This is a genomic window from Nonomuraea sp. NPDC050394 (assembly GCF_044459065.1).
In the GTDB taxonomy this organism is placed as follows: Bacteria; Actinomycetota; Actinomycetes; order Streptosporangiales; family Streptosporangiaceae; genus Nonomuraea.
Genome location: NZ_JBITIO010000002.1, coordinates 20,126 through 77,796 on the forward strand (window position 1 = coordinate 20,126; position 57,671 = coordinate 77,796).

The 57,671-nt window shown below is 71.2% G+C and carries 44 protein-coding genes (1 of these 44 cut by a window edge); 22 read left to right on the forward strand and 22 right to left on the reverse strand.

Going from position 1 to position 57,671, the window contains the following annotated elements:
• The 4 genes from ACIBKY_RS08360 to ACIBKY_RS08375 all read left to right on the forward strand — a co-directional run.
• On the forward strand, positions 1-355 hold a 355-nt coding region (locus ACIBKY_RS08360), incomplete at its 5' end, for a phosphopantetheine-binding protein (RefSeq protein WP_397095499.1).
• Complete coding sequence (locus tag ACIBKY_RS08365) at positions 352-6,705, forward strand: amino acid adenylation domain-containing protein (protein ID WP_397095500.1); 6,354 nt, start codon at positions 352-354, stop codon at positions 6,703-6,705. The genes ACIBKY_RS08360 and ACIBKY_RS08365, both read left to right, overlap by 4 nt.
• Complete coding sequence (locus ACIBKY_RS08370) at positions 6,702-10,568, forward strand: amino acid adenylation domain-containing protein (protein ID WP_397095502.1); 3,867 nt, start codon at positions 6,702-6,704, stop codon at positions 10,566-10,568. Before ACIBKY_RS08365 ends, ACIBKY_RS08370 begins: the two co-directional genes overlap by 4 nt.
• Positions 10,546-11,817, forward strand: a complete 1,272-nt coding sequence (locus ACIBKY_RS08375) for an MFS transporter (RefSeq protein ID WP_397095504.1) — start codon at positions 10,546-10,548, stop codon at positions 11,815-11,817. The genes ACIBKY_RS08370 and ACIBKY_RS08375 overlap by 23 nt, the downstream gene beginning before the upstream one ends.
• Positions 11,818-11,962: 145 nt before the next feature.
• On the opposite strand, the gene ACIBKY_RS08380 is transcribed toward ACIBKY_RS08375, so the two are convergent.
• The 3 genes from ACIBKY_RS08380 to ACIBKY_RS08390 all read right to left on the reverse strand — a co-directional run bounded on the left by ACIBKY_RS08380 (position 11,963) and on the right by ACIBKY_RS08390 (position 16,224).
• Positions 11,963-13,000: an LLM class flavin-dependent oxidoreductase gene (locus ACIBKY_RS08380; RefSeq protein ID WP_397095505.1), complete on the reverse strand. Its 1,038-nt coding sequence runs from the start codon at positions 12,998-13,000 to the stop codon at positions 11,963-11,965.
• A gap of 234 nt (positions 13,001-13,234) precedes the next feature.
• A complete protein-coding gene (locus ACIBKY_RS08385; RefSeq protein WP_397095507.1) occupies positions 13,235-14,620 on the reverse strand; it encodes a hypothetical protein in 1,386 nt (461 codons plus the stop codon).
• Positions 14,621-14,703: 83 nt separating this feature from the next.
• Complete coding sequence (locus ACIBKY_RS08390; protein ID WP_397095508.1) at positions 14,704-16,224, reverse strand: hypothetical protein; 1,521 nt, start codon at positions 16,222-16,224, stop codon at positions 14,704-14,706.
• A 121-nt stretch (positions 16,225-16,345) separates the two neighbouring features.
• Here ACIBKY_RS08390 and ACIBKY_RS08395 point away from each other — a divergent pair, with 121 nt between their 5' ends.
• Complete coding sequence (locus ACIBKY_RS08395) at positions 16,346-16,786, forward strand: hypothetical protein (protein WP_397095510.1); 441 nt, start codon at positions 16,346-16,348, stop codon at positions 16,784-16,786.
• A gap of 4 nt (positions 16,787-16,790) precedes the next feature.
• Here ACIBKY_RS08395 and ACIBKY_RS08400 read toward each other — a convergent pair whose 3' ends face one another.
• Complete coding sequence (locus ACIBKY_RS08400; protein ID WP_397095512.1) at positions 16,791-17,996, reverse strand: MFS transporter; 1,206 nt, start codon at positions 17,994-17,996, stop codon at positions 16,791-16,793.
• A 72-nt stretch (positions 17,997-18,068) separates the two neighbouring features.
• On the opposite strand from ACIBKY_RS08400, the gene ACIBKY_RS08405 reads away from it, so the two are divergent.
• Positions 18,069-18,911: a LysR family transcriptional regulator gene (locus ACIBKY_RS08405; RefSeq protein WP_397095514.1), complete on the forward strand. Its 843-nt coding sequence runs from the start codon at positions 18,069-18,071 to the stop codon at positions 18,909-18,911.
• On the opposite strand, the gene ACIBKY_RS08410 is transcribed toward ACIBKY_RS08405, so the two are convergent.
• Together ACIBKY_RS08410 and ACIBKY_RS08415 are read right to left on the reverse strand one after the other, a co-directional pair.
• A complete protein-coding gene (locus ACIBKY_RS08410) occupies positions 18,871-19,584 on the reverse strand; it encodes a 2-phosphosulfolactate phosphatase (protein ID WP_397095515.1) in 714 nt (237 codons plus the stop codon). The genes ACIBKY_RS08405 and ACIBKY_RS08410 overlap by 41 nt on opposite strands.
• A gap of 37 nt (positions 19,585-19,621) precedes the next feature.
• Positions 19,622-20,428, reverse strand: a complete 807-nt coding sequence (locus ACIBKY_RS08415) for a hypothetical protein (protein ID WP_397095516.1) — start codon at positions 20,426-20,428, stop codon at positions 19,622-19,624.
• 348 nt (positions 20,429-20,776) lie between these two features.
• On the opposite strand from ACIBKY_RS08415, the gene ACIBKY_RS08420 reads away from it, so the two are divergent.
• On the forward strand, positions 20,777-21,088 hold the full coding sequence (locus tag ACIBKY_RS08420) for a hypothetical protein (protein WP_397095518.1): 312 nt from the start codon (positions 20,777-20,779) through the stop codon (positions 21,086-21,088).
• Between the two features lie 60 nt (positions 21,089-21,148).
• Positions 21,149-22,654, forward strand: a complete 1,506-nt coding sequence (locus ACIBKY_RS08425) for a Gfo/Idh/MocA family protein (protein WP_397095520.1) — start codon at positions 21,149-21,151, stop codon at positions 22,652-22,654.
• Between the two features lie 127 nt (positions 22,655-22,781).
• On the opposite strand, the gene ACIBKY_RS08430 is transcribed toward ACIBKY_RS08425, so the two are convergent.
• Together ACIBKY_RS08430 and ACIBKY_RS08435 are read right to left on the reverse strand one after the other, a co-directional pair.
• Complete coding sequence (locus ACIBKY_RS08430) at positions 22,782-23,537, reverse strand: BTAD domain-containing putative transcriptional regulator (protein ID WP_397095522.1); 756 nt, start codon at positions 23,535-23,537, stop codon at positions 22,782-22,784.
• Between the two features lie 89 nt (positions 23,538-23,626).
• Positions 23,627-24,577 (reverse strand): LysR family transcriptional regulator, encoded by a 951-nt coding sequence (locus ACIBKY_RS08435; protein ID WP_397095524.1) that lies wholly within the window; start codon positions 24,575-24,577, stop codon positions 23,627-23,629.
• 113 nt (positions 24,578-24,690) lie between these two features.
• Between ACIBKY_RS08435 and ACIBKY_RS08440 the strand changes: the two genes are divergently transcribed.
• Positions 24,691-25,608 carry an NAD(P)H-binding protein gene (locus tag ACIBKY_RS08440; protein ID WP_397095526.1) on the forward strand — a complete coding sequence of 306 codons (918 nt, stop codon included), beginning with the start codon at positions 24,691-24,693 and terminating at the stop codon, positions 25,606-25,608.
• A gap of 61 nt (positions 25,609-25,669) precedes the next feature.
• Here ACIBKY_RS08440 and ACIBKY_RS08445 read toward each other — a convergent pair whose 3' ends face one another.
• From ACIBKY_RS08445 to ACIBKY_RS08460, 4 genes are all read right to left on the reverse strand, one after another.
• The gene (locus ACIBKY_RS08445) at positions 25,670-26,920 is read right to left on the reverse strand and encodes a serine hydrolase domain-containing protein (protein ID WP_397095528.1); all 1,251 of its coding nucleotides are present in this window, start codon (positions 26,918-26,920) and stop codon (positions 25,670-25,672) included.
• A 209-nt stretch (positions 26,921-27,129) separates the two neighbouring features.
• The gene (locus ACIBKY_RS08450) at positions 27,130-27,456 is read right to left on the reverse strand and encodes a DUF1048 domain-containing protein (protein WP_397095530.1); all 327 of its coding nucleotides are present in this window, start codon (positions 27,454-27,456) and stop codon (positions 27,130-27,132) included.
• Between the two features lies 1 nt (position 27,457).
• Entirely contained in the window at positions 27,458-27,814 is a 357-nt protein-coding gene (locus ACIBKY_RS08455; protein ID WP_397095531.1) for a DUF1048 domain-containing protein, read from the reverse strand.
• Positions 27,811-28,137, reverse strand: coding sequence for a PadR family transcriptional regulator (locus ACIBKY_RS08460; protein WP_397095533.1), 327 nt, complete (start codon positions 28,135-28,137; stop codon positions 27,811-27,813). Before ACIBKY_RS08460 ends, ACIBKY_RS08455 begins: the two co-directional genes overlap by 4 nt.
• Before the next feature lie 188 nt (positions 28,138-28,325).
• Here ACIBKY_RS08460 and ACIBKY_RS08465 point away from each other — a divergent pair, with 188 nt between their 5' ends.
• Positions 28,326-29,414, forward strand: a complete 1,089-nt coding sequence (locus tag ACIBKY_RS08465; protein WP_397095535.1) for an MBL fold metallo-hydrolase — start codon at positions 28,326-28,328, stop codon at positions 29,412-29,414.
• A gap of 255 nt (positions 29,415-29,669) precedes the next feature.
• Here ACIBKY_RS08465 and ACIBKY_RS08470 read toward each other — a convergent pair whose 3' ends face one another.
• The 6 genes from ACIBKY_RS08470 to ACIBKY_RS08495 all read right to left on the reverse strand — a co-directional run bounded on the left by ACIBKY_RS08470 (position 29,670) and on the right by ACIBKY_RS08495 (position 35,182).
• On the reverse strand, positions 29,670-29,957 hold the full coding sequence (locus ACIBKY_RS08470) for an ArsR family transcriptional regulator (RefSeq protein ID WP_397095536.1): 288 nt from the start codon (positions 29,955-29,957) through the stop codon (positions 29,670-29,672).
• A 213-nt stretch (positions 29,958-30,170) separates the two neighbouring features.
• Complete coding sequence (locus ACIBKY_RS08475) at positions 30,171-31,256, reverse strand: ABC transporter ATP-binding protein (RefSeq protein ID WP_397095537.1); 1,086 nt, start codon at positions 31,254-31,256, stop codon at positions 30,171-30,173.
• Entirely contained in the window at positions 31,232-32,311 is a 1,080-nt protein-coding gene (locus tag ACIBKY_RS08480) for an ABC transporter substrate-binding protein (protein ID WP_397095538.1), read from the reverse strand. The genes ACIBKY_RS08475 and ACIBKY_RS08480 overlap by 25 nt, the downstream gene beginning before the upstream one ends.
• Positions 32,308-33,120: an ABC transporter permease gene (locus ACIBKY_RS08485; RefSeq protein WP_397095540.1), complete on the reverse strand. Its 813-nt coding sequence runs from the start codon at positions 33,118-33,120 to the stop codon at positions 32,308-32,310. Before ACIBKY_RS08485 ends, ACIBKY_RS08480 begins: the two co-directional genes overlap by 4 nt.
• The gene (locus ACIBKY_RS08490; RefSeq protein ID WP_397095542.1) at positions 33,117-34,034 is read right to left on the reverse strand and encodes an ABC transporter permease; all 918 of its coding nucleotides are present in this window, start codon (positions 34,032-34,034) and stop codon (positions 33,117-33,119) included. The genes ACIBKY_RS08485 and ACIBKY_RS08490 overlap by 4 nt, the downstream gene beginning before the upstream one ends.
• A gap of 8 nt (positions 34,035-34,042) precedes the next feature.
• Positions 34,043-35,182, reverse strand: coding sequence for a M28 family metallopeptidase (locus tag ACIBKY_RS08495; protein WP_397095544.1), 1,140 nt, complete (start codon positions 35,180-35,182; stop codon positions 34,043-34,045).
• Positions 35,183-35,332: 150 nt separating this feature from the next.
• On the opposite strand from ACIBKY_RS08495, the gene ACIBKY_RS08500 reads away from it, so the two are divergent.
• The 4 genes from ACIBKY_RS08500 (at position 35,333) to ACIBKY_RS08515 (ending at position 39,687) form a co-directional block, all read left to right on the forward strand.
• On the forward strand, positions 35,333-35,962 hold the full coding sequence (locus ACIBKY_RS08500) for a helix-turn-helix domain-containing protein (protein WP_397095546.1): 630 nt from the start codon (positions 35,333-35,335) through the stop codon (positions 35,960-35,962).
• Positions 35,963-36,031: 69 nt separating this feature from the next.
• Complete coding sequence (locus ACIBKY_RS08505; RefSeq protein ID WP_397095548.1) at positions 36,032-36,619, forward strand: dihydrofolate reductase family protein; 588 nt, start codon at positions 36,032-36,034, stop codon at positions 36,617-36,619.
• Positions 36,620-36,629: 10 nt separating this feature from the next.
• Positions 36,630-37,736: a serine hydrolase domain-containing protein gene (locus ACIBKY_RS08510; RefSeq protein WP_397095550.1), complete on the forward strand. Its 1,107-nt coding sequence runs from the start codon at positions 36,630-36,632 to the stop codon at positions 37,734-37,736.
• A gap of 115 nt (positions 37,737-37,851) precedes the next feature.
• Positions 37,852-39,687 carry a M4 family metallopeptidase gene (locus tag ACIBKY_RS08515; protein WP_397095552.1) on the forward strand — a complete coding sequence of 612 codons (1,836 nt, stop codon included), beginning with the start codon at positions 37,852-37,854 and terminating at the stop codon, positions 39,685-39,687.
• Here the strand turns inward: ACIBKY_RS08515 and ACIBKY_RS08520 are convergent.
• Positions 39,677-40,615 (reverse strand): TetR/AcrR family transcriptional regulator C-terminal domain-containing protein, encoded by a 939-nt coding sequence (locus tag ACIBKY_RS08520; RefSeq protein WP_397095553.1) that lies wholly within the window; start codon positions 40,613-40,615, stop codon positions 39,677-39,679. The two genes, ACIBKY_RS08515 and ACIBKY_RS08520, sit on opposite strands and share 11 nt — an antisense overlap.
• A 156-nt stretch (positions 40,616-40,771) precedes the next feature.
• On the opposite strand from ACIBKY_RS08520, the gene ACIBKY_RS08525 reads away from it, so the two are divergent.
• From ACIBKY_RS08525 to ACIBKY_RS08550, 6 genes are all read left to right on the forward strand, one after another.
• On the forward strand, positions 40,772-42,118 hold the full coding sequence (locus tag ACIBKY_RS08525) for a carotenoid oxygenase family protein (protein WP_397095555.1): 1,347 nt from the start codon (positions 40,772-40,774) through the stop codon (positions 42,116-42,118).
• A 171-nt stretch (positions 42,119-42,289) separates the two neighbouring features.
• Positions 42,290-44,872 carry a rifamycin-inactivating phosphotransferase gene (gene rph / locus ACIBKY_RS08530; RefSeq protein WP_397095557.1) on the forward strand — a complete coding sequence of 861 codons (2,583 nt, stop codon included), beginning with the start codon at positions 42,290-42,292 and terminating at the stop codon, positions 44,870-44,872.
• A 757-nt stretch (positions 44,873-45,629) separates the two neighbouring features.
• Complete coding sequence (locus ACIBKY_RS08535) at positions 45,630-46,616, forward strand: ArsR/SmtB family transcription factor (RefSeq protein ID WP_397095559.1); 987 nt, start codon at positions 45,630-45,632, stop codon at positions 46,614-46,616.
• A gap of 27 nt (positions 46,617-46,643) precedes the next feature.
• On the forward strand, positions 46,644-46,985 hold the full coding sequence (locus ACIBKY_RS08540; protein WP_397095561.1) for a hypothetical protein: 342 nt from the start codon (positions 46,644-46,646) through the stop codon (positions 46,983-46,985).
• A 568-nt stretch (positions 46,986-47,553) separates the two neighbouring features.
• Positions 47,554-48,552 (forward strand): aldo/keto reductase, encoded by a 999-nt coding sequence (locus tag ACIBKY_RS08545; protein WP_397095563.1) that lies wholly within the window; start codon positions 47,554-47,556, stop codon positions 48,550-48,552.
• 492 nt (positions 48,553-49,044) lie between these two features.
• Positions 49,045-49,635 (forward strand): TetR family transcriptional regulator, encoded by a 591-nt coding sequence (locus ACIBKY_RS08550; RefSeq protein ID WP_397095564.1) that lies wholly within the window; start codon positions 49,045-49,047, stop codon positions 49,633-49,635.
• Between the two features lie 544 nt (positions 49,636-50,179).
• Here ACIBKY_RS08550 and ACIBKY_RS08555 read toward each other — a convergent pair.
• Genes ACIBKY_RS08555 through ACIBKY_RS08565 form a run of 3 tightly spaced genes read right to left on the reverse strand, consistent with a single transcriptional unit; the run spans position 50,180 to position 55,682 of the window.
• The gene (locus tag ACIBKY_RS08555) at positions 50,180-51,916 is read right to left on the reverse strand and encodes an ABC transporter family substrate-binding protein (protein WP_397095566.1); all 1,737 of its coding nucleotides are present in this window, start codon (positions 51,914-51,916) and stop codon (positions 50,180-50,182) included.
• Between the two features lie 29 nt (positions 51,917-51,945).
• Positions 51,946-54,078 (reverse strand): serine hydrolase, encoded by a 2,133-nt coding sequence (locus ACIBKY_RS08560; protein WP_397095568.1) that lies wholly within the window; start codon positions 54,076-54,078, stop codon positions 51,946-51,948.
• Positions 54,075-55,682, reverse strand: a complete 1,608-nt coding sequence (locus ACIBKY_RS08565; protein ID WP_397095569.1) for an amidohydrolase family protein — start codon at positions 55,680-55,682, stop codon at positions 54,075-54,077. Before ACIBKY_RS08565 ends, ACIBKY_RS08560 begins: the two co-directional genes overlap by 4 nt.
• Positions 55,683-55,833: 151 nt before the next feature.
• Here ACIBKY_RS08565 and ACIBKY_RS08570 point away from each other — a divergent pair, with 151 nt between their 5' ends.
• Both ACIBKY_RS08570 and ACIBKY_RS08575 read left to right on the forward strand, forming a co-directional pair.
• The gene (locus tag ACIBKY_RS08570; protein ID WP_397096862.1) at positions 55,834-56,814 is read left to right on the forward strand and encodes an ABC transporter permease; all 981 of its coding nucleotides are present in this window, start codon (positions 55,834-55,836) and stop codon (positions 56,812-56,814) included.
• Positions 56,807-57,671: the 5' portion of an ABC transporter permease gene (locus ACIBKY_RS08575; RefSeq protein WP_397095571.1), read on the forward strand. It continues 23 nt past the right edge of the window; the window shows 865 of its 888 coding nt (coding positions 1-865); the start codon lies at positions 56,807-56,809; its stop codon lies beyond the right edge, outside the window. Before ACIBKY_RS08570 ends, ACIBKY_RS08575 begins: the two co-directional genes overlap by 8 nt.

Here is a 57,671-nt window from a genome sequence, read left to right on the forward strand (position 1 = left end):
CGACCTCCCCGTCCTGCCCAGCGGCAAACTCAACCGCGCCGCCCTCCCCCCACCCCAGACCAGCACCACCACCACGTCCGTCCCGCCGCGCACCCCGATGGAGGAGGGCATCGCCAAGATCTGGGCCGAGCTGCTCGGCCGCGAGCGCGTCGGGATGACCGACGACTTCTTCGCCCTGGGCGGCCACTCGCTGCTGGTGGTCCGCCTCATCGGCCGGATCGACGAGGAGTTCGGCGTGGAGCTGCCGCTGCGGCGCTGCTTCGACGCCACGACCGTCGAGGAGCAGGCGCTCGCGGTGCTCGAAGAGGGACTCACAGATACCGACCTGCTGGAACTCCTGGAGGAGGAGCGGTGAGCGACGGGAACGGGGTACGCGCGCGGCTGGCCAGGCTCAGCCCGGAACAGCGCGCCGCGCTGGAGGCCCGCCTCGCCCGTACCCGGGCGGCGGGCAAGGGGACGTCGTCCATTCCGCCCCGGCCGGCCTCGGACGCCGGGACCCTGTCGCCGGCCCAGCGCCGCCTCTGGGTCGTCGACCAGCTCGACCCGGGCAACCCCGCCTACACCTTGTCGTGGGCGTACCGGATCGAGGGCGACCTGGACGCCGCCGCGCTGGCCAAGGCGTTCGACGCGCTCGTGGACCGGCACCCGATCCTCGGCCACGTGATCGAGACCCGCGACGGCGAGCCCCGCCAGGCCCCCGGCACCCTCCGCCCCGCCCTGAGCGTCGAGACGATGCCGGCCGAGGGGGCCGACGCCGTCGCGCGCGAGGAGGCCCGCTTCGCCTTCGACCTGAGCTCCGGGCCGCTGACCAGGGCCCGCCTGGTGCGCGTGGCGCCCGGGGAGCACCGCCTGTTCCTGACCCTGCACCACATCCTGGCCGACCGCTGGTCGGTGGAGATCCTGTTCGGTGACCTCTTCCGGCTCTACTCCGGAGAGCCGATGCCCGAGCGGCCGGTGGAGTACGCGGACTACGTGGCCTGGCAGCGGGACCGGCCGTCCGGGGAAGGCGACCTGGACTACTGGCGCAAGGCCCTCGACGACCTGCCCGACGTGCTCGACCTGCCGGCCGACCGGCCGCGCCCGCCCATGCAGTCGAACCGGGGCCGCCGCCTGGTGTTCGAGCTGGACGCCACCCTGGCCACCGGGTTGCGCGAGCTGGCGGCCGGGCAGCGTGCCACCCCGTTCATGGTCCTCGTCGCCGCGCTGCAGGCGCTGTTCGCCCGCTACACCGGACGGGCCGACATCCCGATCGGCACGCCGGTGTCGGCCCGGCCGCATCCCTCCCTGGACCAGACCGTCGGGCTGTTCCTGAACACGGTGGTGCTGCGCGGCGACCTGTCCGGCGACCCGGACTTCGCCGAGCTGGTGCGGCGGACCAAGGAGCGGACGCTGGCCGCGTTCGAGCATGCGGGCGTGCCGTTCGAGACGCTGGTGGAGGAGCTTTCCAGCGGCCGGGACCTGTCGCGCAACCCGTTCTTCCAGGTGATGCTCGCCTACCAGAACGTGCCGCAGGCGCCGCCCGGCGGTCCGCCGGGGCTGCGCCTGGAGCGCCTGGGCGTGCGCTCCGGCACCGCCATGTTCGATCTGGACTTCATCGTGGAGGAGCGCGCGGACGGGTCGCTGGTGTGCGTGCTCGACTACGCCACCGACCTGTTCGACGAGGACCGCGCGCGGCGCCTGACCTCGCATCTGCGCACGCTGCTGGGGGCGGCGGTCGCCGATCCCGGCCTGCGGCTGTCCGAGCTGCCGCTCATGGACGCGACCGAGCTCGGCAACACCCTGCGCGCCTGGAACGAGACCGCGCGGCCGTACCCGGAACGCGGCATCCACCACCTGGTCGCCGAGCAGGCCGCCCGCACCCCCGAGGCCACCGCGGTCGAGGGCCCGGACGGCACGTCGCTGACCTACGCGGAGCTGGAGTCACGCGCGGGCGACCTGGCCGCGGAACTGCGCGCGCTCGGCGTCGGCCGAGAGGACAGGGTCGCCATCTGCCTGCCCCGACATCCGGACGTGGTGGCGGCGCTGCTGGGTGTGCTCAAGTCCGGCGGCAGCTTCGTCCCCATGGACCCCGGCTACCCGCCCGCACGGCTGGGGCAGATCCTCGACGACTCCGGCGCCACCCTGACGGTCACCGTCACCTCGCTCCGGGAGAACCTGCCGCCGGGCGCACGCGTGCTCCTGCTCGACGAGGGCATCGGGAAGGCCGCCCCCGTGGCGGAGCCCGCGTTCCATCCGGACCAGTGCGCGTACCTGATCTACACCTCCGGCTCCACCGGCCGGCCCAAGGGCGTGGTGGTGCCGCACAGGGGCCTGGTCAGCCTGCTCTGCGACCTGCGCGAACGCCCCGGCCTGGCGCCCGGCGCGCGCTACCTGTTCCTGACGTCGGTGTCGTTCGACATCTCGATGGCCGAGATCTTCGGCCCGCTGGTCAGCGGCGGCACGGTCGTCGTCGGCTCGGTCACCGCCGTCGAAGACGTGCACGAACTCCTCCGGAGCGGCGACCTGCACACCGTCCAGGCCACTCCCTCCGTGCTGGAGGGGTTGCTGCCCGCGCTGGCCCACCGGGTCCCGCGGGTGGTCAGCTCGGGCGAGGCGCTTCCCGGCCCGCTCGCCGCCCGCCTGCTGACCGTCACCGACGAGCTGTGGGACCTGTACGGCCCGACCGAGACCACCGTGTGGTCCACCCGGCTCCACGTCACCGACGGCAGGGGCGGCTCGATCGGCCGCCCGGTCGCCAACACCACGACCTACGTGGTGGACGAGGACCTGCGCCCCGTGCCGGTGGGCGTGCCGGGCGAGCTGCTGCTGGGCGGAGCGGGAGTGACCCGCGGGTATCACGGCCTGGCGGCCCGGACCGCCGAACGCTTCGTGCCCGACCCTTTCGGCCCGCCCGGCGGCCGTCTCTACCGCACGGGCGACCTGGCCCGCTGGTGCGCAGACGGAACCCTCGAATGCCTCGGCCGCCTCGACGACCAGGTCAAAGTCCGCGGCGTCCGCATCGAACTCGACGAAGTCGCCGCCGTCCTCGGCGAACACCCCACCGTAGAACGAGCCGTCATCGCCGTCCGCGACGACGCCCCCGGCGGACGCGGCCTCGTCGCCTACACCACCGGCACCACCAACGAAACCGAACTCCGCACACACCTACGCGCCCACCTGCCCGACGCCATGATCCCCACCGCCTTCGTCACCATCACCGACCTCCCCGTCCTGCCCAGCGGCAAACTCAACCGCGCCGCCCTCCCCCCACCCCAGACCAGCACCACCACCACGTCCGTCCCGCCGCGCACCCCCGCGGAACACGTCCTGCACGCCCTCTGGAGCGAGCTGCTCGAACGCGACGACTTCGGCGTCGAGGACGACTTCTTCACCCTGGGCGGCCACTCCCTGCTGGCCATGCGCCTGGTGGTCAGGCTCAGGGAGGCCCACGGCGCCGACGTGACGCTGCGCCGCTGCTTCGCGACCCCGACCATCGCGGCCCTGGCCCCGCTCATCCCCGGCGACGGGGCCACCACCGAGGGCCTCCCCCTCGCCGGACAGGCCGTCACGCGGCCATCCCACGCGCAGGCCCGCCTCTGGTTCCTCGACCAGCTGGACCCCGGCAACCCCGCCTACAACGTCGCCTGGGCGGAGCGGCTGACCGGCCCGCTGGACGTGGCCGCGCTGAGCGCCGCCTTCGACGACCTGGTGGCCAGGCACGAGGCCCTGCGCCTGGTCATCGTGGCCGACGACGGCGAACCCGTCCTGCGCGAGGGCGCCCGCAGGCCGCGGCTCAGCGTGCGGGAGGGTCCTGACGTGGGGCTGGAGGAGGCGCGCCACCGCTTCGACCTGGCCGAAGGACCGCTGGCGCGGGCCGCCCTGGTACGGCGCGGCCCGGCCGAGCACGAGCTGTACCTCACCCTGCACCACGTCATCACCGACCGGTGGAGCCTGTCGATCCTGCTGCGCGACCTGATGGAGCTCTACCGGGCACGGGTCACCGGCGCCCCGGCCGAGCTGCCGGCGCTCAGGGCCGGCTACCGGGACTTCGCCGCCTGGCATCGGGAGCGGGTCTCCGGGCGGGCGGCCGGCCTGGCGTACTGGAAGGACGCGCTCGCCGGCCTGCCCGCCACCCTGGACCTGCCCGCCGACCGGCACCGTCAGGGGCCGGCGAGCATGGCCGGGCGGCGGCTGACGTTCCCGATCGACGCCGCGACGACGGCGGCGGTGCACGCGCTCGCGCTGGAACGGCAGGCGACGCCGTTCATGGTGCTGCTGGCCGCGCTGCAGGCGGTGCTGTCCCGCTACACCGGACGGGCCGACATCCCGGTCGGCACCCCGGTCTCCGGCCGCGCGCATCCGGACGTGGAGGAGATGGCCGGGCTGTTCCTGAACACGCTCGTGCTGCGCGGCGACCTGTCCGGCGACCCGAGCTTCACCGAGCTGCTCGCGCGCACCCGCGAACGTGTCCTGGACGGGCACGAGCACGCCGAGCTGCCGTTCGAGGTGCTGGTGCAGGAGCTGGCCCAGGACCGTGACCTGGCCCGCAACCCGCTCTTCCAGGTGATGCTCGCCTACCAGAACGTACCTCCCGCGCCGCCGGACGTGGCGGGGCTGGCCCTGCGCACCCTGAACATCGATCCCGGGGTGACGCAGGCGGACCTGCACCTGGTGATCGAGGAGGGTGGCGACCGGCTCACCGGGGTGCTGCACTACGCGACGGACCTGTTCGGGCACGACCGGATGGAGCGCTTCGCCGACCACTTCCGCGCGCTCCTGGCGGCCGCGGTGGCCGAGCCGGAACGGCCGGTCGCCGATCTGCCCCTGCTCACCCCGGCCGAGCTGGACACCATCCAGAGGGCCAACGACACCGGCGGGCCGGTCGCGGACGGCACGCTGCCGGAGCTGGTGGCCGCGCAGGCGGCCCGGACGCCGCACGCGCCCGCGCTGGGCTACGAGGCCGCGGACGGGACCCGTGCCTGGCTCACCTACGCCGAGTTCTCCGGCCGGGTGAACCGCCTGGCCAGGCGGCTGCGCGCCCTCGGGGCCGGGCCGGGCCAGGTCGTCGGGGTGTGCCTGGAGCGGGGGGCCGACCTGGTCGTCGCCGTGCACGCGGTGGTCGCCACCGGGGCGGCGTACCTGCCGCTGGAGCCCGACCACCCGGCCGAGCGGCTGGCGGGCATGATGGCCGACGCGGGCGCCCGGCTGGCCGTCTCCGTCGAGCACTTCACCGATCGCGTCGGCTCCGGCGTCGCGGCGGTGCTGCTCGACCGCGATGCCGAAGCCGTCGCCGCGCAGGACGGCGGGCCACTCGGGGTCCGGCCGCACCCGGACTCGCTCGCGTACGTGCTCTTCACCTCCGGCTCCACCGGCCGGCCCAAGGGTGTCGGGATCTCGCACCGGGCGATCGTGAACCGGCTGGACTGGATGCAGGACGCCTTCCGGCTGACCGGGGACGACCGGGTGCTGCACAAGACGCCCTTCTCGTTCGACGTGTCGGTGTGGGAGCTGTTCTGGCCGTTGCTGACCGGGGCAGGGCTGGTCGTCGCGCGGCCCGGCGGGCAGGCCGACCCCGCCCACCTGGCCGCTCTGATGGCGAGCGAGTCGGTCACGACCGTGCATTTCGTACCGTCGATGCTTGAATTCTTCCTGGCCGAGCCCGAGCTGGGGGCGCGGCTGGGCGCGCTGCATACCGTGGTGTGCTCGGGGGAGGCGCTCGGCGCCGGTCTGGCGACGCGCTTCGCCGCCGCGCTGCCCGCGGCGGGCCTGCACAACCTGTACGGGCCGACCGAGGCCGCGGTGGACGTGTCGTGGCACGTGTGCCGCGCGGGCGAGGGCACGATCCCGATCGGGCGGCCGGTGGCCAACACCCGGCTGGAGATCCTCGACGCCCGCATGAACCGCGTCCCGGTCGGCGTCCCGGGCGCGTTGTGGATCGGCGGCGTGCAACTCGCCCAGGGGTACGCGGCCCGCCCCGCGCTGACCGCCGAGCGCTTCGTCCCCGACCCGTACGGTCCCCCGGGCGGGCGCCTGTACGACACCGGTGACCTGGCCCGATGGCGTCCCGACGGCGAGATCGAGTACCTCGGCAGGTCCGACCACCAGGTCAAGATCCGCGGCATGCGGGTCGAACCGGGCGAGATCGAGGCGGCCCTGGTGGCCCTTCCCGGCGTGCGCGCCGCGGCCGTGCGCGCCATCGAGGACGGCGCCGGGCTGCGCCTGGCCGGATACGTGGTCCCCGCCGAGGAAGGTGCGACGGGCGGATGGGAGGGCATGCTGCGCGACACGCTGCCCGACCACATGATCCCCAGGACCTGGACCGTGCTCGGCGAGCTGCCGCTCAACCGCAGCGGCAAGCTCGACAGGAACGCCCTGCCCGGCCCCCGGGCCCCCGAGACCGCCGCGCACGCCGAGCCGGAGGGGGCGGCCGAGCTGGCCGTCGCCGCCGCCTGGCAGGGAGTGCTCGGGCTGGAGCGGGTCTCGGCCCACGACAACTTCTTCGCCGTCGGCGGCGACTCCATCCGCAGCCTCAAGGTGGTATCCCGCCTGCGCGAGGCCGGTTACGCGGTCCGGCTGGAGCAGCTCTTCCTCCACCAGACCGTCAGAGATCTTGCCGGACGGCTCCTGCCCGCACCGGCGGCCGGACCACCCGAGGCGCCCGAGACGCCGTTCGGCCTGCTCAATCCCGAGGACCTGGCACGACTGCTGGAAGGCGAGGCGCGATGACCGTGACGACGGGAGCCGCACGCGGCCTGGAGGACGCCTATCCTCTGGCCGCGCTGCAGGCGGGGATGCTCTACCACAGCGCGTACGAGCCGGATGCGGCCACCTACCACGACCTGACCACGATCACCTTGCGCGGCCGGTTCGACGCCGGGGCGTTCGAGGGGGCGCTGGCCGAGGTGACCGCCCGGCATCCCGTCCTGCGCACCTCGATCGACGTGAGCGGGTTCAGCGAGCCGTTGCAGCTCGTGCACCGTACGGCCACGCTGCCGCTGGAGGTGACGGACCTGTCGGGCGATCCGGCGGCCGCCGACCGGCTGGCAGCGTGGTCGGAGGCGGAGAAGCGGCGGCCGTTCGACTGGGCCTCGCCGCCGCTGGCCCGCGCGCACGTGCACGTGCTGCCCGGTGAACTGTTCGCGTTCAGCCTGAGCTTCCACCACGCCATCCTCGACGGGTGGAGCGTGGCGTCCCTGGTCACCGAGCTGCTCCAGCGCTACCACGGGCATCTGAGCGGTGAACGGCTGCCGCTCACCCCGCCCGCCGCGGCCTTCCGTGAGCTGGTGGCCGCCGAGCGCGCCGCGGTGGCCGCGCCCGGGACGCGCGACTTCTGGCACGCCCAGGTGGCCGGCGCTCCCGACACCCGGCTGCCCCGCCTGCCCGGCGAGCACGGCGAGCCCGGGGCGGAGGAGCTGCGGCTGCCGCTGGCGGCCGGGTTGCTGGAACGGCTCGGCGCGGCCGCCAGGGAGCTGGCGGTGCCGTTGCGCACCCTGCTTCTCGCCGCCCACCTGCGCGTGCTCGCCCTGCTCACCGGCGAGAACGAGGTGATGACCGGCCTGGTCACCCACAGCCGGCCGGAGAGCGAAGCCGGTGAGGAGGTCCTCGGCCTGTTCCTCAACACCGTGCCGCTGCGCCTGGACGTGAACGCCCCGACCTGGGCGGCGCTGGCGCGCGGGGTGTTCGACGCGGAGGTGGCGCTGCTGCCGCACCGGCGCTTTCCGCTGTTCGAGATCCAGCGGGCCGCGGGCCGTTCGCCGCTGCTGGACGTGCTGTTCGACTTCCGCGACTTCCACGTCTACCGCGAGCTGCCCGGGGTCGAGATCGTCGGCCAGGAGTTCTTCGAGCAGACCGACGTGCCGTTCGCCGCGGCGTTCAGCCGCTCGCGCGAGCACGGCGGGTTCGACCTGACCCTCACCTATGACCGGGCCCAGTTCGGTGCCGAGCAGATCGGGCGGATCGGTGAGTTCTACCTCATCGCGCTGGGCCAGGCCGCCGACCCCGCCGCCGACCCGCGGCCCACCGGCCCTTACCTCTCCCTCGACGCCGCCGCGATCGACGGGTGGAACGACACGGCGCGGCCGTACCCGGGCGGGGTGCTGCACGAGCTGATCGGGGAGCAGGCCGCGCGCACGCCCGGCGCGCCGGCCGTCTGCTACGACGGGGCATGGATCACCTACGGCGAGCTGGCCGGGCGGGCGGATGCCGTCACGGCCCGGCTGCTGGCCGCCGGTACGCGGCCGGGCGACGTCGTGGGGGTCTGTCTCGAACGCGGGCCCGACCTGCTGCCCGCGCTGCTCGGTGTGCTCGGCGCCGGGGCCGCCTATCTGCCGCTGGAGCCCGATCTGCCGCCGGAGCGGCTGGCGTACATGATCGAGGACGCGCGGGCGCGCACGGTGCTGACCGGTCCGGCGGGAACGCCTTCGCTGCCGGACGGCGTCGCCCTCCCGCTCGACGGTCCCGCCCCCGCCCTCGCCGCCGCGCCGCCGCGCGTGCATCCCGACGCGCTGGCGTACGTGATCTTCACCTCCGGCTCCACGGGCCGGCCCAAGGGGGTCGGCGTCTCCCACCGGGCGATCGTCAACCGGCTGCACTGGATGCAGGAGGCGTTCGGGCTGGGCGCCGACGAGCGGGTCCTGCACAAGACACCGCTGTCGTTCGACGTGTCGGTGTGGGAGCTGTTCTGGCCGCTCATGGTCGGCGCCGGGCTGGTGGTCGCCGAGCCGGGCGCCCACCGCGACAGCGCCCGCCTGGCCTCCTTCGACGTCACCACCATGCATTTCGTGCCGTCCATGCTGGAGTTGTTCCTCGACGAGCCCGCCCTGCCGGCGCTGCGCCGTCTCATCTGCTCCGGCGAGGCGCTCGGCGCCGAGCTGGCCGCCCGCTGCCACGAGCGCCTCCCCCAGACCGGGCTGCACAACCTGTACGGCCCCACCGAGGCGGCGGTCGACGTCACCTGGCATCCCTGCGAGCCGGGCGAAAGGCTGGTGCCCATCGGCCGGCCCGTCGCCAACACCCGCCTGGAGGTGCTCGGCGCCGACGGCCACCGGGTCCCCGTCGGCACGCCGGGAGAGCTCTGCCTGGGCGGCGTCCAGCTCGCCCGCGGCTACGTCAGCCGGCCGGAGCTCACCGCCGAACGGTTCGTCCCCGACCCCTACGGCCCGCCCGGCGCCCGCCTCTACCGCACCGGCGACGTCGCCCGCTGGCTGCCCACCGGCGAGGTCCAGTACCTCGGCAGGACCGACTTCCAGGTCAAGATCCGCGGCCAGCGGGTGGAGCTCGGCGAGATCGAGGCGCTGCTGACCGCCGATCCGGCGGTACGCGCCGCCGTCGTCGTGCTGCGCGGCGAACGGCTGGTCGGCTACGTCGTCCCCGAGGGCGGCGACCTGCCCGATCTCACCCCGGCCCTGCGCGAGAAGCTGCCCGAGCACATGGTCCCGGCCACCTGGGTACGCCTGGACGCGCTGCCCGTCACCGCCAACGGCAAGCTCGACCGTGCCGCCCTGCCGGAGCCCGGTGACGCCGGGCGGGCGCCGTACATGCCGCCGCGCGACCCGTTCGAGGCCAAGCTGGGCACGCTGTGGGAGGAGACGCTCGGCCTCGACGACGTCGGCGTGCACGACGACTTCTTCGCACTCGGCGGCCACTCGCTGCTGGCCCTGCGCCTGACCATGCGGCTGCGCAAGGAACTGGGCCGCGACGTGCCGCTGTCGACCGTGCTCACCGCGCCGACCGTCGCCCAGCTCGCCGTCGAGCTGCGCCGTCCCCAGGACAACGACGGCGCCCCGGAACGGATCGTGCCGCTGCGCGCCACCGGCGAACGCGACCCGATCTTCCTGTTCCACGCCCTGGGCGGCCAGGTCTTCCGCTACCTGCCGCTGACCCGCCATCTTGGCTCCGACCAGCCCGTCTACGCCATCCAGGCGGCCGGTCTCGCCCCCGGCGAGGAGCCGCACGCCACGCTGGCGGAGATGGTCGACGACTACACCGCCCACCTGCTCAAGCTGCGGCCGCATGGCCCGTACGTGCTGGGCGGGTACTGCATCGGCGGCAACATCGCCCTGGAGACCGCCCGCCGCCTGCGGGAGATGGGCGAGGAGGTGCCACTGCTCGTCCTGTTCTACTCCGACGCCGACGAGCCGGTGCTGCGCGCCTCCCTGGAGGACGACGCCGTGCTGCTCACCCACGCCCTCGCCGGCGGCAAGGTCCAGGTCGATCTCGACGACCTGCACCGGATGAGCCCGGACGAGCGGCTGCTGGCCGTGATCGACGCCGCCGCCCGCGCCGACACCCTGCAGCCCGACACCGCCGACCTGCGCCAGGCCCGCCGCTTCGTCGACGTCTTCCGCGCCAACGCGCACGCCGTCGGCCACTTCCGGCACGCCCCCTACGACGGGGACGTCCTGCTGTTCTCGCCCGCCGCCGAGGGCGTCCCGCCCGACGACATGGGATGGAGCGGCGTCGTCACCGGCCGCCTGCGCATCTCGCCCATCCACGGCGAACGTTTCACCGTCATGTACGAGCCCCGGGTCGCCCTCGCGGCCGCCGAATTGAGGAGCAGCATCGACCATGGCATCACCCCCCACGACTGAGCCGCCCACGACGCTGTGGAAGAACCGCGACTTCCTCAAGCTGTGGAGCGGCGAGAGCCTGTCCCTGGTCGGCTCCCAGGTGACCGTGCTCGCCATGCCGATCGTCGCGTACCTGTGGCTGCACGCCTCCGTCGCCGAGATGGGGGTGCTCGGCGCGCTGTCCAGGCTGCCCATGGTGCTGTTCTTCGTCGTGGGCGTCTGGGTGGACCGGATGCGGCGCCGCCCCGTGCTCATCTGGAGCGACGTCATCCGCGCGCTCATGCTCGCCACCGTGCCGGTGCTGTTCGTCATGGACATGCTGACGCTGTGGTGGCTGTACGTGGTCGTGCTCGTGATGGGCGTGTTCGGGGTGCTCTTCGAGATCGCCTACCGGTCGTACCTGCCGGTGCTGGTGGCTCCCGAGCACCTCGGTGACGGCAACAGCAAGCTGCAGCTCAGCGACTCCATCTCCAAGGCGGTCGGGCCCAGCCTGGCCGGGGTCCTCATCGCCATCCGCTCGGCGCCGCTGGTCATCCTGGTGGACGCGATCAGTTACGTCCTGTCGGCGCTCTGCCTGATCTCCATCCGCAAGCGCGAGGACCCGCCGCCGCCCGACGAGGGCGGCAGCATGATCGGCGCCATCCGCGCGGGTTTCGGCTGGGTGATGAGCCATCCGGTCGTCCGCCCGCTGGCCATCGCCAGCGCGGTCTACTCCTTCTTCGACATCGGCATCCTGCAGACCCTCTACATTCCGTACGTCATCGACGGCGCCGGGGTGCCCGCCGGATGGGTCGGGGGCGTGCTGGCCGTCGGCGGGGTCGGGGCGGTGGCCGGCGCGTGGCTGTCGGTGCGGCTCATGAAGGGGGCGGGGCCGGGGCCCACCATGTTCTGGTCCACGGTGATCGGCAACAGCGCGCTGATCCTGGTGCCGCTGGCCGGTGGGCCGGTGTGGCTGGCGATCGCGATGCTGGCGTTCTCGCAGTTGCTGGTCGGGTTGTGCACGCAGGTGTTCGTGGTCAACAACATCACCGTGCTGCAGTCGGCCACGCCCCGGGAGCTCATGGGGCGGGTCATCGCCACCATCTGGGCGATGGGGCTGGTGCCCGCGCCGCTGGGCGCGCTGGTGGCCGGGTTCCTCGGCCAGGCCGTGGGGATGCGGCCGGTGGTGCTGGTGGCGGCGGTCATCGGCGCGGTCGTGCCGATGATCGTGCTGGCGATGTCGCCGATCCCCCGGATGCGCGAACTCCCCCAGGCACCGGCCACGGCCTGACCCCGGTCCGGGCGCGAGCTCCGGGCGCGGGCTCCGTCGCGGGCCCGCGCCCGCCTGGTCACGAGCCGGCTCTGGTCAGGCGTTGGGTCTGGTCAGGCGTTGGGTCTGGTCACGCGTTGGAGTCTGGTCACGCGTCGGAGTCTGGTCACGCGTTGAGTTCGGCCAGCCAGCCGAGTTGCTCGGCGCGGTCGTCCACGGTGGGCGCGTTCAGGCCGACGATCACCCGGGTGGCGCCCGCCTTGCGGTAGGCGGCCAGCCGCTCGCGTACCCGATCGGGCGTACCGCACAAGGCCAGGGCGTCGACGAGATCGTCGGGAACCTCCTCCATCGCCTCGCCCAGGTCACCGTCGAAGTAGGCGTCCCGCACCCGTCCCGCCGCCGATCCGAACCCGAGGCGGTGGGCGAGCCGGTTGTAGAAGTTGACCCCCCGCGTGCCCATCCCGCCCAGGTACAGCGCCAGCATCGGCCGGATCAGGTCACGCGCGTAGTCGGCGTCGTCGTCCACCATGGCCATGACCATCGGGGAGACCTCCACCTCGGCCACGTCCCGTCCGGCGCGGGCCGCCCCGGACCGCAGGTGCGTCATCGTCTCGGCGAGGTGCTCGGGCGGGAAATGGATCGGTAACCATCCGTCGGCGATCTCCCCGGCCAGTTCCACCGCCTTGGGCCCCATGGCCGCCAGATGGATGGGCAACGGCTGCCGCGTGGGCGCGACGGTCATGCTCAGCGCCTTGCCCCGGCTGTCGGGCAGCGGCAGGACGATCTCCGGACCGGCGTGCTCGACCGGCCGTCCGTCCAGCGCCTTGCGCACCACGGCCACATAGTCGCGTAAGTGGGCCAGCGGCCGCGCGTACCTCTGCCCGTGCCACCCCTCGGCCACCTGCGGCCCCGACGCGCCGAGCCCGAGCAGGAACCGCCCGCCCGACACCCGGTCGACCGTGGTCGCCGTCATGGCCGCCGAGATCGCGGTACGCCCCGTCACCTGGATCACGCCCGTGCCCAGCCCGATCCGCTCGGTACCGGCCGCCAGCCAGGCCAGGGTGGTCGCCGGATCGACCCCATAGCCCTCCGACGCCCAGGCCGAGTCGTAGCCGAGCCGCTCCGCCTCACGCACCAGAGCCAACTGGGCATCATGACCGGCCGCCACGGGGCCGAGTGTGCCGATACTGAATCCGAGCCGCACTGCCCGCCTCCTCGTAGGCCGATCCCGGCATACTCTCCCGCAGAAGCCGCGCCGAAACCAGAGCCGGAGTTTCGCGCTGCGAGAAGGGCCCACCCGCCAATCACCGAGGGGCGGGTAGGCCCCTTCGACGCCCAGGGCCGTGCGGCCCGGGTCCCTAGCGCGCCCGCGGGATCGAGTGTTCCCGAGGCGTTCTGTCACCGTACGCTTACGCGAGCGGTGCGGACAGGCCCAGAGTCAGCACACGAGGTTGACGCACTTCAGTGACAGCACCTGCCGGTTGCTGCCGTAGGAGCCGGTGGTGTCACCGCGGTACTCGTTGACCAGCCACAGCTCGTTGCTCGCCGGCCAGAAGGACAGGTTCTGCGCGTTACCCGGCGCGGTGGTCAGATAGCTGGTGGTGATCCGCGATCGGTCTGCCGAGATGATCACCTGGTGCAGGCATGATTTGCGGTACTGCGTGCCGCCGGTGTTGACGATCGACTGGGACACCCCGTCCACGGTGACGTGGGGCATGTAGGAGACCGCGGGGTAGCCGTTCGGGCACAGGCCCTCCATGACGCCCACGTCGTTGTGGAACACCCCGCCCTGCATGTCCCACACCGGGCTGAACCAGGCCTCCCGGGGCCGGACCAGGCCGTCGGCGCCCTCCTCCAGCCGGGCGGTGACGAAGTCGAGCGGCCAGCGGACGACCCGTCCCGAGGCGGCCTGCACGTGCTCCACCGTGATCAGGCTGTCGGCGCCCGACCTGTCGAGGGAGACTCCGCTGAAGCAGGGCCGCGGCCCCGTGACGCCGGCGCAGCCGCCCGCGTCCCGGAACTGGTAGTAGCCGATCTGCGGCAGCGCGAAGCTCGACCACGCCGCGGAGCAGACCCCGCTCACGCAGCCGACGTTGCCGGACGAGGTGGAGTTCATCCGCCAGAACTGGGTGAGGTCGAAGACACGGATGACCCGCCCTGCCGGGTCGCCTCCGGCGAACAGGAACAGTTTGTTGCCGTACCACGTGAGGCCGTCGGCGTGGCTGTTGATCTCGCGGAACCCCTCGGCAGAGCCGTCGGGCTCGACGAGCAGGGCGTGGCGGTAGTTTTCCGCCGCCGCGCCGGAGAAGCCGGTGAAGGTCACCCGGGCCAGCTGGTTCGCCTGCCAGCGCGGGACCGCGTTCGCGGGGAAGGTCCCGTTGCGCCAGCTCACCGCGGTGATCTTCTTGCCGGGACAACCGGGGCAGGGCGGGTAGTTCACCGAGCCGTTCATGGCGTCGCCGCTGCCGGTCATGCCCTGGGGGTACCAGTGGGCGGTGGTGGTGTCGGTCGCGTCCCAGCAGTAGCCGGTGTAGGCGAGGTCCGGCCGCAGGTTGGTCCCGTTGTTCCAGGCCGCGCCGTGGCAGAGCGGCCTGGCCGTGTGGCCCCCGGGGGCCAGGAGGTCGTTGAGGGTCGCCTTGACCACGGGGAACCTGGCGGCGACGTCGTCACGGGCTCCGAGGGTGTCGTGGTGGCGCAGGGGGCTGATCTGGGCGAGTTCGGTGCCGGTGAGCGCCCGTCCGGTGGCGGCGGCCCGGGCGGGAGAGGGCAGGGTCAGTAAGCCGGCTAAGAGCATGACGAGGGTGACGGCCGAGGTGCGTCTCATGGTCGCGATCGTGCCCGCGGCCGTCCGGGCAGTCATCGCCCCGATTCCCGTATTTGGTCCGAAATCCCCCAGGTGCTCCCGGCCTACCAGACGATCGCGGAGAAGGGCTCCTCACCCTGCCAGACCCGCCGCCGAGGAAGCGCCGGATCGGCCGGCCCGGCCGGCGGGCTCGCGTGGAGGTCGACGCGGTACAACTCGCCAGGGTGCTCGGCGCACTCGCGCACCATGCCCTCCATGCCGTGCTCGTCCGCGTTCAGGACCGAGACCAGCAGGTGGCGGCCCGATGGATCCGTGGCGTAAGCCATGACGACCGCACAGCCGGGGCTGAAGGCCACCCCGGCCGGCCGCCGGTGTGGCGGATCCTTCACCGGGAGATCCACTACGGTGATCGTCTCGTCGTAGGAATCGCCGTCGCTCGTCCACATCGCCACGCGGCCGCCGGGCAGCGAGAGCGCGGAGCCGTCCGTCAGCGCCGCGAACGTGTGCAGCTTCCTGGCGGCCAGCAGGTCGTCGCCGGGGCGGCTGATGTCCAGCGCGACGATGTGGGATCGGCCACCGGCCGTGACCGCGCGGAAGGCGAGGGTGCCGGCGTCCCTCCAGTGCAGGGCCAGCCCGCCGTCACCGTAGGGACCGTGCTGAGGGGCTCGGGTCGACCATTCGCGCTTCTGGCCGATCAGGCCGACGACGGTCGAGGCGACCTCGGTGCTGTCTTCCGGGTCGGGCAGGACTCTGGAATAGGCGATCGTGCCCGTCCCAGAGACCGCCAGGTCCATGACCCAGCCCTCCAGGTCACCGCCCACCTGGTCGCCGACGGTCGCGCCGCCCTCACCGTCCATCCGGACGCGATGGAGGCGTGAGGTCCGCTCGCCGAAGGCGCCGTCGCCCTGCGTGGTGACCGCGGCCAGGTAGGCGCCCGGGGTCACGTCTCTGGCGACCGCGGTGAACCGGTAGAACGCCGGGTCGGGCGCCCGGACGCGGGTCGTGCCGCCGTCGTCGAGGTCCACGACCGTGAGGGTGGAGCCGGTGATCGCCAGGACGTGCCGGGGCGTCCCGTCGGAGGTACGGCTCGCCACCGGGCCGGCGGGCGGCTGCCGTACGAGGAAGACCGCGAAGGCGGCGATGGCCGTGACCGCGGCGGCCAGCGCGATCGGGCGCCACGGCAGGCGCGGCAGGTCAAGGGCGGCGCGCACCCCGAACAGGACCAGCAGGGCGGGCGCGAGCGTCCAGGCGATCTCCGCCCAGGGCGTCGCCTCGAAGGTGGCGGGGTCGATCGAGCAGGCGGTGCCCGCCGGCAGGGCGCTGATCGCGCGCGCGGCCTCCAGCAGGGTGTGGTTGAGGGCGATCAGGACGACGACCGTGGTGGTGGCGAAGCGCGGGAGGCCGGAACGCCGGACGCTGACCCAGCCGAGCAGCAGTGCCGTGGCGACGGCGGTGGCGTTCGCGGCGGAGAGAAGGTAGCCGGGCAGGACCATCTCCCACAGGGGCCTGGGCTCGGCGCCCGACCACGAGCAGAACACCGGCTGACCGTCATCGGCAGGCAGCCATTGCCTGACCAGGCTCGACGCGACCACCAGAAAGGCAACGAACCACCATAAGCGCGACACGGCGTGATCCTTTCGGCATCACCCGCTCGCGTCAACAAAACCAATCCCCATCCGATGGCATCCTGGACGACATGATCGTGTTCCCCCGCCCTGCCCACGACGGCTTCGCCACGGGCGCGTCGTGACCGCGGACCTGCGCGTCATCGAGTTCGCCGTCCGGTTGCGGGCCCATACGCAGGTTCACGAGATCGTGCCCGCGATCGACGGTCAAGCGCTGACCGATCTGATCGACCGGTTCGAGATCGACGCGGGGATACAACCGGCAGGAGGTGCCTACGGTGGCCTCATCCCCGCCTGCTACCGATACGGTCCGCTCGACGAGCACTTCCTCGGCAAGGAGAACCCGGGGCTGGGCCCCAACACGGCCGTCCTGGCCTGCGAATGCGGGGAGGTCGGCTGCTGGCCGCTCATGACCCGGATCACGCCGACCGGGAGCTTGGTGGTGTGGGATGGTTTCGCGCAACCGTATCGCCCGACCCGCGACTATGCGCCCTTCGGCCCCTTCCTCTTCGGCCGCGCGCAGTACGACGAGGCGCTCGCCGCCCTCGCCGCCACCATGTAGCCGCTCACCTTCCGGTTCGGCCGGTCTCCGGGACGCGTGTGGACGCCGCCGTGGCCGGTGACCGGCGGGAGAGCAGGTGTCCCGTCAGCGCGGCCAGCACGCCGGCCAGGCCCGCGGCCGCGAAGCCGCCCGCGGGCACCGACGCGTCGATCGCCATCCCCACGACCGGGGCGCCGAGCGCGAAGCCCGCGCTCGCGGCCGAGGCCTGCAGGCCGGTCGCCTCGCCCCGCACGCCGACCGGCGCCAGCCGGCTCACCGCGTCGGAGACCGTGGACAGGGTCGGCGCGGTGAGCAGCCCGGCACCGATCATGGCCACACACAACCACCGCCAATCGTGGGCGAGGCCGGCCGGAATCGTCACCAGCCCGAGCAGGCCGAGCAGCAGCCAGGTGGGCATCGGCCGCGGCAGCGCTCCGTACACGAGACCGCCCACCACGGACGTCACCCCGAACACGGCGACGACCACGGCCGCCCACGAGAGCTGACCGGTTTCTTCGAGTGTGGCGACGATGGCGAGGTCGACGCCGCTGAGCAGCATCGCGACGCCGAACCCCATCGTCAGGACGGCGGCCATCCGCGCTCCCAGCCACTCCCGGCGCCGGGGCCGTTCCGCCGCCTCGCCCTCCGCCTCGTCCGCGGCCCGCAGCGGCGGGTTGAGCAGGGCGATCCCCGCTCCTCCTGCGACGATCACGGCGCCCAGGCCCCAGGCCACCACGCCGGGGGACATGCTCGCCGCGAAGAGGATCACCACCGCCGGGCCCACCACGTACGACAACTCGCCCACCACCGACTCCAGCGCGAACGCCGCCTGCCGTTGCCCGGCCGTCGTCATCGCGGCGACCGCCTGCCGGGTGACGGCCTGGACCGGCACCATCAACAACCCGGCGGCGAAGGAGGCGGTCAGCAAGATCACATACGGCATAATCGGCACGGTCAGCCAGAAGACGATCTGCGGCACGATCGTGACCACCAGCACGGTACGCAGGCCCCGCCGGTCGATCATCCGGCCCAGCAGCGGCCCGCCCAGCGCGACACCGGCGGTGAGTGCCGCCACCACGCCTCCCGCCGCCGCGTAGCTCAGGTCGAGGGCGAGCACGACGTACATCGTCAGCGCCATCGCGTCGGCCGTGATCGCGGTACGAGCGAGCAGCGAGATGCCCAGCAGCGGCGCCATCCCCCGCACCGCGAGCACCTGGCGAAATCTCGTCATTGATCCGACGGTAGATCGTCCGCGAGGCTATAGGAAGTCGTTAATTCGTTGTGCCCGATATAATGAACGCTTATGGCACGCGATCTCGAGACCGCATTGCTGCGGACGTTCGTCACCGCCGTACGGGCGGGCAGCATCAGCCGCGCGGCGGCGGCGCTCGGCAACACCCAGCCCGCGCTCAGCCAGCAGTTGCGCAGGCTGGAGGGCGTCGTCGGCCGTCCGCTGCTGCACCGGGCGCCGTCCGGCGTATGGCCGACCCGGACCGGCGAGGAGCTCCTGCCCTACGCCGAGCGCATTCTCGCGCTGTCGGCACAGGCACTGGCCGAGACCGGACGGGCGCTCACCGGGCACTGCGGCGTGGGACTCCTCGAAGATCTCGCCGTCTCCCGCCTTCCGCAGGCGCTCGCCGACCTCGCGCGGCTGCATCCCGAGGCGACGCTGGAGGTGCTCATTCTCTCCGACGCGGCGATGCGGCAGGCCTACGACACCGACCGCGTCCAGCTCGTGCTCGACGAGGCGCCGGACCTTCCCTGGCCGCCGCGCTGGACGGTGCGCCTGCCGCTGGTCTGGGCGGTCGGGCACGGCGTCGCCGTCGACGCCGATCCGCTGCCGGTGGTGCTGTTCTCCAACACCTGCGCCTGGCGTACGGCGGTGCTGGAGGCGATGGAAGGCAGCGGGCGGCGCTGGCGGGTGGCGTTCGAGAGCAACAGCCTGGCCGGAGTTCTCGCCGCGCTGCGTGCCGGGCTCGGGGTCGCGGCACTCATGCCCGCCAACCTTGAGCCGGCCATGGCCTGCCATGACACGGCCGCGTTGCCCGCTCTGCCGGACGTCGAACTCGGCCTCGCCCGCCGCCCCGGCACCGAGGGCGACGCGCTCATCGACGCTGTGGAGACCGCTCTGCGGCGGATGATCTGAGCTCGGGTTCCGGCCGCAGGACCATGAGCGAATCTTCCAAGGTCGCCACCATGGCGAAGGGGAACCGGTCGAGTTCAAGACAGAGCGCGACGTCATCGGGGTGCGCTCCCTGCCGCACCCCCTGCGCCAGTTCGGCGGCGGCGCGCGAGCCGGCGGCGCGGCGGAGGTAGCCGGCGGCGTCCGCCCCGGCGTCGGTGACCCTCCGGGCGATGTACTGAGCACAGGCCAGATCTTCTTCGGCCTGCCCGTCTTCGCCGGTGACCACGAACGTGACGCCGTCGCCCTCGCGCGTGCGCAGGAGCCGGGCCGTCGCCTCCGCCACCACGAAACCGGCGCACAGCACCAGTGACGCCTCCTTGACCGCGAGCGCGCCGACCGTTCCCGCCGTGGTCTTCTGCACGACCGTCCGGCCGCCAAGGTCGGCGGAGCGCAGCAGGCCCGGCGAGTTGACGGCGTCGAACCCGGGCGCCGGCGGGCCGTCCTTGAGCGTCACCCAGTCCGGGTGGCGGGCCTTGAGCGCCAGGGCTTCGTCCAGAGACCCGGCAAGAACGATCTTTTCCGCCCCTTGGCCGAAGGCCCAGGCCGCCACGGTGAAAGCCCGCATGACGTCGACGACGACCGCCACGGACGGGGCTTCGACCAGATCAGGAATGCCGAGGAAACGCGCGTACATTCCGGTCATACTCGCACAAACCCCGACGTGGTGCGCTTCAGGAGCGCAGGGCGCCGATCTTCCTGAGCCACTGGTCGCAGTTGGCGCAGGCCGACCTGGGCTGCCAGCGTTGCGAGGTCACCTTGCCCTCCCAGTTGCCGCCGGGGTGCCACACCAGGGCGTTGAAGACCAGGGTGTTGCGCGGGATCTGGTTGAGCGCGGTGACCGGCGCGAGCTGCGCGTGCAGGTACTTCTTCAGCGCGTCCACCTCGGCGCACGACTCCTGCGGCCAGTCCATCGCCTGGTGGGTGCCCTCCAGAAGCCGGGCGATGAGCGGGTGGTCGGGGAAGCCGTGCTTGTCCTTGCCGCTGATGCCGGTGTAGAGCTGCGTGGCGTCGCCGACGACGGCCAGCCCGGCGATGACCCGGCCGTTCTGCTTGTCCAGCGACATCATCCCGGCGGCGTTCTGCCTGCTGAGCGCCAGCGCGCCGCCGCTGGCCCGGTTCTTGGCGTCGTTGATGGCGGCCGCGTTCATGGCCTGGGCCTGCCGGTCACTCTCGACCAGGTCCTTCGCCTGCTGGTCGGCGACGTAGTAGTCCCAGGCCCCGTAGTCGCTGTCGCTCGCGAGCCATTTCCCGAACTCGTCGACCGCGGTGGCCGGAGCGCCCTTGTTGGCGAGGAAACTCTCCATCGACCTGAGCTTCTTCTCCAGCGCCTCCATCGCGTCCTGGCTGAAGGTCGAGTGCGGCGTGTACGACACGGCCAGCGCCGACACCTGCGTGCGCCTGCGGTAGAACCAATCCTTGATCGACTGCGCCGAGGCGGTGGAGGCGGGGATGGGCGCGTAGAACTGATAGGGCTCCATGGCCGGGTCCTTCCTCGAAGGAGACGCCGCCTTCGGGACCGTTCCAAGGCGGCGGGTCAGCCCAACGTATGTCGCGGGCCGTCCGGGCAGAACCCCTTGCGCCTGTCCTGAAGCGGACGGCGGGCTACGGCCGCAGCGGTACCTTGACGGCGCGGCGCTCGTCCATGACCCGGTAGTACATCCGCGCGCCATCGTGGCATGAGCCATGACGCGCAGGGTTGACGTGCCACCAGAGGCACGTATCTTTCGCTTAGGAAAGTTTCCTAAGCATTCCCTCTGCCGCACGTACCCGGAGTCAGGCCTGCACCGGGCGTGCGGAAACAACCGTCACCCGTACTAGGAGAGGGTATGAGAAGAACCCTGCGCGCTTTGGCCGCGACCGCGCTCGCGGTGGGAGCCATCACCATCGCGTCGGGCGCGCTGAGCCCGGCGTCGGCCCAAGCCGGTGACTGTGAGTACGCCATCGGGCAGAACTCGTTCTCCGCCCGATGCGCGACGAGCGGTCCCGCCTACGAGTACCGCGCGTGGGTCCAGTGCGTCAACGGCCGCAGGGACGGCGGCTGGACGATGACCAACAGCGGCCAGTGGAGCATCGCCAGTTGCGGGCCCTGGTGGATCGACCGCCTGAGCTACGGCCTGGACGTGCGCCCGGTCCCCTGACGCCGACGAGGCGGTACCGCCCCGCCAGGCGGTACCGCCTTGCTCTCTGACACGGGACAGTTGACACTGCTCACTATCGGGGAAAAGTCGCTGTCCACCCTCCAGGGAGTGATCGCCGTGGCCCCGCCGCATCCCCACACCCCCTCTCGCCGCCGATTACTGAAGTCCGGCATCGTCCTGGGTGCCGCCACAGGCATCGGAGGCACCGCCACCACCACCGCCGCCGCCGACTCGACCGCCTGGGAACCCGCTCGCGACCCGCGCGAGAAGAGCATGGTCAACGTGCCGTTCGAGGGTTTCGAGAAGGTCCGGACCGGGCTCATCGGCCTCGGCAACCGGGGCGGCAGCCAGGATCTGCGGTTCGCCGCCGTCTCCACGGTCACCGCCGTGTGCGACATCCGGCCCGAACGGGTCACCCGCACCATCGCCCGCATCATGGAGCAGGGCTTCCAGGACGTCGCGCCGGTCGGATACTCGGCGGGTGAGGAGGACTTCCTCAAGCTCGTCCAGCGCGACGACATCGACCTGATCTACGTCGCCACCCCCTGGGAGTGGCACCACCGCCAGGCCAAGGCGGCCATGGAACACGGCAAGCACGTCGCCGTCGAGTTACCGATCTCCCCGCACCTGGACGAGATCTGGAACCTGGTCCGCACCTCGGAACGTACCCGCAAGCACTGCATGCTCCTGGAGAACGTCAACTACTTCCGGCCGGAACTGCAGATGTTCAACATGGTCCGGGCGGGGCTCTTCGGCGACCTGCAGCACGGTTCCGGTGGTTATGTCCACGATCTGCGCTGGCCGTACCTGTTCGGTGGCGCCTACCACCCCGAGCACTGGCGGCGGCGCTGGCAGACCCGGATGAACGCCCTGCACTACCCCATGCACGGCCTGGGGCCGGTGTCGGCGTCCATGGGCATCAATCGCGGCGACCGCTTCGACGAACTGGTGGCCGTGGCGTCTGTGCCGAAGGCGCTGGCCCTGTTCCGCGAGGAGGACTCCCGGGTGGGCCCGGACCACTCGTCGTGGCAGGACAGACCGTATATCTCGGGTGACCGGCACACCTGCTTCGTCACCACCACCGGCGGCCGGTTCATCCGGGTCGAGCATGACGTGAACTCCCCGCATCCGTACACCAGGGAGACCACCCTCACCGGGACCAGGGGGTCGATCGAGCTCGACAACGCCCGGGTCTACCTCGAGTCACTCGGCCACAACGACCACGCGTGGCGGACCGGCACCGCGTACACCGGCATCCTGAAGCAGCACGACCACTGGCTGTGGCCGTTGCTGGAACGGCTGGCCGGTCAGTACGGCGGGCACGGCGGCGGCGACTTCGTCTCCATCTTCCGCCTCATCCAGCTGATGCGGCTCGGCATGACCCCCGACATCGACGTCTACGACTCGGCGGCGTGGTGCTCGGTGATCCCGCTCAGCCACGAGTCGCTGAAGACCGAGCGGCTGAACGCGGTCAAGGTGCCCGACTTCACCCGCGGCCACTGGAAGGACGCGCGGCCCACCTTCGACCGCCCCCAGCCGGACGACCCTCAGCTCCAAGGCGGATAGGCGGCTCGGCAGCGTTGAGCGCACCGGTGAGACGTCTCGCCCGGCCGGGGCTGACGCGGCCCCATCCGGGCGGGAAGGTGGTGAGGACCCGACGGCCCACTCCCATCGGCCGCGGTGGTTGCGCGGGTTACCCGCGTGCGTCCAGTGCCGGGTCTCGCCTCAGCACCGCCTGGTGCAGGGTGCGCAGTGCCGTTCCCGGCTCGATGCCCAGTTCGTCGGCCATGACGCGGCGGATGTCCCGGTACACGTCGAGCGCCTCGGAGGGGCGCGACGCCCGGTACAGCGCCAGCATCAGCTGCGCCCGCGGTCGTTCCCGCAGGGGGTGCGCGGTGACGTGGCCGGCCAGCATCGGCATCAGCCCGTGGTGGTCGCCGACGGCCAGGCGCAGGTCGGCGTGGTCCTCCTGGGCGGCCAGGCGTTCCTCCTCCAGGCGGGCGGCCTCGGCACGGGCCCACGGGGCGCGGATGCCCGTCAGCGCCTCTCCCCGCCACAGGGTCAGAGCCCGGTGGAACAGGCTGTCGGCCGTCGTCAGGTCTCCCTGCGTCTTCGCGGTACGCGCCCGGCGCACCAGGAGCGAGAAGAGCAGGGCGTCCACATGCTCGCGGGGGACGTTGAGCTGGTATCCACCGGAAACGGTGGCGATGCCGGCGTGCGGCGAGATCAGGCCGCGCAGTTTCGACACCACGATCTGCAACTGCTTGGCCGCGGTCGTCGCGGTGCTCTCGCCCCAGACCTGGGCGAGCAGGTGATCGGCCGAAACCGGCTGCCCGGCACTCAGCGCCAGCCTGGTCAGCACCCCCACCCGTCGCGCGCCTGCCAGCGGGAGCCGCGTACCGCCCGCGCTGATCTCCCAAGGTCCCAGGACGTTGATCTGCATTCCCATCAGAGCGTGCTACCGCGACCTTTCCGTCCGCCTCTCAGTTGATTTCCACTGTATGGACGGGACGGGCCGGGCAATGTCCGGTAAACGCCCTACATCGGCCCCTCATGATCACCGGCGCGACGGAGTACGCGGCGCACGGCGCCACGCAGCCACTGGTGACCCCCGTCGGCGGTGTGGCGCGGGTGCCAGGCCATGCCCATCGTCAGCGGTGGCAGCGGCAGCGGGATTTCCAGCAGGCGCAGCCCCATCGCGTACGCGGCGTCGCTGAGCGGCGAGGGGGGTTGGCCCGGCAGCGCGGCCGGCACCAGGCAGACCATGTCGCCGGCCGCGGCCAATGCCATCGCCGCCAGATGTCCGGGCAGGACGGCGCTGACCCGCCGGGTGAGCCCCTCCTCGGCCAGGGCCGCGTCCAGCGGGCCGGTGAAGCGTCCTCTGCGGCTGACCGTCACGTGCTCGGCCCCGGCCAGCCTCGCGGGTGTCAGGGTTCCTTCGGTGAGCGGGTGCCCGGCTCTGACGCCGGCCGCCATCCGCAGCGTGACCAGCTCTTCGACCCTGGTTTCCGGGTCGACGTGGTCGATGGCCCCGATCTCCAGATCGATCCGGCCTTCGCGCAGGGCGGGGCCCGCCTCCCACTCCTCGGCCAGCACCCGCAGCGAGACGCCCGGCGCCCGGCGACGGGCCAGGTCGAGCAGCCCCGGCGCCAGCGCCGTGCCGACCAGGTCCGAGGCCTGGACGGTGAAGGCGCGCCGCAGTGCGGCGGGGTCGATCCCGCCGCTCGGGGTGAGCAACGCCTCCAGCCGGCGCACCACCGCGGCGGCCTCGTCCCTCAGGGCCTCGGCGCGGGGCGTTGGCACCATTTTCTGTCCCGCCCGCACCAGGAGCGGATCCTGGAGCACCCGGCGCAGCCGGGCCAGGGTACGGCTCATCGCCGCCGGTGAGGTGCGCAGCCTCGCGGCGGCACGTGTGACGCTCTGCTCGGTCAGCAAGGCGTCGAGGGCGACGGCGAGGTTGGCGTCAAGGTTCGGGTCTGGGCTGCTCACCGGCGTCATTCCATTTCGGGCAATGATTGGATGCTGAAGTTCCCATTGTGGCAATGCGTTGCGGGTCCTCACGATAGGGGCTGTATCGATCCGGCACTCACCGCGAGGTTTTCATGATCGTCATTACCGCTCCCACCGGGAACATCGGCCGGCGGCTGCTGTCGCTGCTGGTCGAGGCGGCGCCCGCGCACGGTGAGGAGGTGCGCGTCATCGTCCGCGATCCCGCCCGGCTCCCCGGGGCCGTACGCGAACGGGTCGAGGTGGTCACCGGCTCGCACGGCGACGCCGCGACCGTCGAGCGCGCCTTCACCGGGGCCGACGCCGTGTTCTGGCTGGTGCCGCCGGACGCCTCGCTCACACCGGACGAGGCGTACAGCGGCTTCACCCGCCCGGCCGCGCGGGCGTTCGCCGCCCACGACGTCGGCCACGTCGTCGGCGTCTCGGCGCTCGGCCGCGGCACCCCGGTGGCCGCCCGGGCCGGGCTGGTCACCGCCTCCCTGGCCATGGACGACCTGATCGCCGGCTCCGGCGTCGCCTACCGGGCCCTGGCCAACCCGTCGTTCTTCGAGAACCTGCTGGAGGAGGCCGATTCGATCCGCGAGGACGGCGTCTTCACCGACACCGTCGCCGCGGACCGTCCGGCCCCGATGGTGGCCGTCGCCGACATCGCCTCGGCGGCGGCCGGGCTCCTGCTGGATCGTTCCTGGAGCGGCGTCGGCAGTGTTCCGGTGCTCGGCCCGCAGGACCTGTCGCCGGACGACCTGGCCCGCATCATGACCGAGGTACTGGGCCGGCCTGTCCGCTACCGGCGCCGGCCGCTCGGCGAACTGCGGTCCACCATGCTCGGCCACGGCCTCAACGAGGCGTTCGTCGAGGGCATGGTCGACATGAAGCGTGCCAAGGACCAGGGTCTCGACTCGGGCGCCGGCCGCTCGCCGCAGGCGGGCCCGGCCACCGGATTCGCGCAGTGGTGCGCGCGGACCCTCAAGCCCGCCGTCCTCGCCACGCCGGAGGCGGCCGATGCCCGCTGACGGAGCCGGGCCGCCGGTCAGGACCGCCACCTGACGGACGCACCGGCCAGGGCCGTGGATCTCAGCCCAGGCAGGACCGTACGGCCTTGGCCAGGTTCGCCGCCCTCGGGTCGTCGGGCCGGAAGTTCCAGAGGTTCGTGACGTAGCAGAAGCCGACCTCGCCCTCGGGGTCGGCCAGGGCGATCGATCCACCTGAGCCGGGGTGGCCGAACGACCCGGGCCCGATCATCGGCGCCGGCGCGCATGCTCGCCAGAACCCCAGCGACATGTTGAAGGAGCGGTCGGCCGGGATGTCCAGGCCGGGCGGCAGCCCGTACATCCGCGTCTTGCCGGTCTGCACGGCCGTCATCGTCTCGACCGTGGGCGGTTCGAGCAGCCGCACCCCGTCGACGTCGCTGACCGTGGCGGCGTACATCCGCGCCAAGGAGTGCGCGTCCGCGAGCATGTTCGCGGCCGGGAACTCGGCCGCGCGCCAGGCCCGCGTGGTGAAATAGCCGGAGGTGTTGTCCAGGGCGCCGCCGAGTTCCCCCGCGCGCATCTGGATCGAACCCGGGCTCCACAGGGACTCGACCCATGCGGTGACCGTGGCCGCGTCGAGGCCGGTGGTCGCGATCATCCCGGCGAGCAGTTCCTCCACGCTGAACGCGTCGGCGTAGTGGAGGCGGGCCACTCTTTCCTCGTGCTCTTCGGGCAGCCCGATCCAGGCGCTCAGCCCGAGAGGGGCGGCCACCTCCTCGGCGAAGAACGTGCCGAGTGACTTGCCGGTGATCCGGCGCACGACCTCCCCGACCAGGAAGCCGTAGGTGACGGCGTGGTAGACGTGCTCGGTGCCGGGCCGCCACAGCGGCTTCTGCGCCTCGATCGCACGGATGACCGGGTGCCACGCGCACGCCTGCTCGAACGTCAGCGGTCCGTCGACGACCGGGAGACCGGCCTGGTGCGACAGCAGCCAGCGCACTTTGATCTCTTCCTTGCCGTTGGCGCCGAACTCCGGCCAGTACCGGGTCACCGGGGCGTCCAGGTCCAGCTCGCCGCGCTGTGCCAGCATGTGGGCGCAGATCGCGGTGGCGCCCTTCGTCGTGGAGGCGACCTGGACGATCGTGTCTTCACGCCACGGCCGGTTCGCCTCGCGATCGGCGAGCCCGCGCCACAGGTTGGCGACGGGGCGGCCGCCCACGTAGACGCTGCACGCCGCGCCGACCTCGCCGGGGGCGTCGAAGTTCGCGTGGAACGCGTCGGCGATCTTTCCCCAGCCTTCCTCTACACCGCCGCCGCTCATGGAGGCGTGGTCGCTACCCTGGTGGGTTGTCATGCGGATATCCGTTCTCTCGATGATGGCTTGTCACTTCGCGGATGGGCGCGCTGGACGGCGGCCGCTCAAGGTGGACACGCGAGTGGGTTCCTGCCTACGGGCAGGCGGGCGCTCGTCCCAGGTGACGCCGGCGTCGTGGCAGCTCACCTGGGGGACAAGGGCCGGACGGGCAGGGCCGCGGCCGGGATCTCACCGCCGGCCGGCGGGTGTTACTTCTCGGTCGTGCCGTGTTCGCGGGTGAGGGACTCCTGGTAGATGTCGGCGTGGGTGGGCGTGTCCTTGATCAGGTCGTCGCAGAAGGCGGCGACGTCGTTGCCGATGAGTTGCAGGACTCCCTTGCCCGCGGCGACGCCTTCCTCGAAGAAGTCGACGATCCCGGGCAGCAGCGGCCCGTCGGGCAGGTCGACCGGCCCGACCTTGAAGAAGTACCGCTGCATCTCCTTGTAGACGATCTGGTAGTCCGGTGGCAGCGCCTTCACCCGCGCCAGGTGCGCCCGCCACTGCTTCTTGCCCTCGATGATGTCCTGGATGCCCACGTCAGCCTCCTAGCCGGCCCAGTTTCCTGGCCACGTTCCTGTTCAACTGCTCGCGCCAGCGATCGCGATAGCCGCGCCTGCGCTCGCCACCGGCCAGCGCCGCGCAGAAGCCCGCGATGTCCTCGCCCAGCACCTCGTCCACGCTTTGCCCCTCGGCCGCGCTCTCCTCCAGCAGCCCCAGCACGCCATCGAAGATCGGCATCAGGTTGCGGCCGGTGAAGTCCCCGTACAGGGTCAGGTGGCCCTTGATCTGCTCCCATGCCGCCCGATAGCCGGCCGGCAGCGTCGCGGCCCGAGCCTCGAACGCCTTCCATTCCCTGGTGAGATCGCTGCCGGTGATGGTCTCCCAGAAGTTCATCTCCCACCCTCCTTGAGCGTGTCGATCCGTGATGTCACGTACTCCCACTTCACCCAGAACCTCGCCAGCTCCGCGCGCCCGGATTCGTTGAGCGCGTAGAACTTGCGCGGCGGACCCTGCCCGGACGGCCGCTTCGTCACCACGACCAGTCCGTTCCTCTCCAGCCGCAGCAAGATGGTGTAGACCGTGCCCTCCACCACATCGGCGAAGCCGAGCTCGTTCAACCGGCGCGTGATGGCATACCCATAGGTCTCCTCACTGCCAATGATCTCCAGCACGCAGCCCTCGAGCGTGCCCTTCAGCATCTCCGTCAGGTCGTCCATCGGGTCCTCTTCACCCAGTTGGTACTTTGTAGTACCGAGTACCACTATACAGTACCACAGAGTAGCGAGCTAGGTAGATATCACCGACGCGAAAGCGCGCGGCACCGTGGAAGCGTCATCTCGTCGAGGCCACACCGAGGAGAGGAACTTCCGTGAACACTCACGAAAATGCCCATACGCCCGGTCCGGTGAGCCGGCGAACGCTCCTGCGCTCCAGTGCCATCGCCGCGGGCATCGCCTCGGTCGGAGCGCTCTCCCGGCCGGCACCCGCGCAGGCGCGTACGCCCTCCGGCGGAACCGACCTGGTACTGCTGGGAACCGCGGCCGGTCCGACGCCTTCGAGCGGGCGCTTCGGCATCGCCAGCGCGCTCGTCGTCCGGGGCAACGTCTACATGGTCGACTGCGGCCGCGGGGCGGTGTCGCAGTACGTGCGCGCCGGCCTGGACCCGGCACGGCTCAAGGGCATCTTCGTCACCCACCTCCACGCCGACCACATCGCCGACTACTTCAACCTCGCGATGTACATGGCTCCCGCGATCATGTCCCAGACCGGCGCCATGCCGCGCATCGACGTCTACGGCCCGCCCAGCGCGGGCGCGCTGCCCGACGTTCCCGGCGCCAAATGGGTCGCCCCGCACCGCCCGACCCCCGGCCTCGCCGACCTGACCAGGCTCTCCAACGAGGCCTTCGCCTACTCCAGCAACACCTTCATCGCCGAGAAGATCGGATTCGACCCGGCCGGCGCCCTCCGCGTCCATGAGATCAAGCTGCCGGACGTGGGCGCGTCCCCCACCGGGGACACGGCGCCGGCCATGAAGTCCTTCCCCGTGATGAGCAACGACGACGTCAGGGTGACGGCCATCCTGGTCTCCCACGGCGTGGTCTTCCCCAGCCTGGCGTACAGGTTCGAGACCGAACACGGCAGCGTGGTCTTCTCCGGAGACACCACCCTCACGCCGAACATCCCCACCCTCGCCGAGGGCGCCGACATCCTGGTCCACGAGGCCAACGATCCCCAGTGGTGGCACGAGCACGGGGCTTCCGAGCACTTCGTGGAGCACATGCGCACGACCCACACGGACGTTCTCGACCTGGGTACGGTGGCCCGGCAGTCGGGCGTCGATTCACTCGTGCTGAGCCATATCGGAGACTTCCAGCCGCACGCGCAGTGGCAGCAGCGCGCCCGCACCGGCGCGGAGAAGGCCGGATACCGCGGCAAGATGATCGTGGGGAAGGACCTCATGCGCCTGAACGTGCGCCACCACGCTCCGCGCTGATCCGTCAAGGTTTCGCCGTCCTGCGAAACCTTACCGCCGGCCTCCGGAACCCGATGAGATCCCCGCGCGACCGGCGAGCAACGCCTCCTCGTGGACCCCGCCGATCACGACGAGCCCCCTCCGGGCAGGCGTAGCAGGGAGATGTCCTCCGGGATCGTCGCCTTCAACCGCCGATGGCGCGGGCGAGCCACCTGGTCGTCCAGGAGAACGTGCTCCGCCACGAACTGGACTTCCTGCGCCGGTCCCTGAACCCGCCTACGGGTCCTGGCTTTCGACCAGGGCCTGGCCAAGATCGGTGCGGGCATAGAGCACCGAGCGGCCCACCCGCCGGCGCCGGATGAGGCGCGCGTCCAGGAGCACCTTGAGGTGGCGCCCCACCGAGCCGAGTCCCTGCCCGGTCAGCGCCACGAGCTGGGTCGTGCTCGTGGGGCCGGCGAGCAGGACGAGAACGCCTGCCCGAGCGTGCCCCGGCAGCTTGCCCAGGGCGTCGGGCACCGGCACCCGCTCACCTTCGGCGAGCGCCCCCCGGCAGGGGTAGATCACGGCATGGTGGTGGGGCAGGCGCCGGCTGACCCACCGCCCGCATGGGGCTGCACGCGTCCGGGACGATGACCATGCAGGGTGCCGGGGCGGCTCTGGCCGGTGCCATCGCCCAGCACACCTCTCCCGCCCTGGCGATGTCCGTGATGGCCGTGGCGTCGGTCCTGGTGACGTTGTGCCTGGTACGCGGGCTGCGACCGGGCGCCGATGACGGCGTCAGGCCTGCGGCAGGGGGACGACGTGGCCGGGATGGAAGGCGAGGCGCACGTTCTCGTTCTCGCCCGGGGCGGGCTGGGTGACGGGCAGGGTGACGCGTAGCGTGGCGCCCGCCTCGGTCGTGGCGGTGACGCGGATGTCGGAGGCCACTCTGATCACGTCCAGGGTGCGGGCGGGCACGCCGTACCAGCCCTGCGGAAGTTCGTCGGACGCGGCGAGCACCCGCAGCCGCTCCGGGCGGATCGCGACGCCCCCGGCCGGGAGACGGCCGGCGGGAACGGGGATCCGCGCGCCGCCCAGTCCGGGCACGACCAGCCCGGCCGCCTCCGTGACGGCGGGAAGGACGTTCGACTCGCCGATGAACCCGGCGACGAAGGCGGTCTCCGGCCGGTCGAAGATGTCTCCCGGTGTGCCCGCCTGCTCGACCCGGCCGCCCCGCAGCACCGCGATCCGGTCCGACAGCGTGGCGGCCTCCTCCTGGTCGTGGGTGACGAACACGAAGGTGGTGCCCCGCTCGGTGTGCAGGGCCCGCAGCTCACGCTGGAGCTGCCTGCGCAGTTGCAGGTCGAGTGCGGCGAACGGCTCGTCGAGCAGCAGCGCGCGGGGCCGCAGCACCAGGGCCCTGGCCAGGGCGACCCGCTGGCGCTGGCCGCCGGACAGCGCGGCCGGGCGGCGATCGCCGAAGCCGCTCATGCCGACCAGTTCCAGCGACTCGCCCGCCAGCGCGCGACGGGCCTTGCGGTCCATCTTGGCCATCCGCGGCCCGAACGCGACGTTGTCCAGCACGCTCAGGTGCGGGAACAGCGCGTAGTCCTGGAACACCGTGTTCACCGGGCGGCGGTTGGGCGGGGTGGCCACCATGCTCACCCCGTCGATGAGGATGTCACCGGCGTCGGGAGCGATGAACCCGGCCAGGAGGTTCAGCACCGTCGTCTTGCCACAGCCGCTCGGGCCGAGGAGCGTGAGGAACTCCCCTGCGGCGATGGTGAGGTCGATGTCGTCCACGACGAGCTGGCTCTCGTAGCGCTTGCTGACCTTCCGCAGCTCAAGCTGCCCGCCGGTCATCGCGGCACGGTCCTGGTCCATGCGTCCGTCCATTTCGCTTTGTTCTCGTTGACCATGTCCCAGTCCACGTAGCGCAGGTCGTCCAGCGAGCCGCCCGGCCCGTACGGCATGCGCTCGCGCACCGAGGCCGGGATCACCGCCGTGGTGCTGGCCGGGGCCAGATAGAGCGTCTTGACCAGTCCCTCCTGCGCCTGCTTGCGGGAGGCGAAGTCCAGGAACTTGTAGGCCGCCTCCGTGTTGTGCGCCTTCGCGGTGACGTGCCAGCGGCTGTCGGCGGCCAGCGCCCCCTCCTTGGGCGCCACCCACTTGATGGGCAGGCCCTGGTCGGCCAGGGGCCAGGCGCCCGAGTTGTAGTGGGCGGCGATGGCGACCTCACCGGACTGCAGCAGATTGCCGGCCGCGCCGGAGGAGTCGAAGAAGGACACGGCGTTCAGATCACTCAGCCTGGTCAGGCCGGGCGTGATGTCGGCGCCGCCCTTGGCCTCCACCTGACCGGCCGCGAGCAGTGCCAGCGGCAGCCCGCCGGTGGTCGCGGGCGAGGGGATGGCGACCTTGCCGGCGTTCGCGGGCGCCCACAGGTCGTCCCAGGAAGCGGGTGGCGTCTTCACCTTCTCGCTGTTGTAGGCCAGACCCAGGGCCCAGTAGCCCATGGTGAGGGCCCAGACTCCGTCGCGGTCGCGCAGCCTGGCGCGATCGGCGAGCTCGGACATCGCCGGGATCTTGTCCTCGGGCAGAACGGCCACCAGCTTCTCGGCGCGCGCGGCCTCGGAGACGCCCGAGTCGAGCAGGGCGACGTCGACGGCGTCCGGCGACTGGCGCAGCTTGCCCAGCGTGACGGTGGAGGTGCCGATCTCGGCCTGTACGCGGATGCCGGTCTCCTTCTCGAAGGGGGCGATCACGCTCTGCCTGATGCCCTTCTCCCAGGAGCCGCCGAAGATCGCGACGCGGAGCAGCTTGCCACCGCCGTGGTCGTTCCCGGACTTGGCCTGGTTCTGCGCGTCTATGACGTTCCCGCACGAGGTCACCAGCAGCGTCGCCGCGGCGAGGGCGGCGAGACCGCGTCCTGTCCAGGTCATGAGGGTGCTCCCGCCGCTTTGAGACCGGACACCCGGTCCACGATCAACATGGCCGCGAAGGCGAGTGCCACGGTCAGGGTGGAAACCGCGGACACTCCGGGATCCACGGTGTAGGCGACCTGGTTGAGCAACTTGACCGGTAGCGGGTTCAGCGCGGGTGTGGACAGGAACATGCTGACCTCGACGTTGACGTAGCTGGCCGCGAAGCCGAGCAGGCATCCGGCGCCCAGCCCGGTGCGCATGAGTGGCAGGGTGACGTGGGCGAACCTGCGCCACGGTCCGGCTCCCAGGTCGGCGGCGGCCAGTTCGAGCGTTCTGGGCGCGCCGCGCAGCGAGGTGAGCACGCTGCGCAGCACGAACGGCAGCGCCAGGATCACGTGGGCCATGACGAAGCCCGGGTACGTCCGCCCCACCCCGAGGACGAGCAGCAGCTGGAGCAGCCCGACGCCCAGCACGATCTGCGGCACCAGCATCGGCAACGTCAGCAGCCCTTCGACGGTGTCGCGGCCGGGCATCCTCGGCGAGGTCAGCGCCAGCGTCGCCGGGACCGCCAGCGCCGCGGCGGCGACGGTGGCGATCAGCGCGATGTTCGCCGACGCCACGATCGAGTCCACCCACGCCGGGTCGGACAGCACCAGCGCGAACCACCGCAGCGTGATGCCCTCGGGCGGGAAGGCCAGGTACCCGGTGGTGGTCACCGCCGTGCCCAGCAGCACCACCGAGGGCGCGAGCAGGAACAGCGACACCAGGATCAGCCACAGCCTGCCCGCGGTCCTGGCCACGCGGCCGGTCTCCATCCCCTGGCTCATCGTGCTCCCTCCATCGCGTACCGCCTGAGCATCCGCAGGTAGAAGATGACCGCGGTGAGCGAGAGGGCCAGCAGCAGCACCGCGAGTACGCTGGCCGTCACCCAGTCGAAGGTCACCAGGGTCTGCTCGTAGATCAGCATGGACAGCACCCGTACCTGGCCGCCGGACAGCACGGCCGGCGTGACGTAGCCGGTGACCGCCATCGCGAACGCCATCAGCGCTCCGCTGGCGACGCCGGGCACGGTCAGCGGCAGCGTCACGGTGGTGAACCGGCGCCAGGCGGTCGCGCCCAGGTCCGCCGCCGCGCGTTCGAGCCGGCCGTCCAGGGCCTCGAAGGCCGACAGGATCGACAGTGTGGTGTAGGGCAGCAGGATGTAGACCAGGCCGATGATCACGCCGGTCTCGTTGTAGAGCAGGGACCAGCCCTCCCGCGACAGCCCCAGCGCCCTGACGACATCGTTGACCAGCCCTTCCTTGCCCAGCAGCACGAGCCACGCGAACGACCTGACCACCGCGGAGATGAACAGCGGGGTGACCAGCAGCAGGAGCAGGGCCCGCCGTACCGGCGCGCTGCGCACGCAGCGGGCCATGCACCAGGCGGTGGCATACCCCACCGCCACGGTCACCGCGGTGGCGATCAGCGATACCCGCAGCGTGGTGAGGGTCACCTCCAGGTAGAGCCCGTCGCTCAGAACCCGCCGGTAGGCCGACGCCCCGCCGGTGAAGCTGGCGGCGACCATCTGCCCCAGCGGAGCGACGAAGAGAAGGATCGTCGCGAGTACGGCGGGCGCCACCAGTGCCCACCGCCGCCACGAAAGCCGGCCGGCGAGCGCCGTGGCGGTCCGCCGCCCGGCGGGCCGGGTGGCCGACGGAGTGTCCGCGGGTGGTGACGGCGTTCGCGTGGTGGTGGACATCCGGTTCCTCACATCTGCTTGGCGAGCGAGGCCATCAGTCGTCCGGCGGCCTCGACGGCGACGTCGACGCGGCCGAAGTCGACCTTGTCGAACGTGTCGCCCGGCTTGTGGTAGTCGGCCTGGCGCCACCACATGAGCAGAAGGGCGGGAACGCCCTTCTCGTGGAAGGCCCAGTGGTCGGCGCCGGGCTTGTTGTCGTCCACCCTGACCTCGCCGATCTCGGCGACCCTGGCCCCTTCGATGGCGTCGAGCGCGGTGGCCCGCAGGCCGGGGTCGGTGCACCACAGCCAGAAGAAGTCGCCGCCGGAGATCTGGTCGAGGCAGACGCAGTAGCGCACGTGCCCGAGCAGGCCGCGCTCGGTGAGGTCGTTGACGAAGAAGTGGGAGCCGAACATGCCCACCTCCTCGCCCGCGATGCCGACGAACCTGACGTTCATCGCGATGTCGTTGGCCCGCAGGTATTCGAGGACGCCGAACATGCCGGCCGTACCGGAGGCGTTGTCGTAGGCGCCGGGGGTGTCGAGCTGGGTGTCGTAGTGCGCGCAGACCACCACGTAGTCGCTGGAGGACGGGTCTCCCTCGTAGGTCGCGATCACGTTGTAGGAGTAGGCGTCGGGGTCGAGCCGGGTGCCGATGGACACCCGCGCGCTCACCGGTGTGCCCGCGTCGACCGCGGCGAGCAGCCGTTCGCCGTCCTTGGCGGACACCACCACCATCGGGACGCGGTAGAGCGCGTTGGGGTTGATCAGCGGGATCGCGTCGCCGCCCGCGTTGACCACGATCTGGGCGACGGGGGTGCCGCCGCCGTCCACGAGCTCCATGGTGGGCATCTCGTAGAGGCCCTCGATGAGCACTTTGACGCCGTACCTGCGCAGTGTCCCGGTCAGGTCGCCGGCCGGTGCGGAGTAGACGACGGGGGCCACGTCCAGGGATTCCTCGGCGCCGTCGATCGCCACGGTCAGGCTGGGCGCCCGTGTCACCGACCAGCCGACGAAGCCGAGGCGCTGCAACGTGGTCGGCAGGCCCTGCTCGCGGAAGCACTCGGACAGGAACTCGGCGGCGCGGTGCTCGCCCTCACTGGCCGAGAACCGGACGCCGATGGTCTCAGAAAGGCCTGACATGACCCGGGCAACGATCTCTGACGGCATGCGAACTCCCTGCTCGTAGGTCTACAATTCGACGAATCGAACGATGACATCGCATACTGAACGCCGAGCCCCCCAATCGTCAAGCCCCCCTATCGCCCAGAGGAGCCTTCGAAGGGCGCGAGAATTCACCCGGAGGTTGTGATGGGTAACGTGGAGATCATTGACTTGCTGGCCGCGAATCTGCGGCGGTTGCGGCGGTTGCGCGGCCTGTCGAGCGCGGAACTGGCGCGGCGGGCCGGCGTCGGCCCCGCCACCCTGTCCTTGCTGGAACGCTCGCAGGGCAACCCGACCCTGGAGACGGTGACATCACTCGCCGCCGCGCTGGGCGTGCCGGTGACCGACCTCATCGACGGCGCCAGGCGGCCGCCCGTCACCGTGGTGCGGGCGGACCAGGGCGCGCGGGTCACCCGGCCGAATCTGGATCTGCGCTTCATGCACAGGTTCAGCTCCAGCGGCCTGGACACGGTGGAGTTCTACGAGATGATCGTGCTGCCCGGCCAGGAGTACCGCTCGCGCGGCCATGCCGGGGTGGAGAACATCGTGGTCACCGCGGGCACGCTGACGGCCGGGCCGGTGGACCAGCCGGTCTCGCTGTCCGCCGGGGACTTCGTGGCCTTCTCCGCCGACGCGCCGCACGTGTACGCGACCACCGGGGACGTCGCGGCCAGGGCCGTACTGGCGCTCCGCCACGCCCAGGGCGACCTGGGGCCCGAACCGGTCAGCGGTTCGGTCATACTCTCGCTGGCCGACGAGATCCCCGACGCGGACTGGCAGGAGTAGGCCCTCGTCGGCGATGAGTTTCGCCGGGGCCGCGAGTCTGTACCTGCGACCGCACCCGAGGAGGGCATCATGACCGCTTCCTACACCTTCGACGTCTTCTCCAGCCTCGACGGCTTCGGCTCCGCCAGCGGCGACTGGGGCGGCTACTGGGGCAAGCAGGGCCCCGAGCTGCTTGAGCGCCGATTCTCCCTGTACGGGCAGGAGCAGCGGATGGTCTTCGGCGCCACCACGCATCGGGCGTTCGCGCGGATGCTGGCCACGAGCGCCGAGGACTCGGAGGTTCATGACCCGTGGGTCACCCGGATGCTGAACCTGCCGGCGACGGTGGTGTCGGCCACGCTCCGGGAACCGCTCGACTGGCCGGACGCGACCGTCGAGAGCGGCGACGCGGTCGACGTCGTCGCCGCGCTCAAGGAGACGTCCGGGGTGCCGTTGCGCTCACACGGCAGCCTGTCGATGAACCGGGCGCTGATGGCCGCCGGCCTGGTGGACTACGTCCAGGTGACGCTCTTCCCCGTGATCACCGGCCGGACCGGGCAGGATCCCATCTTCAGGGGCGCGCTCGACTTCGACCTCGAACTGATCGAGCACCGGACACTCGACGGCCACACCCAGGAACTCGTCTACCGGCCCACGCTGCATACCCCCACGGGGTAATGTGGGTGTCATGAGGACACAAGGTTTCGCCGAACCCGGCTACGAACGCGTGCGCGAGGTCTTCCAGGACCTCCTCGACAGCGGCAGGGAGAGCGGCGCCGGCGTCTCGGTCTGGCGCGACGGCCGCGAGGTGGTGAACCTGTCCGGCGGCTGGGCCGACGCGGGGCGCACCCGGCCCTGGCGGCCCGGCACCCTCGTCATGCCGTACTCGCTGTCCAAGGCCTTCGTCACCATCGCCGCCCTGGTGGCGGTGCGCGACGGCGCCCTGACCCTGGACGAGCCCCTGGCCGCACGCTGGCCGGCGTACGGCGTCAACGGCAAGCAGGCCACCACCCTGCGCCAGGTACTGACCCACCAGGCAGGCCAGCCGCGCTTCCCCGCCGGGGCAGCAGGGACGGACCTGCTGGACGCGGCGGCGCTGCGCGAGAGCCTGGTGTACGCGCCCCCGGAGTACACGCCGGGAACCAGGCTGGGCGAACACGCCCTGACCTATGGCCACCTGGTGGACGCCGCCCTGCGCGCGACGGCGGGCACGAGCCTCGGCCGGATCCACGACCGGGTGGTCCGCCCCGCGCTCGATCTGGACGCGTGGTTCGGCGTACCCGAGCGGCACCTGGACCGCGTCGCCGACCTGGAGTACGCCGACCCGTCCTGGCCCCGGCACCTGCACGCCGCCCCCTGGCTCCAGATCCCCGCCGGAGCCCTCGACACGGCCCGCACCAACTCCACCGCATGGCGCCAAGCCGTCTTCGGCGCGGTCAACCTCCAGGCCACCGCCACCACGATCGCCCGCTTCTTCTCCCATCTCACCGATCCGGCGGGCCCCGTACGCGAACTCCTGGGCGGGGAACTCCACGAGGAACTGCTGGCCGCCCAGGTCACCGACTTCGACGAGGTCTTCGGCACCCGGATCACCTGGACCCTCGGCTTCGTCCGCGACTCCGGCAAGATCGCCAAAGGCGGCATCGGCGGCTCGGCCGGCTGGTGGTCGCGCACCCACCGCCACGCCGCCGCCTACCTGACCCGCCGCCTGGCCGACCACTCCCGCGCCGCCGAGATCGCCAACGCCCTCGGCGACGACCTGCGCGTCGTGGGCGAGGACCGGCAGCCGTCCTGACCCGGACATTGACCGCGGGTGTCTCATCGGATCGAATGCAAGAGGCTCCTCCCCCATTCGCAGCCGGCAGCCCGGCGCCTCCGCCGCTGCCGCCCAGCTCGAAGGAGCGCCTCCCGTGAGACGCCGTGCCGCGTTAGCCATGGTCACGGGCGCCGTCAGTGTGCTCGCGACCCTCTCGATCCCGCCCGCCTCCGCCGACCCGCCGGACCGCGTCACCGCGGCCACCGACCACCTGGTGACCTCCAGGCCCGCCCTGCTGCACAGCTCGCCCGAGGACGCCTACACCCGCCATCGAGTGATCGCCGGTCAGGGCGGCCTGCGCTACACCCCCTACACCCGCACCTACGCGGGCCTGCCGGTCCACGGCGGCGACTTCGTCGTGGTCACCGACGCCGCCGGCGGCGTACTGAGCACCTCGGTCTCCCAGGAGGCCGCCCTGGAGGTGGACACCACCCCCAAGCTCAGCGCGCAGGAGGCCGCGCGGCTGGCCAGGACCCAGCTGAGCGAGGTCGCGTCGGTCGCCGCCCCGAAGCTGAGCGTCATGGCCGAAGGACGCGGCCGCCTGGTCTACGAGGTCGTGGTCACCGGCGCCGACCGGGGCAGGCAGAGCAGGCTGCACGTCTTCGTCGACGCCCGCACCGGCGCGATCGCGCAGAAGTCCGACGAGGTCATGGCAGGGGTGGGCAACAGCTTCTACAACGGCGACCCCGTCGCCTTCACCACGCGCCAGTCCGGCGGCGTCTACTCCATGACCGACCCGGCGCGCCCGGGCTACGGCTGCGGCGGGCAAAGCGGCGCGGCCTACACCGGGCCCGACGACTCCTGGGGCAACGGCAGCGGAACCAACCTGGAGACCGCCTGCGTCGACACGCTGTACGCGGTCGACAGACAGTGGGAGATGCTCGACGTCTGGCTGGGCCGTGACGGTTTCGACGGCCTCGGGCGCGCGTTCCCCGCCCGCGTCGGCCTGAACGACGTCAACGCCTACTGGAACGGGATCTACGCCAACTTCGGCCGCACCGCCGACAACCGCCGCCAGGTCACCTCGATGGACGTGGTGGCGCACGAGTACGGGCACGCCATCTTCGCCCACACCCCCGGCCAGGATTTCGGCACCAACGAGAAGATGATCCTGAACGAGTCCGCCGGCGACATCTTCGGCGCGCTGACCGAGCACTACGCCGACCAGCCCGCCACCCTCGACCCGCCCGATTACATGGTCGGCGAGGAGGTCAACATCGCCGGTGGCGGCCCGATCCGCTACATGTACCGGCCGTCCATACAGGGCGGCCACCCGGACTGCTTCTCCAGCCAGGTGCCGCCCATGATGCCCCAGATCGGAGCCGGAGTGCAGAACCACTGGTTCTACCTGCTGGCCGAGGGCAGTAACCCGGCCAACGGCCGGCCACCCAGCCCGACCTGCGACAACTCCATCATCGCCGGGATCGGCATCCGCAAGGCCGGTCAGATCTTCATGGGCACGCTGCTGCGCAAGACCCAGATCTGGACTCATCAGCGGGCCCGCAGGGCCTCCCTGGAGGCGGCCGCCCAGCTTTTCCCCAACTCCTGCGTGGAGTTGAAGACCGTGCGGACCGCCTGGAACGCCGTGCGGGTCCCCGCCACGGCCGGTGACCCTCCGGGCTGCCGGAACACCTTCGCCGTGACCCTCACCCCGTCCTCGGCGACCGTCCGGCCCGGCGGCCAGGTGAGCGTCGCCGTCTCCACCGTGACCACCGTGCCCCCCGCGCAGGACATCAGCCTGTACGCCACCGGCCTGCCCCCGGGCACCACGGCCGGCTTCGCCCCGCCCGCCATCACCTCCGGCAGCGGCTCCACGCTGACCGTGACGGTCGGCGCCGGCACGGCACCGGGCACCTACTACGTCCCGGTGCGCGCCAACGGCACCTCCGCCGACCAGATCGCCGTCCTCACCCTGACCGTCACCGCGTGACCGTCCGCGCAGGGTTCCGGGCCTGGAGCCCTGCGCCTCGCCGGCCGGCGAGCACGGCGATGCCGTCCAGCACGCGCTGCAGCCCGAACTCGAAGAACGCGGTCAGGTCGAATTCCTGGGGTGTCTCCTCCGCGGGAAGGCCGCCGGACGGCAGGCCCGCCTGGAAGATCGGCATGTGGGAGGAGAACCACTGGTCCGAGGTCAGGCCGGTGTGGCGTTCGGACTCCGCCTGCTGCTCCAGGTTGGTGGCGGTGCCCCTGACGTAGTTGGCGACCGTCCACCACGCCATCTGGCCGGCCTCGGGGTCGAGCCCGAGGTCGCGTACGGCTTTCATCGCCCAGTCCGCGTAGCGGAACATGTTCGGCATCGGCTGGGGATGGGTGAGCGAGACCAGGCGGGGCAGCCAGGGGTGCCGCAGGTACAGGCGCCATTGGAGGCGGGCGGCGAGGTCAAGCCTGGCCCGCCAGCCCGCCGGCGGCGGGACGGGGAACTCCAGTTCGCCGAAGGCGGCGTCGGCCATCAGCGCGGCCAGGTCCTCCTTGCCGCGCACGTGGCGGTACAGCGACATGGTGGGCAGGCCGAGGGCGGTGGCGACGCTGCGCATGGAGACCGCGTCGAAGCCCTGGGCGTCGGCTATGGCGATCGCCGCGCCGACGACGCGTTCGCGGCCCGGTCTCGGGGGTGACGCGGCGGGCGCCGGCCGTACGAGGCGGCTGCCGGCCTGCTCCGCCACCACGGTGCCGGCCCGCGGGACGGTCACCACCACGCCCTCCTGGCGCAGCGCGGTCAGCGCCTTGGCGGCGGTCGCGGTGGCCACGCCCCACTGCTCGGCGACCTGCCGGGTGGACGGGACACGGTCGCCCGGACGCAGTTCGCCCTCGGCCACGCGCCGCCTGATGTCGGCCATGATCTGCCGGTATCGGTCCATTGTGCTAGTACACAACACGGCGGGCCGGAGTGCCAAGCCTTCGAGGTCGCGGGCGGGTTTCCGCTCGTCCGCTGGACTAGCACACCTTATCCAACCGCCTGTCCGCTGTTCGGTACGGCGTACCGTGATCCTCGTACACCGTACAAAGGAGCGAACATGAGCAACCGCTATCTGGAAGGACCCTTCGCCCCGGTGAAGGAGGAGGTGACCGTCCACGACCTGCCGGTGACTGGCCGGCTTCCCGCCGACCTGGACGGGCGCTACCTGCGGATGGGGCCCAATCCGCTCGGCGTGGAGGATCCCGCGAGCCACTTCTGGGCGTTCGGCGCCGGGATGGTGCACGGGGTCAGGATCCGGGACGGCCGCGCCGAGTGGTACCGCAACCGCTGGATCCGCTCGGCCGAGGTCGACGACGCGCTGCGCAGGATGGAGCGCGGGCAGGAGCCCGGGTTTGTCGTGCCCTCCCCCAACATCCACGTGATCGGGCACGCCGGGCGCACGTACGCCCTCATCGAGGGTGGCGGGCTCCCCCACGAGCTGGGCAAGGACCTGGACACGATCGGGCCGTGCCCGCTGGGCTCCACGCCGGAGGGTTTCAGCGCCAACGCGCATTCCAAGGTGGACCCGCGCACCGGCGACCTGCACTCCCTGGCGTACCTGATGGGGCAGCCGTTCGCGCAGCACATCGTCACCGACGCGGCCGGAACGGTCACCCGTGCGGCGAACATCCCGCTGCAGGGCCCGCAGACCCCCTTCCTCCACGACTTCGCCCTGTCGCAGAACTACGTCATCGTCTTCGACATCCCGCTGGTCTTCACCATGGAGGCCATGTCCTTCCAGTGGGACCCGGGGTACCAGGCGCGCGTGGGCGTCCTTCCCCGGGCGGGCGGCGCGGTCCGGTGGCTGCCGGTCAGCCCCTTCTACGTCAGCCACGTCCTCAACGCCCACGACGACGGCTCCACGATCACCGTCGACCTGATCCGGTCGGACGGTCCGGTCGACATCGCCGACCCGGGCGCGATCGAGCCGACGCTCGACCGCTGGACCATCGACCCGGCCGCCGGCACCGTCGATCAGCGGCGTCTCGACGACCGCGCGCAGGACTTCCCGCGGGTGAACGACGCGTTCGCCTCACTGCCGCACCGCTTCGGCTACTCCGCGGTCACTCCCGTGTACGGCACGCCGTTCCCCCTCGACGGTCCCCACCCCGACGAGTCGTTCACCAACGCGCTCGTCAAGCACGATCTACGGCACGGCACGACCGAGGTCCACGGGTTCGCGCGCGACGCCGCGGTCGGGGAGGCGACGTTCGCGGCCAACCCGTCCGGCGGCGGCGACGAGGACGACGGCTACCTGATGGCCTACGTCGCCGACCCCGACCGGGGCGCCTCCGACCTGGTGATCCTGTCCGCCCAGGACTTCACCGGCCCGCCCGTGGCCCGCGTCCACCTGCCCGTCCGCGTCCCCCTCGGCTTCCACGGCAACTGGATCCCCGACAACTGAGCGTGCGGCGGGCTGTGGCTCACGCTCCCGGTCCCCGACGCCGCGGCCGCCCAAGCGCCGCGGGGGCGGCTTGGGCGGTGCCTGGATCACCGCTGCCTTGCCGGCCACGGATCGCCGACCGCGGATATCCGATTGGATGGTGCGGTGCGACGGAGCCTTGGAGGTGGCGTCATGATCGAGAAGTACGTGTGGGATCTTCGGGAGGCCGACGAGACGAAGGTCGCGGTCGTCGGCGGCAAGGCCGCGCACCTGGGCGGGCTGTCGCGCATCGACGGCATCCGCGTGCCGGCCGGGTTCTGCGTGCCGACGGCCGCCTTCCGCCGCATGATGGCCGAGGCGCCGACCGGCGACCGGCTCGACCAGCTGTCGCGCCTGGATCCCGATGACCGCGAGGCGATCCGCGCGCTGAGCGCGGAGATCCGCCGGACCATCGAGGGGACGGCCATCCCCGACGATCTGGCCGCGGCGATCACCCGCGCGCTCGCCGGGCTCGGTGAGCAAGCCGCCTGCGCCGTACGATCCAGCGCGACGGCCGAGGACCTGCCGACGGCATCCTTCGCCGGCCAGCAGGACACGTACCTCAACGTCGTGGGGCAGGCGGAGATCCTCCGGCACGTCGTCAAGTGCTGGGGGTCGCTGTTCACCGAGCGGGCCGTGACCTACCGCCTGCGCAACGGCATCGACCACCGCACGGTGCACATGGCGGTGGTCGTGCAGCGGATGGTCTTCCCGGACGCGAGCGGCATCCTGTTCACGGCCGACCCCGTCACGGGCAACCGGAAGGTCGCCACCGTGGACGCCGGTTTCGGCCTCGGCGAGGCCCTGGTCTCCGGCCTGGTGAACCCGGACGTCTTCAAGGTGCGCGATGGCGAGGTCATCGCCAGGACGGTCGCCGCCAAGCGGCGTGCCGTTCACGCCCTGCCGGAGGGCGGGACGCGGGAGGTGGCGATCGACCCGCGGCGGCAGGAGCAGCCGGCGCTGACGGATGCGCAGGTGATACGGCTCGTGCGGCTCGGGCGGCGGATCGAGGCGCATTTCGGCCGCCCGCAGGACATCGAATGGTGCCTGGCCGGCGATGACTTCCAGATCGTGCAGAGCCGGCCGATCACCACGCTGTTCCCCGTCCCCGAGGCCCGCGACGGCGAGAACCGCGTCTACCTCTCCGTCGGCCATCAGCAGATGATGACCGACCCCATGAAGCCCCTGGGGCTCTCCATGTGGCAGCTGACGGCGTTGACGCCGATGCGGGAGGCCGGCGGGAGGCTGTTCGTCGACGCCACCCGGCGCCTGGCCGCACCCGGCTTCCTGGAGATGGTGGGCCGGTCCGATCCGCTGACCAGGGACGCGGTGGAGACCGTACTCGACCGCGACGACTTCGTCCCGGCGTTTCCCGACGCCGGTCCCGGCGGGCCGCCGCCCGGCGGCGCGCCCGCTCCGATCGAGACCGACCCGGCCATCGTCACCGGGCTGATCGAGCGCAGCCAGGCCGCCATCGACGCGCTGCGGCGCGACATCCGCACGAAGACCGGACCGGCGTTGTTCGACTTCCTGCTGGAGGCGTTCCGGGAGCACAAACGAGACCTCGGCGATCCCCTGAGCATGCGGGCGATCATGGCGGGCATGGACGCCACCTGGTGGCTCAACGACCGGCTGCGGGAATGGCTGGGCGAGAAGAACGCGGCCGACACCCTCACGCTGTCCGCCCCCGGCAACATCACGTCGGAGATGGGACTGGCGCTGCTCGACGTCGCCGACGTGGTCCGCGCGCATCCGGAGGTGGTGGCGTTCCTGCGGCGCGTCCACGACGACGGCTTCCTGGACGAGCTGCCGGAGTACGCGGGCGGGAGCGACGTGCGCGACGCCATCGAGGGCTACCTCCACCGGTACGGCATGCGCTGCGTCGGCGAGATCGACATCACGCGGCCGCGCTGGAGCGAAAGCCCCGCCACGCTCGTGCCCGTGATCCTCGACAACGTCAGGAACTTCGAGCCGGGCGCCGCGAAGCGGCGTTTCGAGCAAGGGCGCCAGAAGGCGCGGGAGAAGGCGCAGGAGGTGCTCGAACGCCTGCGGGCCCTGCCGGACGGCGAGTACAAAGCGGTCGAGACCCAGCGGATGATCGACCGCGTCCGGACCTTCGCCGGTTACCGGGAGTACCCGAAGTACGGCATCATCAGCCGCTACTTCGTCTACAAGCAGGCCCTGCTGGGTGAGGCCGAGCGCCTCGTGCGGGCCGGCGTGCTCACCGGGAAGGAAGACGTCTTCTACCTGACGTTCCAGGAGTTCCACGACGTCGTGCGCTCGCACCGGGTGGATGACGAGCTCATCCGGCGGCGCAAGGAGGCGTTCCGGTCCTACCACGCGCTCACGCCGCCCCGGGTGCTCACATCCGACGGCGAGGCCATCACCGGGGCGTACCGGCGCGACGACGTGCCGGACGGCGCGCTGATCGGCCTGCCGGTCTCCGCCGGGACCGTCGAAGGGCGCGCCCGCGTGATCCTGGACATGTCCCAGGCCGATCTCGAACCGGGTGACATCCTCGTCACGGCCCACACGGACCCGAGCTGGACACCTCTCTTCGTCACCGTCGCAGGCCTGGTGACGGAGGTCGGAGGACTGATGACGCACGGCGCGGTGATCGCGCGGGAGTACGGCCTGCCTGCCGTCGTCAGCGTGGTCGACGCCACCCGGCTGATTCCCGACGGCCGGCGAATCCGCGTACACGGGAGTGATGGGTACGTCGAGATCCTGCCCTGACCGATAGGGTCGGCGCCCCTTGACGAGCCCCGCATACGCGTCGTCGCTCGTGGCCCGCGTGGGCATGCCGAGCTCGGTGGTAGGGAACACCTGACCGCCGTTTGGGGTGGTGACCGCAGTGACGGGCCTGTGTTCACGGCGGTAGCTTCCTCATCGCGACCTCGGGAGTGTGGGGCCGGGGTCGTCCAGCACGCGGTGGGCAACCACCGGGTTCGGCCTGCCCACCGATCAACGCAGCCGGTTACACCCAGCCGGTTACACCCAGCCGGGTTACGCCCGGCCGGAGCGAGCCGGTGGAGGCGTTTCGTGCCTGCGGGCGATGGAGGCACGGGTTGAGATTTCGACCGGACGGCTTCGGGCCTGATCAACCCCCGGCGATTGTTCACGGTTGATTGATGGGGGCCGTTGCTCTGAATCCAATCAACCGCCGCGTGCTACATCGGCAATAGACAGCTTTCTGGACGACACGGCAGCCAGGTGCTGTCTTCTCGTTCCCTCTGGAAGGAGTAGGCCCATGTTCGTGGTCGCGAGCGCCATGACCGAGCCACCACCGCCAAGGTCACGGAAGAAGCGCTCACCCCAGCTCTGCCGAGCCCCGCCTGGCGAACTCGTCCACCGTCCATTTCACCCGCGAAAGCCCGATCGCGAAAACCCGGCGGCAGGCCGTCGTCGCCGAGACCGACCAGAACTCCATCGCGTGTACCTGTGGCACGACACCCCAGGAAGGTCAATGCGTATCAGGCGCTACACCTTATCCGTGGAAGACCTGGCCAAGACCCGGCTAATCGGGACGCTGGGACCGCTTGCCGAAACGGCGTTCGCTCTGCAGACTCTGCAGCACACCGCGAGTCCCGCGCTGTTCGAGGCGTGGCGCAAAACCGCGAGGCGGCGTATTCCGCCGCAGGCCGCCGCCCTCACGCGATTCATCGCCCCGGCCAACAGCGTCATTCTGGACGTGCCATCCCTCGTGGGCGTACACGCGGAAATGGATGACGCGCTCGACCGGCTGCACGGCGTACCCCAGTGGATGCTGTACGCGGAGGTTGACTATGTGGTGGGCTCCCGCCGGGTGCCCGATCCCGTCGGTCAGCTCGCTTATGGCGATGGGCCCGCGCGTACGGCGCTGGTGCGGGCGCTCAAGACGGGATTCTCCGCCACGGTTGAGCCTTATTGGGACCGAGTGAAAGGGCATCTTGAGGCGCGAACCCTGGTCGCCTCACGCATTCTTGCCGCGCGTGGTATCGCCGGGTTGCTGAGTTCGCATCCGTCGCTGACATGGAATCCGCCGGTCCTGGAGCTTCGCAGAAGAACCGCCTCGAACGACCCCTGGAACGCGACGTTGAGCGACTTCTGCCTGGAAGGACGCGGACTCGACATCGCGTTCTCCCTGTTTTCTCCTTGGCCCAGCATGCTCCACCCCGAAGACACGCAGCGGCCCTTCATTCTCGTTCTGCCGGCGCGGCCGACGTTGCAGGCGGGGGCCGACATCTGGTCCCAGGGTGAGCATGCCGATCATCGGCGCCTGGCCACGTTGCTGGGCCGTACGCGCGCCGCGGTTCTGGAGTCCGTGGCCGACGGACGCACGACCGGTGAGATCGCCCGCCACCTGAACATCTCCTCCGCGGGCGCCAGCCAGCACGCGACCGTACTGCGTGAGGCCGGGCTGATCACCACGCAGAGGCATCGCAACACCGTGATCCACACCCTGACCGCGCTGGGAGCCATGCTCCTCAACGGCGGGTGAAGACCAACACGCGAACGGAGCAAAGCCATGAGAAAGCCCGCAGCGCTCGCCCTCGCCGGCATCGCGATGGCCAGCGCACTCGCCGCCGCTCCCACCCCCGCCGCCGCGGCCGTCGGACGGCTTGTCCTGACAACAGAAACAGGCTCCTCAAGCCTGTTCACCTACGGCGGTTGCGAGAACCCCGTGCTCGCCCATGCTCCCTCCGGCTTGGCGACCTTCACCAACACGCCCGCACCGGGCTGCGCCGTCTGGCTCAGCAACGGGAGCCAGTCGCTCGTACTGTGCGCGGGCCAAGGCACTGTGCCCGACATCTACGCCGACAACGCCCTCATCCACATCCGGCAGGGCACCAGCGTCCCCTGCCTCTAGAACTTCCGGCAGCAATGCCGTTCACCGCACGCGCAGAATCCACGCCGACCCGGGAACCGCGCTCCAACCCGCAGGGTCCAGGCCGACACACCCACTTACGGGGCTGCCAACTTGCGGACCTGGGCTTTTCACCACACATGCGGGATCCACGCTGCCTCGCAAGCCCCGCTCCGACCCGCAGGATCCGGACCCAACGCGCACGACCCGGGCTGGCCCGCGGGGTCCTGGGGTGGCCAGGGGCTGGGGTGGCCAGGGGCTGGGGTGGCAAGGGGGATCGTGTGAAGGCGACAGGGGCGGGCTTCTGGTGATCTTGACGATGAGTCTCAGCGACCGGCTCGACGGGGAAAGCGCAGGGCGATGGCTGGTTCCGCTGGCTGGGCTGGGCTGGTTCCGTGAGGTGGCTGGGCCGGGCCTGGAAGGACCCGGCTGGCCGGTCTGATCGGGCTGGGCCGGGTCCGGTCGGCCGGGCTGGGGCCGGGCGGGTCGGTTGGGTAGCTGGGTTGGTTGTGTGTTGTGAGTTGTGGTGACAGATTTTGAAATCTGTCAGTCCATATGCCATAGTCGGGTCATGCGAACTCTGGGAAACAACGGACCGTCGGTGTCAGCGCTTGGTCTTGGGTGCATGGGCATGTCGGATCTGTATGGGCCGGCTGACGAGGCTGAGTCCGTCGCCACGATTCGGGCGGCGCTGGATGCCGGTGTCACCCTTCTCGACACCGGCGACTTCTACGGGATGGGGCACAACGAGCTGCTCATCCAGGAAGCGCTCCGGGGAAGGGACCGCGACGCCGTACAGATCAGCGTGAAGTTCGGCGCGCAGCGCGACTTCGATGGGAACTGGCTCGGGTACGACGGGCGACCGGCGGCGGTCAAGACGTCGCTGGCGTATACGTTGCGGCGGCTGCGCACGGACTACGTGGATGTGTACCGGCTCTCGCGAGTGGATCCGGCGGTGCCCATCGAGGAGACCATCGGGGCCATCGCGGACGAGGTCGCCAAGGGGCATGTGCGGCATGTCGGGCTGTCCGAGGCTGGAGCCGGGACGATTCGGCGAGCGCATGCGGTGCATCCGATCGTGGATCTGCAGATCGAGTACTCGCTGCTTTCGCGTGGGATCGAGAACGAGATCCTGCCCGTCTGCCGGGAGCTGGGGATTGGGGTGACGGCTTACGGGGTGCTGTCGCGGGGGCTGCTCAGCGGCCACTGGGGCAAGGAACGTCAGCTGGCGGCGGGCGACTTCCGCTCCGTCAGCCCTCGGTTCTCCAGTGAGAACCTTGCCCACAACCTGGCGCTGGTCGACGCTCTCCGGAAGCTCGCCGACGCCAAGGGAGCCACGGTGGCCCAGCTGGCGATCGCTTGGGTGCTGGCGCAGGGTGACGACATTGTCCCGCTCGTCGGGGCCCGTCGCCGGGACCGCCTGTCCGAGGCCCTGGGCGCGCTGGACATCGACCTCACTTCTGCCGACCTGGCAGCCATCGAGGCCGCCGTCCCACAGGGCTCGGCTGCCGGCGCACGCTATGCCGAACAGCAGATGGCGCACCTCGACAGCGAAATCACCACCCCCTGAACCCCGCCGCCCCACGCCGCCCACCGCTGCGATGCGGTCATGCCCGGATCACAGAGCCGCCCGCCCTGCAGACTCAGGGCAGCCCGCCCAAGCCAGGCACGACCGGATGGATCATCGCGGGTGAGCGCTCGCGGCCCCCGTGCCGACATGGCCGGTCGCGGCGGGGGGGGGAAGTACGCTCCGCGTGGATGCGGTCCGCACCGCGTGGATGAGGAAGTGCTCCGCGTGGATGAGGAAGTGCTCCGCGTGGATGAGGAAGTGCTCCGCGTGGATGCGGTCCGCACCGCGTGGATGAGGAAGTGCTCCGCGTGGATGAGGAAGTGCTCCGCGTGGATGCAGCCCGCACCGCACGAACGAGGAAGTACTACGCGTGGATGCAGCCCGCACCGCGTGGACGAGGAAGTACTACGCGTGGATGCAGCCCGCTCCGCGTGGACGAGGAAGTGCTTCGCATGGATGTACGCGCGTGGTTGGGCTGACAGAATTGGTCATATGACAGAGGGTGTGTTGACTCCGGAGCAGATTCTTGGCGCGGCCGAGGATGTGCTCCGGAGGTATGGGCCGGCGAAGGCCACCGTGGTGGACGTTGCGCGGGCCCTGGGGGTGAGCCATGGGAGCGTTTATCGGCATTTTCCCAGTAAGGCGGCCCTTCGGGAGGCGGTGACTGAGCGCTGGTTGGATCAGGCGCACGCTTCGCTTGTCGCGGCCGTTGAGGCGGAGGGGCCGGCGGTTCCTCGGCTCGGGACCTGGTTCGCCGTGTTGTTCGCGGCGAAGCGGGCCAAGGCGTTGAAGGATCCCGAGCTGTTCGCGACGTACATGGTGCTGGTCCGTGAGTCCAGTGGGGTCATTGAACGGCACATTCAGGGGCTGGTCGGGCAGATTGAGCGGATCCTGCGCGATGGGGTCGCGCGCGGAGAAGTGTCCGTGGACGATCCACCGGTTACCGCGCGGGCCGTCTTTGATGCCATGAACCGCTTTCACGATCCTGCCTATGCCGATGAGTGGGCACGGCCGGGGATCGAGGAGGCCTTCGACGCGGTGTGGGCGCTCATCGAGCGGGCGATCGCTCGTCGTCGCCGGTGAGCACCTTCCGGACAGTTGGTTGTGCCCATCGGGTGGTTGTGCCTGCCCGGCGGCTGTACCTCTCGGCGCGGCAGGGCGGACCGCTGACGCGGCCCGTGCCCGCGCGCCGGGTGGCCGCAGCACGTGGACAGGCAGGCGAGGGACGGGCAAGCAGGTGGACGACCGTCGGGCGGCGGGCGGGCGGACGACCAGCAAGCGAGCGGGCAGAGGACAGGCCGACGGGCAACTGGCGTACGGACACCGGCTGGGCAGGCAGGTGGGGCGGATGGCGAGCGGTGGGTTGGGGCGGAGGACTTGAGCTGGAGCGGAAGGCCTGGGCCGGGGCGGAAGGCCTGGGCCGGAGCGGAAGACCTGGACCGGGGCGGAAGACTTGAGCCGGGGGCGGAGGACGTGGACCGGGGCGGAAGGCCTGGGCCGGGGCGGCCTGGGCCGAGGCCGGGGCGGAGGCCGGGGCGGAGGCCGGGGCGGAGGCCGGGGCGGAGGCCGGGGCGGAGGAGTGTGGCGTGTCGTGCCGCGTCGGTATCCGCCCCGAACCCGAGGCGGGTCAGGACCCGTTCAGCAGGCCCCACTGCTCGCTGTTGTACGTGGGAAACGACAGGCTGTTGTCGCGGATGTTGCCGAGCTTCGCGTCATACGCGAGGAACGACCGGTTCTGATACAGCGGCAGGATCGAGTAGTCCGATGAGACGAGCTTGTCCGCCTCCTGCAGCTTCTTCGTCGCCTCCTCGGCGCTGGTCGCCGACAGGGCGGCGTCGAGGAGCTTGTCGACCTTGAGGTTGCGGTAGTTGCCCAGGTTGAAGCGGCAGAAGTTCACCCCTTCCTCGCAGCTCAGGAAGTACGGGATGTTGCTCGTCGCGGTGAACGGCGACTGCGACACCGTGCCGACCGTCATCGCCCAGTTCCCCTCCTGTACGGCATCGACCGTGTTGGACACCGTGGCCACCTGCACCTCGATCCCCAGCGGGGCGACAGCCGCCTTGACCAGCTGGGCTTCGGAGGCGCGCAGCTGGTCGCCGGCCTGGACGGCGAAGCGCAGCGCGGGCACGGGCTTGCCGTCCGGCGCCACCAGCTTGGTACCGATCCCGGTATATCCGGCATCGCCCAGCGTCTTCTTCGCCTTCCCGGCGTCGCCGATGCCGTACTCGAACTCGCTCACCACGTCGGCGTAACCGGGCGCGCCGCTCAGGAACATCTGGCTCAGCCGGGGCTCGGCCGTACTGTCGAACTGGCCGATCGTCTTGGCGATCAGGTCCTTCACGCTCACCGCCTGGAAGATGGCCTTGCGCAAGGCGAGGTCTTTCAGGGCCGGGGCGTTGTGGTTCAGCCAGATCTGGTGCACGGACGCGCTCGGCGACACCTGGTACCGGACCGCGGGCAGGTCGTCGACCTGCTGGACGATGTCGACCTGCGGGTTCGGGTAGATCACGTCGACCTCCTCGTTGGCGAGCGAGGTCGGTTGCTGTGAGACGTTCGTGATGAGGCGGAAGATGAGCTTGTCGAGGTTCTGCGGCTTGCCGTACCACTTCTCGTTGCGGACCATCACCACCGAGCCGTCCGCCGTGAACTCCTCGATCCTGAACGGCCCCGCCGAGAACTTCGGGACCGACTTGGCGAAGCCCTCGTTGAAGCTCTTCTCCAGGCCAGCGGCGGTGTCGGTCGGCCCGTAGGTCTGCGCGACGTGGGCGGGCAGGATCGGCGAGAACAGCGCCTTCCAGTCCACGTACGGCCGGTCGAACACGACCGTGACGGTACGGCCCTGCCCGGAGCCCTTGACGGACTTGATCCGGTCGTAGCCGGCGTTGTTGGCCGCCTGGCATTTCGGGCAGGTGCGGGGGTCGAGGGCCCGCCAGGTGTACACGAAGTCGTCGGCCGAGATCGGGGTGCCGTCGGACCAGACGGCCTTCGGATTGATCGTGTATGTGATCGTCTGCGGTGAGTCGGAGGTCTTCTCCGCGCTGGTCACGAGTGTCGCGTTCTGGGTGACCGAGCCGTCGGGCTGGATGGAGAACGCGCCCGGCAGCAGCACGCTGGAGATGTCGATCACGGAGTACGTGGCGCCGCCGGCGTTGAGCACGTTCCAGTTCGAGATCGGATACGTGATCGTGTAGGTCACGGTGCCGCCGGTGCCGACGGTGGCGGTGTTCACCGTGTTCACCTCGCCGGTGACGCGGCCGTCGCCGGACGTCGCGGCCTTCGTGCCGCCTCCGCCCGCGCAGGCGGTGAGCAGGAGCGCCAGGGCGCCGGCCGTCAAGGCCTTCGGATAGGTGCGGCGCAAAGCCATGTTCGGCTCCAAACGGGGGGTGAGGTGGATCAATGACGCTCGCCGCGCAACTGGGCGACGGCTTCGGCGGCCGCCCAGCCGATCAGCGCGTCGAGGTGTGGGGCGTTCGGGGTGGGGTCGGCGGCGCGGGTGAAGACGCCGACGGCGTACCTGCCGCCGTCGCGGAACTCGAGCACGCCGGCTTCGTTGCGGATCAGCGGCAGGGTGCCGGTCTTGCCGCTGATCACCACGTCGTCCCCCGGAAAACCGCTGCTCAGGCGGTGCGGCCAGATCTGGGCGCCCATCCAGCCGCGTACCAGGGCGCAGGCTTCCGGCACGGCCGCCTCCTCGCGCCAGATGCCGGCCAGCAGGCGGGTGATCTCCTCGGGTGTCGTGCGGCAGGTCCGCGCCGGGTCCAGCGCGCGCAACGACCGCAGTCGCTCCAGCGGCACCTCGGTCAGCTCGCGTTCGTCGTCGCCGTAGGCGGTGCCGAGGTCCTGCGCCACACTGGCCAGAATCTCCGCGCAGTTCTGCGGTACGGCGGTGCCCCCGAGACCCAGCTCGGCCAGAAGAGCGGCCACCCGGTCCCTGCCCACCCGATCGAGGACCAGGTCGGTGGCCACGTTGTCGCTGATGACCATCATCAGCTGGGCCAGGTCCCGGTAGGAGGCGACGACGTGGTCACGGTGCGCGGCCAGGCCGTACGGCGACGGCACCCTGCCCTCGTCCGGGACGGTGACCCGCTGGGTGAGGTCGATCTCGCCGGCCGCCGCCTGACGGGCCAGTTCGAGGGCCACCGGCACCTTGAAGACCGAGGCGGTGACCACCGGGGTGTTCTCGCCGATGCCGACGGACTTCCCGGTGCCGAGGTCACGCGCGTGCAGCCAGATCTCGGCGCCGAGCCCGTCCGCGTGCTCCCGGATCGCCTCGGGCGTGGCCGCCCTGACCACACCCGCCCCGACCACACCCGGCCCCCGCACGCCACTCCCCCGCGATCGCAGGTGATCGGCCGACGATCGCACGGGAGCGTCCGCTGACCACACGAGCGTGTCCGATCGCTCAGCGGTATCCACCGATCGCCCGGGATCGTCTGAGCGCTCGGAAGCATCCGATCGCGGATGCTCACCGCACGATCGTGGGTGGTCGGCGAATGCTCGCCCGCTCACGTCCGAACAGAGGCACTCGCCCGACGAACGCACGTGAACGTCCGAGCGCGGCTGGTCGGCGGATGAGCGCGGGTGGTCGGCGGACGATGGCTGGTGGGCCACGGCGGAGCGTGGGTGATCGCCACCAGATGAGCGCGGGTGGTCGGCGGACGAGCGCGGGTGGTCGGCGCTGGTCAATCGCAGGTGGTCGACGGCCAGGCGGCCGAGGGTTCCGACGCAGGCGTCGGCGGCGGGCTGGCGGTAGCGGTGGTCCTCGGTTCTGATGAACACCGCGACGGCGAACCGCCCGCCATCGGCCTCCACCACGCCGGCCTCGTTACGCCAGAACGGCAGCGTCCCGGTCTTGGCGCTCACCCGCGTCCCAGGCTCGGTGAACCCGGCCCGCAGCCGATGCGGCCACGCCTGCAGTCCCAGGATGCGCCGCATCTCGGCACACTCCGCGGCCCCGGCCGCCTCGTCCTTCCAGATGGCCGTGAGCAGCCGGGTGACCTCGCGCGGCGTACCGGAGTGCTGGGTGCGCTCGGGATCGACCGCCCGCGCGGCGCGCATCGCGTCGGGACCCGCGCCTTCGGGCACGTCCTGGTACATCGTCTGGTAGAGGTCGTCGCAGGTGCCGTCGACCCTGGTCCTGGTCAGGCCCAGCTCGCGCAGCGTCGCGTTGATCGCGTCGATGCCCAGCAGGTTGACGAGGATGTCGGTGGCCGCGTTGTCGCTGACGCTCATCATCCAGTAGGCCAGGTCACGCAGCGAGAGCTCGATCGGGTCGGCCATGACGGACAGCCCGGTGGGCCCGGCCGAGCGCCCTTCGGCGGGAACGTCGAGCCGCGCGTCGGGAGACAGCCGCCCGTCCCCGAAGCGGCGGAACAACTCCACCAGCACCGGAATCTTGAAGACGCTGGCCAGCGCGACCAGCCCGTACTCGCCGTACCCGATCTCGGCACCGCTGTCGAGATCGACGGCGTGCACCCAGGCCCGCGCTCCGATCGGCCCGAGAACCTGCTCGACCTGCTCTTTCACGACGACCTCCCGCGCCTCAGCGCCCGTCCGGGCAACCGCCCGGTGGGCGCGCCGTCGGCGAACGCGGTCTGGCCGTTGACCACCACGTGCCGCATTCCACGCGCGTACTGGTGCGCGAACTCGTAGGTGGCCAGGTCGCCGACGGTCTCGGGGTCGAAGACGACGATGTCGGCATAGGCGCCGACGGCAAGGCGGCCACGGTCACGCAGGCCCAGGTTGGTGGCGGGCAGGCTGGTCATCCGCCGCACCGCCTCGCCGAGGGTCAGCAGCCCCTGCTCGCGCACATACCGGCCGAGAATCCGGGCGAACGTCCCGTAGGCCCGCGGGTGCGTGGGCGCGTCGGTGCCGGGCGGCTCGGCGGCGAAGGTCTCGGCGTCGGACCCGACGGAGACCCACGGGTTGCGCAGGGCGGTCCGCAGCACGTCCTCGTCCATCATGAAGTACATGGCGTGCAGGCCGGGCTCCTCCTCGACCAGCCGCAGCAGCGTCTCGACGGGGTCGGCGCCCCGGTCGCGCGCCACCTGCCCGAGGCTGAGTCCGCGGTAACCGGCGGCGGGCCCCTTCGGGTCGGGCAGCAGCATGACGCCGTCCGCGCCGCCCGAGGCCAGGTAGATGTTCTCCCAGCGCTCCGACGGCGTCCGCACTCCTTCGCGGATGCGGGCCCGCTCGGCCGGGTCGGCCAGCCGGGCCACGAGCGCCTCGTGACCTCCCTCGTGGAAGTGCGGCGGGATCGAGGCGGCGAGGTTGGTCTGCCCGGCGAGGTAGGGGTAGATGTCCGCGGTCACCGTCTGCCCGGCGGCGCGGGCGGCCTCGACGCGTTCGACGGCACGTGCCATCTTCGGCCAGTTGTCGCGTCCGGCGGCCTTGAGGTGGTAGATCTCCGCCCGCACCCCGGCGCGGCGGCCGATCTCGATCAGCTCGTCGACCGCGTCGAGGAAGTGGTCGCCCTCGCTGCGCATGTGCGAGATGTACATGCCGTCGTGCCGGGCGACGACCTCGCACAGCGCGACCAGCTCGTCGGTCGGGGCGAAGCATCCGGGGGGGTAGATGAGCGCCGATCCCAGGCCCAACGCTCCGTCGGCCATTTCCTCGTCGAGGACGCCGCGTACGTGGGAGAGCTCGGCGGCGGTCATCGGCCGGTCGTCCGTGCCCGCGCCGATCATGCGCAGGTTGTGGGCGCCGACGAAGCTGACGACGTTCTGGACCACGCCCTTGCGCTCCAGGTGCGCCAGAAACTCCGACAGCCGCTCCCACTCCATGGACGGCGCGCCGGGCCCGAAGCTCGCTTCGAGCTCGGCCCTGATCGCGGGGGTGAAGGGCCCGATCGACACGCCTTCCCCGAAGACCTGCGTGGTGACGCCCTGGTAGAGGTCGGACAGGCCACGGCCGTCCCTTTCCAGGGTGAAGTACGCGTGGCTGAGCACGTTCACGAAACCGGGGGCGACCACCAGCCCGGTGGCGTCCAGCACGGGCACGTCGTGGCCGCCCGCCGAGGGGCCGACGGCGACGATCCGATCGCCTTCGACCAGGACGTCCGCGACCCGGCCAGGGCCGCCGCCGCCGTCATGAACTGTGCCACCGCGAATCACCAGAGAAGCCGACATGCGGGCATCCTGCGACGTCACGCTCACCGAATGTTCATCGAATCCGATGAAGTGGCGCAGATCTTACGTCGCATCCGACGAAGTACGGGCGGGGCGGAACGACTGCACTGGGTGACCAAACCTCAGCCACAGAGAGCCGGTGACCCCTATCGTGCTCACCTTCACCTTCCGCCGCCTCCTGATCTCCATCCCGGTGATCGTGGCGTCGACGTTCGTCGTGTTCCTGCTCGTCACGATGTCCGGTGATCCGCTCGCCAATCTCAAGGGCCGCAACCCGCCGCCGTCCCCGCAGGTCATCGCGGTCGAGGCGCATCGGCTGTATCTGGACCAGCCGGTGCTGCAGCGCTACTGGACCTGGATGACCGGTGTGCTGCGCGGGGACTTCGGCCCGTCGGTGCGTACCAACCTGGACATCGGCCACGAGATCGCCGCCCGGTTCGGCGTCACGCTGCGGCTCATCGCGGTGGCCGTCGTCCTGGCCCTGTTGCTGGCCGTGGTCGTCGGCGTGCTCAGCGCGGTGAAGCAGTACTCGGGCATCGACTACGGCTTCACCTTCGCCGCGTTCCTGTTCCTGTCGATGCCGTCTTTCTGGTTCGCGGTCCTGCTCAAGCAGGGCGGGATCTCGCTCAACCAGCTCGTCGGCGATCAGGTGGTCTACACGATCGGGGAGAAGTCGGTGGTCGTCGACGGCGGCGCCTGGGCTCAGCTGGCCGACGCGGCGGGCCACATGGTGCTGCCGACGGTCTCGCTGGCGCTGATCTCGTTCGGGGCGTGGAGCCGGTTCCAGCGCGCCTCGATGCTCGACGTGCTCAACAGCGACTATGTGCTGTTCGCGCGGGCCAAGGGGCTGACGCGGCGACGGGTGGTCGTCCGGCACGCGCTGCGCACCGCGCTCATCCCCATGACCACGGTGACCGCGCTCGACTTCGCCTCCCTGATCTCCGGCGCCGTCATCACCGAGACCGTCTTCCAGTGGCGCGGGCTCGGCGACTTCCTCGTCACCTCGATCAACCAGCGCGACGCCTACGCGGTGCTCGCGTGGCTGCTCGTGGTGGCCGTGGCGGTGATCGTGTTCAACCTCATCGCCGACCTCCTGTACGCCCTCCTCGACCCCAGGATCCGCTATGAGTGACGACACCGGGACGCCCGCCGCCACGGTGCGCCGGCGCAGCCAGCGCGAACTCGTGCTGCGCCGCTTCCTCAGGCACAAGGCGGCGGTGGCCAGCCTGGTGCTGTTCGCCGCCGTCGTCCTGCTGGCCTTCGCCGGCGGCGCGCTCTGGCGCTACGACTACGCCGACATCACCTCGGCCGTGTCGGCCCCGCCCTCCCTGGAGCACCCGTTCGGCACCGACAACCTCGGCCACGACACCTTCGCCCAGGTGCTGCGCGGCACCCAGCGCTCGATCGAGATCGCCCTGCTCATCGCGCTGCTCGCCGGTCTGGTGGGCACCTTGTGGGGAGCCTTCTCCGGCTACTACCGCGGCATCACCGACAGCGTGATGATGCGCGTCGCCGACCTGGTCCTGACGCTGCCGCTGCTGGCGGTCGCCGCGGTCCTGACCCGCGGCACGTCGGGCTCGTGGTGGTTCGTCGCCCTCGTCATCGCCTCCCTGCAGTGGGCCTACGTCTCCCGCGTGGTGCGCGGCGTCGTCCTGTCGCTGCGGGAGAAGGAGTACGTCGAGGCCAGCCGCGCGCTCGGCGCCACCGACCGGTGGATCATCTTCCGCCACCTGATCCCCAACGCTCTCGGGCCGATCATCGTCAACGTCACGATCCTCGTGGCCGCCGCCATCCTGGTCGAGACCGCGCTGTCGTTCCTCGGCCTCGGCGTCCAGCCGCCCGACACCTCGCTCGGCCTGCTGGTCAGCGAGGCCGACACGGCGGTCAGCACCCGGCCCTGGCTGTTCTACTTCCCCGGCGCGTTCATCGTGGTGATCGCCCTGACCATCAACTTCATCGGGGACGGGCTGCGCGACGCCTTCGACCCGA

Excerpts from the sequence above, each read along its gene's own strand:
- ACIBKY_RS08370 (WP_397095502.1), top strand. The coding sequence starts at position 6,702 with ATGACCGTGACGACGGGAGCCGCACGCGGCCTGGAGGACGCCTATCCT.
- ACIBKY_RS08375 (WP_397095504.1), top strand. The coding sequence starts at position 10,546 with ATGGCATCACCCCCCACGACTGAGCCGCCCACGACGCTGTGGAAGAAC.
- ACIBKY_RS08385 (WP_397095507.1), bottom strand. The coding sequence starts at position 14,620 with ATGAGACGCACCTCGGCCGTCACCCTCGTCATGCTCTTAGCCGGCTTA.
- ACIBKY_RS08400 (WP_397095512.1), bottom strand. The coding sequence starts at position 17,996 with ATGACGAGATTTCGCCAGGTGCTCGCGGTGCGGGGGATGGCGCCGCTG.
- ACIBKY_RS08405 (WP_397095514.1), top strand. The coding sequence starts at position 18,069 with ATGGCACGCGATCTCGAGACCGCATTGCTGCGGACGTTCGTCACCGCC.
- ACIBKY_RS08410 (WP_397095515.1), bottom strand. The coding sequence starts at position 19,584 with ATGTACGCGCGTTTCCTCGGCATTCCTGATCTGGTCGAAGCCCCGTCC.
- ACIBKY_RS08415 (WP_397095516.1), bottom strand. The coding sequence starts at position 20,428 with ATGGAGCCCTATCAGTTCTACGCGCCCATCCCCGCCTCCACCGCCTCG.
- ACIBKY_RS08420 (WP_397095518.1), top strand. The coding sequence starts at position 20,777 with ATGAGAAGAACCCTGCGCGCTTTGGCCGCGACCGCGCTCGCGGTGGGA.
- ACIBKY_RS08430 (WP_397095522.1), bottom strand. The coding sequence starts at position 23,537 with ATGGGAATGCAGATCAACGTCCTGGGACCTTGGGAGATCAGCGCGGGC.
- ACIBKY_RS08440 (WP_397095526.1), top strand. The coding sequence starts at position 24,691 with ATGATCGTCATTACCGCTCCCACCGGGAACATCGGCCGGCGGCTGCTG.
- ACIBKY_RS08445 (WP_397095528.1), bottom strand. The coding sequence starts at position 26,920 with ATGACAACCCACCAGGGTAGCGACCACGCCTCCATGAGCGGCGGCGGT.
- ACIBKY_RS08455 (WP_397095531.1), bottom strand. The coding sequence starts at position 27,814 with ATGAACTTCTGGGAGACCATCACCGGCAGCGATCTCACCAGGGAATGG.
- ACIBKY_RS08460 (WP_397095533.1), bottom strand. The coding sequence starts at position 28,137 with ATGGACGACCTGACGGAGATGCTGAAGGGCACGCTCGAGGGCTGCGTG.
- ACIBKY_RS08475 (WP_397095537.1), bottom strand. The coding sequence starts at position 31,256 with ATGGACCAGGACCGTGCCGCGATGACCGGCGGGCAGCTTGAGCTGCGG.
- ACIBKY_RS08480 (WP_397095538.1), bottom strand. The coding sequence starts at position 32,311 with ATGACCTGGACAGGACGCGGTCTCGCCGCCCTCGCCGCGGCGACGCTG.
- ACIBKY_RS08485 (WP_397095540.1), bottom strand. The coding sequence starts at position 33,120 with ATGAGCCAGGGGATGGAGACCGGCCGCGTGGCCAGGACCGCGGGCAGG.
- ACIBKY_RS08490 (WP_397095542.1), bottom strand. The coding sequence starts at position 34,034 with ATGTCCACCACCACGCGAACGCCGTCACCACCCGCGGACACTCCGTCG.
- ACIBKY_RS08495 (WP_397095544.1), bottom strand. The coding sequence starts at position 35,182 with ATGCCGTCAGAGATCGTTGCCCGGGTCATGTCAGGCCTTTCTGAGACC.
- ACIBKY_RS08505 (WP_397095548.1), top strand. The coding sequence starts at position 36,032 with ATGACCGCTTCCTACACCTTCGACGTCTTCTCCAGCCTCGACGGCTTC.
- ACIBKY_RS08510 (WP_397095550.1), top strand. The coding sequence starts at position 36,630 with ATGAGGACACAAGGTTTCGCCGAACCCGGCTACGAACGCGTGCGCGAG.
- ACIBKY_RS08520 (WP_397095553.1), bottom strand. The coding sequence starts at position 40,615 with ATGGACCGATACCGGCAGATCATGGCCGACATCAGGCGGCGCGTGGCC.
- ACIBKY_RS08525 (WP_397095555.1), top strand. The coding sequence starts at position 40,772 with ATGAGCAACCGCTATCTGGAAGGACCCTTCGCCCCGGTGAAGGAGGAG.
- rph (WP_397095557.1), top strand. The coding sequence starts at position 42,290 with ATGATCGAGAAGTACGTGTGGGATCTTCGGGAGGCCGACGAGACGAAG.
- ACIBKY_RS08540 (WP_397095561.1), top strand. The coding sequence starts at position 46,644 with ATGAGAAAGCCCGCAGCGCTCGCCCTCGCCGGCATCGCGATGGCCAGC.
- ACIBKY_RS08545 (WP_397095563.1), top strand. The coding sequence starts at position 47,554 with ATGCGAACTCTGGGAAACAACGGACCGTCGGTGTCAGCGCTTGGTCTT.
- ACIBKY_RS08550 (WP_397095564.1), top strand. The coding sequence starts at position 49,045 with ATGACAGAGGGTGTGTTGACTCCGGAGCAGATTCTTGGCGCGGCCGAG.
- ACIBKY_RS08555 (WP_397095566.1), bottom strand. The coding sequence starts at position 51,916 with ATGGCTTTGCGCCGCACCTATCCGAAGGCCTTGACGGCCGGCGCCCTG.
- ACIBKY_RS08565 (WP_397095569.1), bottom strand. The coding sequence starts at position 55,682 with ATGTCGGCTTCTCTGGTGATTCGCGGTGGCACAGTTCATGACGGCGGC.